This window comes from Curtobacterium sp. 1544, assembly GCF_040544915.1.
In the GTDB taxonomy this organism is placed as follows: Bacteria; Actinomycetota; Actinomycetes; order Actinomycetales; family Microbacteriaceae; genus Curtobacterium; species Curtobacterium pusillum_C.
On record NZ_JBEPKX010000001.1, the window covers coordinates 56088 to 113758 of the forward strand.

Annotated in this window: 54 protein-coding genes (2 of these 54 cut by a window edge); 27 read left to right on the forward strand and 27 right to left on the reverse strand. The window is 70.1% G+C overall.

Features of this window, described 5'->3' with window-relative positions; translation table 11 throughout:
- Positions 1–342 carry the 3' portion of a PDR/VanB family oxidoreductase gene (locus ABIC61_RS00300; protein WP_354028362.1) on the forward strand. It extends 612 nt beyond the left edge of the window, so 342 of the gene's 954 nt are visible here — the last part of the coding sequence; the start codon falls outside the window, past its left edge; the stop codon is at positions 340–342.
- 9 nt (positions 343–351) lie between these two features.
- On the opposite strand, the gene ABIC61_RS00305 is transcribed toward ABIC61_RS00300, so the two are convergent.
- A complete protein-coding gene (locus tag ABIC61_RS00305) occupies positions 352–1749 on the reverse strand; it encodes an amidohydrolase family protein (protein ID WP_354028363.1) in 1398 nt (465 codons plus the stop codon).
- Between the two features lie 155 nt (positions 1750–1904).
- Between ABIC61_RS00305 and ABIC61_RS00310 the strand changes: the two genes are divergently transcribed.
- Positions 1905–3203, forward strand: a complete 1299-nt coding sequence (locus ABIC61_RS00310; RefSeq protein WP_354028364.1) for an amidohydrolase family protein — start codon at positions 1905–1907, stop codon at positions 3201–3203.
- A gap of 18 nt (positions 3204–3221) precedes the next feature.
- Here ABIC61_RS00310 and ABIC61_RS00315 read toward each other — a convergent pair whose 3' ends face one another.
- The 3 genes from ABIC61_RS00315 to ABIC61_RS00325 are packed head-to-tail and all read right to left on the reverse strand — an operon-like array spanning position 3222 to position 7806.
- Entirely contained in the window at positions 3222–4214 is a 993-nt protein-coding gene (locus ABIC61_RS00315) for an XdhC family protein (RefSeq protein WP_354028365.1), read from the reverse strand.
- Positions 4214–6991 carry a molybdopterin-dependent oxidoreductase gene (locus ABIC61_RS00320; protein ID WP_354028366.1) on the reverse strand — a complete coding sequence of 926 codons (2778 nt, stop codon included), beginning with the start codon at positions 6989–6991 and terminating at the stop codon, positions 4214–4216. The genes ABIC61_RS00315 and ABIC61_RS00320 overlap by 1 nt, the downstream gene beginning before the upstream one ends.
- Positions 6988–7806, reverse strand: coding sequence for an FAD binding domain-containing protein (locus ABIC61_RS00325; RefSeq protein WP_354028367.1), 819 nt, complete (start codon positions 7804–7806; stop codon positions 6988–6990). The genes ABIC61_RS00320 and ABIC61_RS00325 overlap by 4 nt, the downstream gene beginning before the upstream one ends.
- A 283-nt stretch (positions 7807–8089) precedes the next feature.
- On the opposite strand from ABIC61_RS00325, the gene pucL reads away from it, so the two are divergent.
- Both pucL and ABIC61_RS00335 read left to right on the forward strand, forming a co-directional pair.
- On the forward strand, positions 8090–9034 hold the full coding sequence (gene pucL / locus ABIC61_RS00330) for a factor-independent urate hydroxylase (protein WP_354028368.1): 945 nt from the start codon (positions 8090–8092) through the stop codon (positions 9032–9034).
- A complete protein-coding gene (locus tag ABIC61_RS00335) occupies positions 9007–9639 on the forward strand; it encodes a nucleotidyltransferase family protein (RefSeq protein ID WP_354028369.1) in 633 nt (210 codons plus the stop codon). Before pucL ends, ABIC61_RS00335 begins: the two co-directional genes overlap by 28 nt.
- 35 nt (positions 9640–9674) lie before the next feature.
- On the opposite strand, the gene ABIC61_RS00340 is transcribed toward ABIC61_RS00335, so the two are convergent.
- The 5 genes from ABIC61_RS00340 to ABIC61_RS00360 all read right to left on the reverse strand — a co-directional run bounded on the left by ABIC61_RS00340 (position 9675) and on the right by ABIC61_RS00360 (position 15086).
- The gene (locus ABIC61_RS00340; RefSeq protein ID WP_354028550.1) at positions 9675–10769 is read right to left on the reverse strand and encodes an alkene reductase; all 1095 of its coding nucleotides are present in this window, start codon (positions 10767–10769) and stop codon (positions 9675–9677) included.
- Between the two features lie 52 nt (positions 10770–10821).
- Positions 10822–11034, reverse strand: a complete 213-nt coding sequence (locus ABIC61_RS00345; RefSeq protein ID WP_186321934.1) for a hypothetical protein — start codon at positions 11032–11034, stop codon at positions 10822–10824.
- 51 nt (positions 11035–11085) lie between these two features.
- Complete coding sequence (locus ABIC61_RS00350; protein WP_144751398.1) at positions 11086–11529, reverse strand: MarR family winged helix-turn-helix transcriptional regulator; 444 nt, start codon at positions 11527–11529, stop codon at positions 11086–11088.
- A gap of 249 nt (positions 11530–11778) precedes the next feature.
- Positions 11779–14373, reverse strand: coding sequence for an MMPL family transporter (locus ABIC61_RS00355; RefSeq protein ID WP_354028370.1), 2595 nt, complete (start codon positions 14371–14373; stop codon positions 11779–11781).
- A gap of 74 nt (positions 14374–14447) precedes the next feature.
- Positions 14448–15086 (reverse strand): TetR/AcrR family transcriptional regulator, encoded by a 639-nt coding sequence (locus ABIC61_RS00360; protein WP_144751403.1) that lies wholly within the window; start codon positions 15084–15086, stop codon positions 14448–14450.
- 157 nt (positions 15087–15243) lie between these two features.
- Between ABIC61_RS00360 and ABIC61_RS00365 the strand changes: the two genes are divergently transcribed.
- From ABIC61_RS00365 to ABIC61_RS00385, 5 genes are all read left to right on the forward strand, one after another.
- Positions 15244–16725 (forward strand): mannitol dehydrogenase family protein, encoded by a 1482-nt coding sequence (locus ABIC61_RS00365; protein ID WP_354028371.1) that lies wholly within the window; start codon positions 15244–15246, stop codon positions 16723–16725.
- Positions 16726–16819: 94 nt separating this feature from the next.
- Positions 16820–17515, forward strand: coding sequence for a helix-turn-helix transcriptional regulator (locus tag ABIC61_RS00370; protein WP_354028372.1), 696 nt, complete (start codon positions 16820–16822; stop codon positions 17513–17515).
- Positions 17516–17609: 94 nt separating this feature from the next.
- Positions 17610–17981 (forward strand): VOC family protein, encoded by a 372-nt coding sequence (locus ABIC61_RS00375; protein ID WP_354028373.1) that lies wholly within the window; start codon positions 17610–17612, stop codon positions 17979–17981.
- 475 nt (positions 17982–18456) lie between these two features.
- The gene (locus ABIC61_RS00380) at positions 18457–18648 is read left to right on the forward strand and encodes a hypothetical protein (RefSeq protein WP_354028374.1); all 192 of its coding nucleotides are present in this window, start codon (positions 18457–18459) and stop codon (positions 18646–18648) included.
- A gap of 139 nt (positions 18649–18787) precedes the next feature.
- The gene (locus ABIC61_RS00385) at positions 18788–19594 is read left to right on the forward strand and encodes an isocitrate lyase/PEP mutase family protein (protein ID WP_354028375.1); all 807 of its coding nucleotides are present in this window, start codon (positions 18788–18790) and stop codon (positions 19592–19594) included.
- Positions 19595–19780: 186 nt separating this feature from the next.
- Here ABIC61_RS00385 and ABIC61_RS00390 read toward each other — a convergent pair whose 3' ends face one another.
- The 5 genes from ABIC61_RS00390 to ABIC61_RS00410 all read right to left on the reverse strand — a co-directional run bounded on the left by ABIC61_RS00390 (position 19781) and on the right by ABIC61_RS00410 (position 23199).
- The gene (locus ABIC61_RS00390) at positions 19781–20428 is read right to left on the reverse strand and encodes an HAD family hydrolase (protein WP_354028376.1); all 648 of its coding nucleotides are present in this window, start codon (positions 20426–20428) and stop codon (positions 19781–19783) included.
- A 71-nt stretch (positions 20429–20499) separates the two neighbouring features.
- Positions 20500–21465 carry a DUF2332 domain-containing protein gene (locus tag ABIC61_RS00395; RefSeq protein WP_092385554.1) on the reverse strand — a complete coding sequence of 322 codons (966 nt, stop codon included), beginning with the start codon at positions 21463–21465 and terminating at the stop codon, positions 20500–20502.
- Between the two features lie 192 nt (positions 21466–21657).
- Complete coding sequence (locus tag ABIC61_RS00400; protein ID WP_354028377.1) at positions 21658–22071, reverse strand: FCD domain-containing protein; 414 nt, start codon at positions 22069–22071, stop codon at positions 21658–21660.
- A gap of 16 nt (positions 22072–22087) precedes the next feature.
- Positions 22088–22429: a hypothetical protein gene (locus tag ABIC61_RS00405; protein WP_354028378.1), complete on the reverse strand. Its 342-nt coding sequence runs from the start codon at positions 22427–22429 to the stop codon at positions 22088–22090.
- Positions 22426–23199, reverse strand: a complete 774-nt coding sequence (locus ABIC61_RS00410; RefSeq protein WP_354028379.1) for a hypothetical protein — start codon at positions 23197–23199, stop codon at positions 22426–22428. Before ABIC61_RS00410 ends, ABIC61_RS00405 begins: the two co-directional genes overlap by 4 nt.
- 449 nt (positions 23200–23648) lie before the next feature.
- Here ABIC61_RS00410 and ABIC61_RS00415 point away from each other — a divergent pair, with 449 nt between their 5' ends.
- The 3 genes from ABIC61_RS00415 (at position 23649) to ABIC61_RS00425 (ending at position 28500) form a co-directional block, all read left to right on the forward strand.
- Positions 23649–24320 (forward strand): hypothetical protein, encoded by a 672-nt coding sequence (locus tag ABIC61_RS00415; protein ID WP_354028380.1) that lies wholly within the window; start codon positions 23649–23651, stop codon positions 24318–24320.
- A 138-nt stretch (positions 24321–24458) separates the two neighbouring features.
- Entirely contained in the window at positions 24459–28073 is a 3615-nt protein-coding gene (locus ABIC61_RS00420) for an amidase domain-containing protein (protein ID WP_354028381.1), read from the forward strand.
- Between the two features lies 1 nt (position 28074).
- Entirely contained in the window at positions 28075–28500 is a 426-nt protein-coding gene (locus ABIC61_RS00425) for a hypothetical protein (protein WP_354028382.1), read from the forward strand.
- Between the two features lie 363 nt (positions 28501–28863).
- Here ABIC61_RS00425 and ABIC61_RS00430 read toward each other — a convergent pair whose 3' ends face one another.
- The gene (locus tag ABIC61_RS00430) at positions 28864–29340 is read right to left on the reverse strand and encodes a GNAT family N-acetyltransferase (protein WP_354028383.1); all 477 of its coding nucleotides are present in this window, start codon (positions 29338–29340) and stop codon (positions 28864–28866) included.
- A gap of 327 nt (positions 29341–29667) precedes the next feature.
- Between ABIC61_RS00430 and ABIC61_RS00435 the strand changes: the two genes are divergently transcribed.
- Positions 29668–30180 (forward strand): hypothetical protein, encoded by a 513-nt coding sequence (locus ABIC61_RS00435; protein WP_354028384.1) that lies wholly within the window; start codon positions 29668–29670, stop codon positions 30178–30180.
- 167 nt (positions 30181–30347) lie between these two features.
- Entirely contained in the window at positions 30348–32117 is a 1770-nt protein-coding gene (locus ABIC61_RS00440; RefSeq protein WP_354028385.1) for a hypothetical protein, read from the forward strand.
- A gap of 88 nt (positions 32118–32205) precedes the next feature.
- On the opposite strand, the gene ABIC61_RS00445 is transcribed toward ABIC61_RS00440, so the two are convergent.
- Genes ABIC61_RS00445 through ABIC61_RS00455 form a run of 3 tightly spaced genes read right to left on the reverse strand, consistent with a single transcriptional unit; the run spans position 32206 to position 34164 of the window.
- A complete protein-coding gene (locus tag ABIC61_RS00445; protein WP_354028386.1) occupies positions 32206–32775 on the reverse strand; it encodes a GNAT family N-acetyltransferase in 570 nt (189 codons plus the stop codon).
- Positions 32772–33146, reverse strand: coding sequence for a VOC family protein (locus ABIC61_RS00450; RefSeq protein WP_079236812.1), 375 nt, complete (start codon positions 33144–33146; stop codon positions 32772–32774). The genes ABIC61_RS00445 and ABIC61_RS00450 overlap by 4 nt, the downstream gene beginning before the upstream one ends.
- Positions 33147–33171: 25 nt before the next feature.
- A complete protein-coding gene (locus ABIC61_RS00455) occupies positions 33172–34164 on the reverse strand; it encodes an alpha/beta fold hydrolase (protein WP_354028387.1) in 993 nt (330 codons plus the stop codon).
- Positions 34165–34298: 134 nt separating this feature from the next.
- On the opposite strand from ABIC61_RS00455, the gene ABIC61_RS00460 reads away from it, so the two are divergent.
- The 7 genes from ABIC61_RS00460 (at position 34299) to ABIC61_RS00490 (ending at position 41607) form a co-directional block, all read left to right on the forward strand.
- A complete protein-coding gene (locus tag ABIC61_RS00460) occupies positions 34299–35210 on the forward strand; it encodes an ABC transporter ATP-binding protein (RefSeq protein WP_144751446.1) in 912 nt (303 codons plus the stop codon).
- On the forward strand, positions 35207–36070 hold the full coding sequence (locus ABIC61_RS00465; protein WP_354028388.1) for an ABC transporter permease subunit: 864 nt from the start codon (positions 35207–35209) through the stop codon (positions 36068–36070). The genes ABIC61_RS00460 and ABIC61_RS00465 overlap by 4 nt, the downstream gene beginning before the upstream one ends.
- On the forward strand, positions 36067–37329 hold the full coding sequence (locus tag ABIC61_RS00470; protein WP_354028389.1) for a sensor histidine kinase: 1263 nt from the start codon (positions 36067–36069) through the stop codon (positions 37327–37329). Before ABIC61_RS00465 ends, ABIC61_RS00470 begins: the two co-directional genes overlap by 4 nt.
- Complete coding sequence (locus tag ABIC61_RS00475) at positions 37326–37982, forward strand: response regulator (protein ID WP_354028390.1); 657 nt, start codon at positions 37326–37328, stop codon at positions 37980–37982. Before ABIC61_RS00470 ends, ABIC61_RS00475 begins: the two co-directional genes overlap by 4 nt.
- 95 nt (positions 37983–38077) lie before the next feature.
- Entirely contained in the window at positions 38078–40129 is a 2052-nt protein-coding gene (locus ABIC61_RS00480; RefSeq protein WP_354028391.1) for a transglycosylase domain-containing protein, read from the forward strand.
- A 51-nt stretch (positions 40130–40180) separates the two neighbouring features.
- The gene (locus ABIC61_RS00485; protein ID WP_354028392.1) at positions 40181–41182 is read left to right on the forward strand and encodes a zinc-binding dehydrogenase; all 1002 of its coding nucleotides are present in this window, start codon (positions 40181–40183) and stop codon (positions 41180–41182) included.
- Positions 41179–41607, forward strand: a complete 429-nt coding sequence (locus ABIC61_RS00490) for a MarR family winged helix-turn-helix transcriptional regulator (protein ID WP_354028393.1) — start codon at positions 41179–41181, stop codon at positions 41605–41607. The genes ABIC61_RS00485 and ABIC61_RS00490 overlap by 4 nt, the downstream gene beginning before the upstream one ends.
- A 142-nt stretch (positions 41608–41749) precedes the next feature.
- Here the strand turns inward: ABIC61_RS00490 and ABIC61_RS00495 are convergent, their stop codons facing one another.
- Genes ABIC61_RS00495 through ABIC61_RS00510 form a run of 4 tightly spaced genes read right to left on the reverse strand, consistent with a single transcriptional unit; the run spans position 41750 to position 45811 of the window.
- Positions 41750–42772, reverse strand: coding sequence for an ABC transporter substrate-binding protein (locus tag ABIC61_RS00495; protein WP_354028394.1), 1023 nt, complete (start codon positions 42770–42772; stop codon positions 41750–41752).
- An 11-nt stretch (positions 42773–42783) separates the two neighbouring features.
- Positions 42784–43650, reverse strand: a complete 867-nt coding sequence (locus tag ABIC61_RS00500) for an ABC transporter ATP-binding protein (RefSeq protein WP_354028395.1) — start codon at positions 43648–43650, stop codon at positions 42784–42786.
- Positions 43647–44735: a FecCD family ABC transporter permease gene (locus ABIC61_RS00505; RefSeq protein ID WP_354028396.1), complete on the reverse strand. Its 1089-nt coding sequence runs from the start codon at positions 44733–44735 to the stop codon at positions 43647–43649. The genes ABIC61_RS00500 and ABIC61_RS00505 overlap by 4 nt, the downstream gene beginning before the upstream one ends.
- Entirely contained in the window at positions 44732–45811 is a 1080-nt protein-coding gene (locus tag ABIC61_RS00510) for a FecCD family ABC transporter permease (protein ID WP_354028397.1), read from the reverse strand. The genes ABIC61_RS00505 and ABIC61_RS00510 overlap by 4 nt, the downstream gene beginning before the upstream one ends.
- A 28-nt stretch (positions 45812–45839) precedes the next feature.
- Between ABIC61_RS00510 and ABIC61_RS00515 the strand changes: the two genes are divergently transcribed.
- Positions 45840–46667, forward strand: a complete 828-nt coding sequence (locus tag ABIC61_RS00515; protein WP_354028398.1) for a siderophore-interacting protein — start codon at positions 45840–45842, stop codon at positions 46665–46667.
- A gap of 313 nt (positions 46668–46980) precedes the next feature.
- On the opposite strand, the gene ABIC61_RS00520 is transcribed toward ABIC61_RS00515, so the two are convergent.
- Genes ABIC61_RS00520 through ABIC61_RS00530 form a run of 3 tightly spaced genes read right to left on the reverse strand, consistent with a single transcriptional unit; the run spans position 46981 to position 50259 of the window.
- The gene (locus ABIC61_RS00520; RefSeq protein WP_083413944.1) at positions 46981–47895 is read right to left on the reverse strand and encodes a carbohydrate ABC transporter permease; all 915 of its coding nucleotides are present in this window, start codon (positions 47893–47895) and stop codon (positions 46981–46983) included.
- Between the two features lies 1 nt (position 47896).
- The gene (locus tag ABIC61_RS00525) at positions 47897–48868 is read right to left on the reverse strand and encodes a carbohydrate ABC transporter permease (RefSeq protein WP_354028399.1); all 972 of its coding nucleotides are present in this window, start codon (positions 48866–48868) and stop codon (positions 47897–47899) included.
- A 23-nt stretch (positions 48869–48891) separates the two neighbouring features.
- Positions 48892–50259, reverse strand: coding sequence for an extracellular solute-binding protein (locus ABIC61_RS00530; protein WP_354028400.1), 1368 nt, complete (start codon positions 50257–50259; stop codon positions 48892–48894).
- 225 nt (positions 50260–50484) lie between these two features.
- On the opposite strand from ABIC61_RS00530, the gene arfA reads away from it, so the two are divergent.
- On the forward strand, positions 50485–51990 hold the full coding sequence (gene arfA, locus ABIC61_RS00535) for an arabinosylfuranosidase ArfA (RefSeq protein WP_354028401.1): 1506 nt from the start codon (positions 50485–50487) through the stop codon (positions 51988–51990).
- Positions 51991–52381: 391 nt separating this feature from the next.
- Here the strand turns inward: arfA and ABIC61_RS00540 are convergent, their stop codons facing one another.
- Together ABIC61_RS00540 and ABIC61_RS00545 are read right to left on the reverse strand one after the other, a co-directional pair.
- Positions 52382–52672, reverse strand: a complete 291-nt coding sequence (locus tag ABIC61_RS00540; RefSeq protein ID WP_144751485.1) for a hypothetical protein — start codon at positions 52670–52672, stop codon at positions 52382–52384.
- A gap of 135 nt (positions 52673–52807) precedes the next feature.
- A complete protein-coding gene (locus ABIC61_RS00545) occupies positions 52808–53806 on the reverse strand; it encodes a LacI family DNA-binding transcriptional regulator (RefSeq protein WP_502908773.1) in 999 nt (332 codons plus the stop codon).
- A 185-nt stretch (positions 53807–53991) separates the two neighbouring features.
- Here ABIC61_RS00545 and ABIC61_RS00550 point away from each other — a divergent pair, with 185 nt between their 5' ends.
- The 4 genes from ABIC61_RS00550 to ABIC61_RS00565 form a co-directional block, all read left to right on the forward strand.
- Positions 53992–54927 (forward strand): carbohydrate ABC transporter permease, encoded by a 936-nt coding sequence (locus ABIC61_RS00550; RefSeq protein WP_354028403.1) that lies wholly within the window; start codon positions 53992–53994, stop codon positions 54925–54927.
- Positions 54924–55910, forward strand: coding sequence for a carbohydrate ABC transporter permease (locus tag ABIC61_RS00555; RefSeq protein ID WP_354028404.1), 987 nt, complete (start codon positions 54924–54926; stop codon positions 55908–55910). The genes ABIC61_RS00550 and ABIC61_RS00555 overlap by 4 nt, the downstream gene beginning before the upstream one ends.
- Positions 55911–56016: 106 nt before the next feature.
- Positions 56017–57351, forward strand: a complete 1335-nt coding sequence (locus tag ABIC61_RS00560; RefSeq protein WP_354028405.1) for an ABC transporter substrate-binding protein — start codon at positions 56017–56019, stop codon at positions 57349–57351.
- A 70-nt stretch (positions 57352–57421) separates the two neighbouring features.
- A protein-coding gene (locus ABIC61_RS00565) for a glycoside hydrolase family 35 protein (RefSeq protein WP_354028406.1) crosses the window boundary here: on the forward strand, positions 57422–57671 show its 5' end (the start). 1580 nt of this gene lie beyond the right edge of the window; 250 of the gene's 1830 nt are visible here — the first part of the coding sequence; the start codon lies at positions 57422–57424; its stop codon lies off the right edge, out of view.

Here is a 57671-nt window from a genome sequence, read left to right on the forward strand (position 1 = left end):
GCGCACTGGCCGGCGGGCAGCGTCCGCGTCGAGCGCTTCGAGCCCGCCGCGGACGTGGACGCCCCCGGCGAGGCGTTCGAGGTCGAGCTCGCGGTCACCGGCGTCACCGTGACGGTCCCCGCCGACCGGACCCTGCTCGAGGTCGCGGAGGACGCCGGTGCCTTCGTGCTCTCGTCCTGTCGGGAAGGCACGTGCGGCACCTGCGAGACCCCCGTGCTCGAGGGTTCGGTCGAGCACCGGGACACCGTGCTCAGCCCGGAGGAGCAGGCCGACGACCGCACCATGATGGTCTGCGTGTCCCGCGCCCGGCGCGGCTGCCCGCGGCTGGTGCTGGAGCTCTGACCGGCGGGACTACGGACGCTCGGTGCCGTCGAGCGCGCCGCCGGTGAGGACGGACAGGCGCTCCAGCCCCGCTTCGGCCACGAGTCGCCGGGCGAGCGGACGTGCCCGTTCGACCGCCTCACGCACGTCCACCCGGGTGACGTCGCCGTCCGCGACGCTCAGCTCGCCGTCCACCCAGACGTCACGGACCTCGCGGCTGCCGGCGACGAAGACCACCGCCTGGTAGGGGTCGTGGACGTTGGCGAGGGTCGGGGAGTCGCCGTCGAGGACGACCAGGTCCGCGCGCTTGCCCGGCTCCAGCGAGCCGATCTCGTCCTCCATGCGCAGGGCTCGGGCGCCGCCGATCGTGCCCATCTCGAAGGCCTCGCGGGCGCTCATCGCGGTGGCCTGCAGGTCCCGCACCCGGGCGAGCAGCGCGGCCGTCTTCATCGCCTGCAGGAAGTCCTGGGAGTCGTTCGACGCCGGACCGTCGACCCCGATGCCCACCGGGACGCCGAGCGCACGGAGTTCCGCGATCGGTGCGATGCCGCTGGCGAGGATCCCGTTCGCGACCGGGTTGTGGGCCACGCCGACGCCGTTGGCCGCGTACCGCTCCCGGTCCTCGCGGTCCACCCAGACGCTGTGTGCTGCGATCACCGGGACCTGGAACATGCCCGTCGCCTCGGCGTGCCCGATGGCCGTCCGTCCGGTGCGCTGTCGGGCCGCGGTGACCTCCTCGCGCACCTCGTGGAAGTGCACGTGCACGCCGTGGCCGCCGGCGACCGCGTAGTCGACGTGCTCCTGCCAGGTGTCGTCCGTGTACCGCCCGATCGACGAGACGCCGACCCGGAACGTGCTGTACCGGCTGGCGGCGGCCGCCTCGCGCAGGGCCTCGAACTCCTCCAGGATCGGCGTCGCGCCGAAGTCGCGGTCGACGTCGCCGGAGCCGAACGACACGACCCCGCGCAGCCCGAGGTCCTCGAGCGCCTGCACCACACCGGGCGTCGCCGGCTCGTCCGGCACCGGGTCGGCGCAGAACATGTCGTTCGCCGTCGTCACCCCGCTCCGGAGCAGCTGGATGCCCTGCAGCACCGTGCCCGCGTAGGCCTTGTCCCGGGTCATCACCGGGTTGACATGCCCGATCAACGCCGTGAGCCACTCCCACAGCGTGTACTGCGAACCGATCCCGGTGATGAGGCCCTCGCTGAAGTGGCCGTGGGTGTTCACGAAACCGGGCGTGACGATGTCGTACGCACCGCCGCGCACCGGTGCGTCCGGGTGGGCGGCGGCGAGGTCGGCGTACGTGCCGACCGCGGCGATCCGGGCACCGTCGAGGAGCACGGCTCCGTCGCGGATCGCGGCGGGCGTGGCGGCGCCGTCGGGTGCTGCGGAGAGCACCCATCCGGCGCGGATCAGGGTCTGCGTCATGGGGTGAACCTACGGTCGGCGTGTTCCCCGGGTGTTTCCGCCCGGTTACCCCGCGGTGCCGGCCGAGGGACCTGGAACGCAGGGACCGAGCAGGTGCGTCGTCCGTGCCCCGCCCCGTCACGGGCCGGAAACAGGGGACTGCTAGAAACACCACCATGCTGACCGTCACCGGTGCCCTCCGCGTCCTCGTCGACCCCCGGACCGAACGGGAGGGCGACGTCGTCGTCGACGACGGCAGCGACCTCGCCACCACCCTCGACGCATCCGGGTGTGTCGTCACCGCCGGTCTCGTCAACGCGCACCACCACCTCCTGCAGACCGCGTTCCGCACCCTGCCCGGGACCCGCGGCGTGCCGATGGCGGACTGGCTCCCCGCGATGGCCGCGGCGTACGCCCGGGTGGGGCACGATCCTGAGCTCTACGCACTGGCGGCGTCCGCCGGAGCCGCGGAGGGCCTCCTGTCCGGCGTCACGACCATCGCCGACCACCACCTGAACTGGCCCGCGGACGCGACCACGGACGACACCGTCGCGCTCGCGGCGGCCACCGTGGGGGCGGTCCGCGGTCTCGGCGGTCGGCTCGTCTTCGTCCGTGGTTCGGCACGGGACGACCCGGACCGCGCCGCGGCGTCTGCGGACGCGATCGCGTCGCGGCTGCTGCACGACGACGCCGTCGGCGGTGTGGACCCGGACGGCAGGCTCCAGGTCGCCGTCGGCCCGGCCGGCGTGCACTCCGACGGTGAGGCGACCTTCCGGGCGCTCGGCGAGGTGGCGGCGCGGCACGGGCTCCGCCGGCGGACCCAGGCCAACGAACAGGTCGACACCGCGATCGCACTCGAGCGCTACGGCCGTCGTCCGCTGGACCTGCTCGAGGAGTGGGGGTGGCTCGCGCCGGACGTCACGATCGCGCACCTCTGCGACGTCACCGGCGACGAGATCGCCCGGCTCGCCGCGGCCGGCGTGACCGCGACGCACGCCCCCGGGTGCGACGTGCCGATGGGGTGGGGGGTCGCGCCCGTCGCCGAGCTCCTCGCGGCAGGGGTGCCGGTCGGTCTCGGTACGAGCGGCGGCGGCAGCAACGACGCCGGACACCTGCTCGCGGACGCCCGGCTCGCGATGCAGGTGTCGGCGCTCGTCGGTCCCCAGCTGCCGGCGCGCCAGGTGCTCGGCGCAGCGACGGAGGGGTCCGCGGCAGGGCTCGGTCGGCCGGAGCTCGGGCACCTCGGAGCCGGGAGCGCGGGGGACCTGTGCGTGTGGGACGTCTCCGGGGTGGCGGACGCCGGCGTCGCCGACCCCGTCGCGGGGCTGCTCTGGGCATCGCCCGGTCGGCGGCCGCGGCACGTCGTGGTGGGCGGGCGCGTGGTGGTGCGGGACGGTGTGCTCGTCGAGGCGGACGAGCACGAGCTCGCGGCACGGCTCGCGGAGCGGCTGGCGCGGACGCCCGCGGTCGCCTGACGCGCGCGCCCGTGCCGCTCAGCCCGCCGCCACCGTGCGGCGGTGGATGGGACCGGATCCGTCGACGAGCGCACCGCCACCCGCACCAGTCCGCACCGCGATCACCTCGGCCATGATCGCCACCGCCACCTCGGCCGGCGTCGACGCACCGATGTCGAGCCCGATCGGGGACCGCAGCCGGTCGGTGTCCGGTGTGCCGAGCGCCCGGAGCTCCTCCGTCCGGCGCGCGTTCGTCGCGCGGGAGCCCATCGCCCCCACGTACCCGGCGCCCCGTCGGAGTGCGGAGTCGATCACGGCGGCGTCGAACCGGTCGTCGTGCGAGAGCACCACGACGGCCGTCGTCGCGTCCACCGGCAGCGCCTCGAGCACGCGTGCCGGCCAGCCCACGATGCGTTCGTCGGCGGCCGGGAACCGCTCGTCGGTCAGGAACACCGGGCGCGGGTCGACGACCGTCACGGCGTAGCCGAGCACCGCGGCCGCGTTCGTCAGGGCCACGGCGAACTCGACGGCGCCCACCACGATGCACCGTGGCCGGACGTCCGCACGCTCCACGAAGACGCGACCGCGGCAGCCGTCGGGGACGTGCACGACCGCGCCGAGCGTCGGGGGGTCGAGCGAGAGGCCGAGTGACGTCGGCATCCCGGACGCCGCGCGCCGGAGCGCGTCCACGACGTCGGCGTCGTCGGGTCGGACGCGACGGACCAGGACCTCGACGCGACCGCCGCAGCGGAGCGCCGGAGCCCAGATCGCGTCGACGTCGTCCGGGTCGTCGTCGAACCCGAAGCGTTCGAGCACCGCCTCGCCGGTCTCGAGGACCTGTTCCGCGGTGTCGAACAGCGCGCCCTCGACGCACCCGCCGGAGATGGTGCCGACGACCTGTCCGCCGGGCAGGACGGCCATCGACGAGCCGACGCCGGTCGGTGCACTGCCCGTCATCGCGACGGCCGTCGCGACGACCACGGGGTCCCCCGCGTCGAGGGCGGCCAGGAGGCGCGGTGCCAGTTCGAACATCACGCACCCCCGGCGTCTGTCGCGTCCTGGAGCATCGCCCAGACCCGGTCGCGCGTCATCGGCAATCGGTGTGGGCGCACGCCGACCGCGTCGCGCACCGCGTTCGCGACGGCTGGCGCGACCGGGTTGTACGGCGCCTCGCTCATCGACTTCGCGCCGAGCGGGCCGAGCGGGTCGTGGGTGTCGGCGAAGCGGACCTCGGTGCGGGGCACGTCGGAGATCTTCGGCACCCGGTACGCCCGGAACGCGTCGGTCGTCACCCGGCCGGTCTCGTCCAGCACGACCTCCTCGTACAGCGCCGAGCCGATCGCCTGCGCGGCGCCACCCTCCACCTGGCCGCGGAGCTGCTCCGGGTTCAGGACGGTGCCGGCGTCCACCGCCTGCACGCTGTGCAGCACGCGGACCTCGCCCGTCGGCCGGTGCACCGCCACCCGGGCTCCGTGCACGGTGAACGCGAGCGACCGTGGCGTGCCGTCGTGGCTGCCGTGCGCGACGAGCGGACCGTCGGCGAGCAACTCGGTGTGCCCGACGAGCTCATCGCCGATCCGGACGCCGGCGGGCTCGACCGAGACCGCCGGCCCGAGCGGCCCCGACGCGGTCCGGGGTGTCCGGGCGGCGACGATCCCGAGGGCGCGCCCGGTCATGTCGTCGCGCAGTGCCTGCGCCGCGGCGTACAGGGCCTTGCCGGCGACCACGACCCCGGCGGACCCGAACGCCCCGGTGTCGTGCCGGGCTGCGTCGGTGTCGGACTGGTGCACGTCGACCCGGTCCGTGGTGGTGCCCAGGGCGGTGGCGACGAGCTGCGTGTGCACCGTCGTGGTCCCGTTGCCGAACTCGGCCGTGCCGACACCGATGCGGTAGCGGCCCTCCGCCGTGGCCTCGACCGACACGTGCGCGTGGTGGCCGCGCGGCGGCATCGTGGCGATCGCCGCGAGGGCGACCCCGGTGCCGTACGCCCAGTCGTCGGAGTCGTCCAACGGCGGACCGTCCATCCGGGGGACCTCTGGCACCGGTGCGCGGAGGGCGTCCTCCACCAGGTCGATGCACTGGTCGAGTCCGTAACTGCCCTCCCAGCGCAGGTCGTCCTGCTCGTCCGGGTCCGTGACCACGAGGGGGTCGCCGGGGACCACGACGTTCCGCCGCCGCAGGTCGAGCGGGTCGATGCCGAGCTCCCGGGCGAGCTCGTCCATGGCGGACTCGATCGCGAACACGACCTGGCCGAGCCCGTACCCGCGGAAGGCCCCGGACGGCAGGTTGTTCGTGTACACCGACTCCGCGTCCACGCGCTTCGAGGGGCACCGGTAGACGGCGACGGACTCGCTGACGGAGTGGAACATGACACCGATCCCGTGGTTGCCGTAGGCGCCGGTGTCCATCGTCTGGTCGACGTGCAGTGCCGTCAGGTGCCCGTCGGCGTCGGCGCCGAGCCGGACCCGCACACGCATCGGGTGCCGGGTCGGGGCGATCGTGAACTCGTCGCGGCGACTGAACTCGTACTGCACCGCGCGACCGGTCCGCAGCACCGCGAGGGTGACCAGGTCCTCGGTCAGCAGCTCCTGCTTGCCACCGAACCCACCGCCGACGCGCTTCGCGACCACACGGACGCGGCTCGGGTCGAGGCCGAACACGTGCGCGATCTCGTCCCGCACCAGGAACGGGACCTGCGTCGCGGTCCGGAGCACGAGCCGTCCGTCCGGGTCGAGGGACCCGCGGGTCGCGTGGGTCTCGAGCGCGGCGTGCGAGACGCGGCCCGTCGTCCAGGTGCCCTCGACGGTGGCCGCGGCCGTCGCCAGGGCCCCGTCGACGTCGCCCGTCTCGCCGTGCAGGGCGGCGACCACGTTGCGGCCCGGCTCGGCGATCCGGTGCTCCTCCGTCGTCTTGTCGCCGTGCAGGAGCGGTGCGCCGGCGGCACGGGCCGCGTCCGGGTCGTGCACGCTCGTCAGCACCTCGTACCGCACCCGCACGAGGGCGCAGGCCTGCTCGGCGATCCGGACACTGTCCGCGACGACGGCGGCGACGCGCTGCCCGCGGAAGCGGAGCACCCGGTCGAGCACCCGCGTGTCGTCCGGGTCGTCCAGGCGCGACTCGTGCCGACCCGTGGAGAACAGCACGCCGGGGTCGTCCCGGTGGGTGAGGACGGCGTGCACACCCGGCAGGGCTTCGGCCTCCGCCGTGTCGATCGACACGATGCGGGCATGCGGGTGCGGGCTGCCGAGGACCGCGAGGTGCAGCAGCCGCTCCGTCCGCCGCACGTCGAGCGTGTACTCCTCGCGCCCGGTCACGATCGCCATCGCCGCAGGAGCGGCGACCGACGTGCCGATCGCCTGACCGGCCGGTGCGCATGACGTGTTCGCGACCCCGTCCAGGGCGTCCTCGATCGCCCGGTACCCGGTGCACCGGCAGAGGTTGCCCTTCAACGCGCGGTGCCGGTCGGCCAGGGCGTCCTCGTCGAGCGTGGACGCCGTGACGACGTAGCCGGCGGTGCAGAAGCCGCACTGGAAGCCCGGGGCCTCGGCGAACGCGCGCTGCACGGGATGCGGGTCCTCCGGCGTGCCGAGCCCCGCCGCCGTGGTGACCGCACGACCCGCCATCCGGTGCGCCGGTGTGATGCAGGAGTGGACCGGCACACCGTCGACGAGCACCGAGCACGCGCCGCAGTCGCCCGCGTCGCAGCCCTTCTTCACCGACGTCACACCGTGCTCGCGGAGCAGGGTGCGGAGGACCTGACCTGGCTGCGGTTCGGCGTCCACCGTCGCGCCGTCGACCTCGAACCTCATGCCGCACCGCCCGTCGTCCCGAGCGCCTCGGCGACGAGCTCCGCCGCGAACCGCCGGGTCACCGCGCGCCGCCAGTCGGGGGAGCCGTGCGGGTCGTCGTACCAGGCGTCGTGGGCCTCCAGCCGTGCGTCGACCTCCGCGGCGGTCGGGACGCCGGGGTGGCGGAGCACGAGCGGACGCGGCGTCGCCCCGGTCACGACGAGGACGAATCCCGACGCCGACCACCGCGCCGTGACGAGCGCGCCGGTCCGGCCGTGCGGGCTGAGGGACACGCGGCGGAACCCGGTGCGTGCCTCGAGAGCCGCTCGTGGCACGTCGAACGCCCGGATGACCTCACCCGGCGCGAGGTCGGTCGTCCGCGGCCCGGTGACCAGTTCCGCCACCGGGACCCGGCGCTCCCCGCCGCCCGGGGCCCAGACCTCTGCGACCGCGTCGAGCGTCACGAGCAGCGCGGTGATCGCCCCCGCCGGCAACGCGACCGCGACGTTGCCGCCGACGGTCGCCTGGTTCCACACCTTGAACGACGCGAGCAGCGCGTTGGCGCACCGGTCGACGAGCGGCCAGGCGGCCCAGTCGTCCCGGGGGACCACACGACGCAACGAGGCGATCGTGCACGTCGCCGCGATCCGGAGTCCGTCCGGGGTCTGCTCGGTGTCGCGCCACCCCAGTGCGGTGAGGTCGACGAGCCCGGTCAGACCGGGCTGCTCCTCCGAGTACAGCCAGGTGCCGCCGGCGAGCGGCCGCTCACCGGGACCGAAGAAGAGGTCGTCGCGGTGCGACGGTGTCCGCACGGTGCGGACGGAGACGAGGTCCATTGCAGGGTCCGATCGGGATGGGGGAACGAGTGTCGATGGCGCCGTCGGACCGTCGTCCGTGCGCGATCATCCCGCGGTTCCACGCCGAGGAATGCCGGGGTGCGGATGTGTGCGCCACGGGCCCTCCTCGATCGGGTGCGTCGTGGCGGCAACGTTATGGAACGGGTGTTTCCGAGTGGTTACGGGCGTTCGACGGGTGCGTCACGACCGGGCCGCGGCCGCTGACGGAGCTCGTGACCTGTTCGACCCACCGCCGAAACACACGGGTGTCATCGTCGCCTCCATGGAGATCACCGACGTGCAGCCAGTCCCCACCACCACGACCGTCCACCTCGGTGCGAACCAGTACGGCAAGGCCGAGGTCCGGCTCGTCCGGGTCACACGCGACACCGACCGGCACGAGATCGAGGACCTGACCGTCACGACCCAGTTGCGCGGTGCGGCGCTCGCCGACTCGTACACCGAGGGCGACAACGCCAAGGTCGTCGCGACGGACACGCAGAAGAACACGGTCTACGCCTTCGCGAAGGAGCACGGGGTGGGGACGCCGGAGGACTTCCTCCTGCGACTCGGCCGGCACTTCAGCACCGCATTCGACTGGTACGACGGTTCGACCCTGTCCGTCGAGCAGCACACGTGGGAGCGGATCGTCGTCGACGGCCGGGAGCACGACCACTCGTTCGTCCGGGCCGGTCGCGGCACACGCACGGCCGTGGTGCAGGTCGACGGCGACGACGTGCACGTGCTCGCCGGGGTCACCGACCTCACGGTCCTGAAGTCGACGGGCAGCGAGTTCCACGGGTTCCCCCGCGACGGCTACACGACGCTCGCGGAGACCGACGACCGGATCCTCGCGACCTCGGTGACGGCACGCTGGCGGTACACGCCCGAGGCCGTGGCCGCTGGCATCGACTACGACGCGCTGTACGCCGGGGTCCTCGACCGGATGCTCGCGACCTTCGCCGACCTGCACTCCCTGGCGCTGCAGCAGACCCTGTTCGCGATGGGCCGCACGGCGATCGAGGCGTTCCCCGAGATCGCCGAGGTCCGGTTCTCGATGCCGAACAAGCACCACTTCCTGGTCGACCTCGCGCCGTTCGGTCTGGACAACCCCGGCGAGGTGTTCCACGCCGCCGACCGCCCCTACGGCTCGATCTCCGGGACCGTCGTGCGGGACGGCGTCGCCGAGGCACCGGCCGCGTGGCAGTCGGTCCCGGCGTTCGTGTGACCGAGGCGGTCGGCGTCCTGCTCGCCGCCGGCGCCGGTACGCGGATGGGCCGGCCGAAGGCGCTCGTCACCGACCCGGACGGCACCCCGTGGCTGCACGTCGGTGTCCACGCCCTCCTCGACGGCGGCTGCGACCGGGTCGTCGTCGTCCTCGGCGCCGCGGCGGAGCGTGCGCGAGCGCTCCTTCCCCGACGGGACGGCGTGACCGTCGTCGTCGCCGAGGACTGGGCCGCGGGCCCGGGTGCGTCCCTCGTCGCCGGGCTCGCCGCGGTCACCGGATCGGCAACGGCCTGTGTCTCCCTCGTCGACCTGCCCGGACTCCCCGCGACCGCCGTCCGGCGGGTCCTCGGCGACGGCGGCCGCCCGAGGACGCTCCGTCGCGCGGTCTTCGGGGACCGACCGGGACACCCCGTGCTCGTCGGATCGGCGCACCGGGCATCGCTCGTCGACGCCGTCGCTGCGGATCCGGGGGACCGTCGCGCGGGTGCGTGGTTGCGGCGGGCGGGCGTGGCGCAGGTCGACTGTACGGACCTCTGGGACGGGACCGACCGCGATCGTCCGACTGCGAGCGGTCTCTCCACAGACGGGAGGCGCGGTGCCAGCTGACACCGCGCCTCCCGTCGATCAGACGGTTGCGTCGACTACGCGACCCGCTCGCGCAGCTCGGCCAGCGTCGGGTAGTCGGTGTAGCCCTCGGCACCCTGGCCGTAGAACAGCTCCGGACGCGGCTCGTTGAGCTCCGTGTCGTGCTCCCAGCGGTGCGCGAGGTCCGGGTTCGCGATCGCGGCGCGGCCGACCCCGACGGCGTCCGCGTGGCCGTCCTCGACGAGGGCGAGTGCCTCGTCGCGGGTGGTCAGCGCGCTGAAGCCGGAGTTGGCGACGAACGGTGCGCCCACCGTGCGCCGGATGTGCTGCACGAGGTCGCCCGTCGGCTCGGCGTGGAGGACGTCGACGAAGGCGAGTCCGAGCGGCGCGAGCCCCTCGGCGATGGCGGTGTAGACGGCACGGACGTCGGCCGGGTCGTCCTCGATGACGCCCTGGATGCCGTGCTCGGGGGACAGTCGGATGCCGGTGCGGTCGGCGCCGATGGCCTCGGCGACGGCGGTGGTGACCTCGATCGCGAAGCGGGCGCGGTTCTCCGGGGAGCCGCCGTACTGGTCGGTGCGGGTGTTCGACGCGGAGGAGGTGAACTCGTGCACGAGGTACCCGTTGGCGCCGTGCACCTGGACGCCGTCGAGCCCCGCGGCGATCGCGTTGCGTGCGGCCTGCACGAAGCCCTGGACGGCCTCCTGGACCTCGTCGGTGGTGAGCGCGTGGGGGACCGGCATGTCGACCTTGGACCCGTCGGCGAGGTGGGTCTGGCCGGGTGCAGCCAGGGCCGAGGGCGCGACGATCCGCGGGGTCTGCGAGATGTCCGTGTGCGAGACGCGGCCGCCGTGCATGAGCTGCATGACGATGGTGCCGCCGGCGGCGTGCACGGCGTCGGCGACGCGGCGCCAGCCGGCGATCTGCTCCTCGGTCTCGATGCCGGGCTGGCCGGGGTACGAGCGGCCCTCCTGCACGGGCCAGGTGCCCTCGGTGACGATCAGGCCGAGTCCGGCGCGCTGCGCGTAGTGCTCGACGAGCAGGTCGTTCGGCACGCCGTGCTCGCCGGCGCGCACGCGGGTGAGCGGGGCCATGACGATGCGGTTCGACAGGGGGAGTGCGCCGAAGTCGGCGGGTTCGAAGAGCTTCACGTCGGGGTGCAACGACGTGTTGTCCACCGCAATTCCGAGACGGCGGGGATCCTCAGCCGCGCGGGCAGACGAGCGTCGAGGAGCGCACCTGTCCCTCGGGGCGGATCACCTGGTGCAGCGAGAGGGGCTGGCCGCAGATCGGGCAGCCGCGGTCGATCGTGCGGTCGTCGACGCCCTCGGGGTGTCCGGCACCGATCTGCGACGGCCCCATCTTCGCGATGAGCGTGCTGTTCCACCGTTCGTACCACTGTCCGAAGCGACCCACGGTCCGTCCTTTCGTTCGTGCACGAACCATTGTGCCACGAACGGCTACGGATCACACCTCGTCGACGACGACGAGCAGTGCCGTCAGTTCGTCCTTCAGTGCTTCCAGGCGTTCGAGTGGCCAGCCGAGTCGGTCAGCCACGGCGAGGGGGACGGCTCGGGCGCGGTCGCGGAGTGCCCGGCCGGCGGTGGTCAGCGAGACCTCGAGCTGCCGTTCGTCGGCGGCACTGCGCGAGCGACGGACGTAGCCGGAGGCCTCGAGCCGCTTGAGCAGCGGGCTCAGCGTGGCGGAGTCGAGTCGCAGTTCCCGAGCGATCTCGCGGACCGAGCGGGGGTCCCGCTCCCACAGCGCGAGCATCACGAGGTACTGCGGGTGGGTGAGGCCCATGGGGTCGAGCAGGTCGCGGTAGAGCCCGATGACGCTCCGGCTGGTCGCCGCCAGCGCGAAGCAGAGCTGCCGGTCGAGGGCGAGCGGGTCCACGTCGGTCTCGGTCATCCGCCCACCATACCGTTCGCCCACGAAGCGTCCGCGGATGGTCGGTTCCTCGCTCGACGAGTGAGCGGAAATCGTCGGGTCCGGCCAGTGGAGGCGACGATTTCTGCTCACTCGATAGCGGGGTTGCGCCGCAACCGACTGGAGGCGGGGGGGGGGGCCCCCGGGGGGGGGCCCCCCCCCCCCCCGGGGGGGGGGGGGGGGCCCCCCGGCGCCCCCCCCCCCCCGCCTCCAGGCTGGGTGCGCTGGTGCCTACGCGCGGTGCGCCGGCGGGTGCCCCGACTCGTGCGCGTGCGCGTCCGGCTCCACGGGCAGCGCGTGCGACCCGGTGTGGGTGCTCTCGTGCCCGGCGACCGGGTGCGACCGCTCGAGCTTCGCGCCCTCCACGTCGACGTCCGGCACGATCCGGTCGAGCCACTTCGGGAACCACCAGGCGCTCTTGCCGAGCAGGTGCATCGCGGCCGGGATGAGCAGCATCCGGACGACGAACGCGTCCACCAGGACACCGAACGCCAGCCCGAACCCGATCGGCTTGATGGTGGAGGAATCCGAGAAGATGAAGCCCGCGAACACCGAGATCATGATGATCGCGGCCGCCGTGACCACGGCGCGACCGGCGTGCAGGCCGCGCTGGACCGCCACCTTGGCCGATGCGCCGTGGGCGTAGGCCTCACGCATGCCGGACACCAGGAACAGCTGGTAGTCCATCGCGAGTCCGAACAGGATGCCGATCTCGATGATGGGCAGGAAGCTCAGGATCGGTGCGGGGTCGTGCACCCCGAACACGCTGCCGAGCCAACCCCACTGGTAGATCGCGGTCAGGCCACCGAACGACGCCATCACCGACAGGATGAAGCCCGCCGTGGCGGTGATCGGCACGAGGAACGACCGGAACACGATGATGAGGATGATCAGCGACAGGCCGACGACCACCACCAGGTAGAGCGGCAGGACGTCCGCGAGCTTCTCGGACACGTCGATGTTCGCCGAGGCGTTGCCGGCGACGCCGAGCGTGGCCTTCCCGCCGTCGACGGTGACGTCCTGCGCACGGAGGTCCTTCACGAGCGTCTCGGTGGAGACGCTGTCCGGGCCACCGGCGGGCTTCACCTGGAACGCGATGATGTCCCGGTCCTTCGACGCACCGATCGGCAGGACGGCCTTGACGTCGTCGTTCTTCGCCAGGGCCTCGCCGATGGTGACCTCGGTCGCGGTGACGTCGTCCTTGCCGATCGCCTTCGGCAGCGTCGCGACGACCAGGAGCGGGCCGTTCTGGCCGGCGCCGAACTCCTCGTCGAGCGCCTTGTACGCCTTGTACTGGCTGGAGTCGACCGACTCGGACGCACCCGTCGGCAGGCCGAGACGCATCTGCGTGGCGGGGAGGGCGATCGTGCCGAGGACCGCGACGCCGGCGACGAGCGTGATGACCGCGCGCCAGGTCGACATGGGCTTGTTCGGCACCCGCGTCGAGTCGGTGTTGCCGATCTTCGCGCGCTCCTTCTTCCGGAGGATCCGCATGCCGATGAGCGACAGCAGCGCCGGGGTGAAGGACGTGGCGATGAGGATCGCGAAGAACACCGCGACCGCGCCGACCGTGCCCATCAGGCCGAGGAACGGGATGCCCGTGATGTTCAGCGCGAGCAGGGCGACGATGACGGTCGCGCCCGCGAAGACCACGGCGTTGCCGGAGGTGCCGTTCGCGAGCCCGATCGACTCGTGCACCTGCATGCCCTGCTTCAGCTGGGTCCGGTGTCGGTTCAGGATGAAGAGCGAGTAGTCGATGCCGACCGCCAGGCCCAGCATCACCCCCAGCACCGGCGTCACCGAGATGAACTCGACGAGGCTCGAGAACGACAGGGCGGCGAGCGAGGCCACCCCGACGCCGAGGACGGCGCTGACGAGCGGCACGGCGGCGCCGATGATCGTGCGGAGCATGAGGAACAGCACGAGCGCGGCGATGATCACGCCGCCGATCTCACCGGGGCCGAGGATCGAGGGGACGCCCTGCGCGATGTCGTTCGAGACGTACACGCTCACGCCGCTGATGTCGGCGTCGTCCGCCTTGTCCGCGATGGCGGTCTTGGTGTCCGCGGGGACCTCGAACGTCGACTTCGTGAACTGCACGGTCCCGATGACGGCGCTGCCGTTCGACGACACGAAGCGGATGTCCTTCGACAGGTCGAGGAGTCGCGCGTTCTCGTCGAGCTCCTGCTTCGCGTCGGCGAGCTTCGACTTGCCGTCGTCGAGCTTCTGCTGCGAGGCGTCGATCGTCTGCTGCTGCGCGTCGATCTGCTGCTGGGCGGCGTCGAGCTGTGCCTGCGCGGCGCTCTGGGCGGCACCGGTGAGGGCGGCAACCTGCTGCTTCTGCGCGTCGAGCTGCTGCTGGGCCGCGGCGATCTGCTGCCTCCCGGAGTCGATCTGGGTCTGGCCGTCGGTGATCTGCGACTCCTGGTCGGCGATCTGCGCCTGACCGTCGGTGATCTTCTGGCGGCCGTCGTCGAGCTGCTTCTGGGTGTCGAAGCCGCTCGTGGCACCCTTGACCCCGTCGAGCTTCTCGATGCCCTGCAGGAAGTCGGCGACGTCGGACTTCTGCGTGTCGGTGAACGCCTTGCCGTTCTTCGTCTCGAAGACGATCGTCCCGTTGCCGCCGTTCGCGGACGGGAACTTGTCGGCCAGCTCGTCCTGCACCTGGCTGGTCTTGGTGTTCGGGATGGTGATCGACGACGAGATCGTCCCGGCGAACAGGGTGTAGGTGACGCCGGCGATGCCCATGATCACCACCCAGGCGATGATCACGAGCCAGTGGCGCCGTGCGGAGAACCGTCCGAGACGGTAGAGGAGACCGGCCATGCGGTTGCCCCGTTCCTTTCGTGTCAGGTGCTGTGGAGGAGGTGGGGTGCGCCGGTGGACCCCTGGAGGTGGAGTCAGTCGGTGGGCATGTAGCCGCTGCGGACGCTGTGCACGAGGCGGGCGAGCAGGGCGTCCCAGGCGTCGAGCGCGTCCTGGTCGAGGCGCGGACCGGTCGTCGTGAGCCAGTGCTCGGCGATGACGACGATCCCGCTCATCAGGGACTCGACGAGCAGGGCGGCGTCGAGGGCGTCGGCGGCCGGGTGGCGCCGGGCGACCTCTTCGCGGAGGCGCTCGGTGACCCGGGCGAACGCGGTCTGGGTGAGGACGGCTGCCTTCGGGTCGTCCTTGCCGGGGTCCCCGAGGATCCGGTACATGCCGGCGATGGCGGGCGCCAGGTCCGCGCCACGGGCCGCCGACTCGAGCTCGTCGAACATCGAGGCCCGGCTGCCGTCGCCGATCGGGGTCTTCGCCATGTCGGCCAGAAAGCGGTCGATGATGACCGAGAGCTCCTGCTCGCACACGGCCAGCAGGACCTCGTCGAGGGACCCGAAGTGGTTGAAGACCGTCCGGCGTGCGATGTCCGCCCGCGATGCCAGGTCGTCGACGCTGAACCCACGGCCGCCGCGCTCCTCGACGAGGTCGCGCGCTGCCTGCAGGATCGCCGCTCGGTGCTTCGCCTTCAGGGCAGCACGGCGGTCGATCGACAGGGTCACGATGAGCACACTAGGTGCATCGATGCACTCGGTGCAACGAGTAGGAGTGCATCCTCAGGTTCGTACCCCGGAGGCAGCCGAGCGGCAGAAACGATGTGCAGCACAACTGTGCGTGGTTGACTGGGCCGAGCACGTCCGCCGTACGAAGGAGTACCCGATGCCCGTCCGCCTGTCCCCGGAGACCCTCGACGAGATCGCCGCGAGCGGTGTCGCCGTCCCGACCTACGACCGCGACGGGATCACCGCCGGCATCGTGCACTTCGGCGTCGGCGGCTTCCACCGAGCCCACCAGGCGATGGTGGTCGACCGGCTCCTGCAGCAGGGCGAGGCCCGCGACTACGGCATCTGCGGCGTCGGCGTGCTCGAGCAGGACCGTCGGATGGCGACCGCGATGGCCGAGCAGGGCGGGCTGTACACGCTCGTCCTCAAGCACCCGGACGGCACCCGGGAGTCCCGCGTCATCGGCAGCATCGTGGACTACCTGCTCGCCGTCGACGATCCCGACGCCGTGGTCGAGAAGATGGCGCACCCGGACACGAAGATCGTCAGCCTGACCATCACCGAGGGCGGCTACAACTTCGACCACGTGACGGGCGAGTTCGTCGCCGACGAGCCCGGCGTCGCGGCCGACCTACGGGGTGACGCGCCGCCGCGCACCGTGTTCGGACTCGTCGTCGAGGCCCTGCGCCGACGCCGTGACCGTGGGCAGGAGCCGTTCACGGTGATGTCGTGCGACAACATCCAGGGCAACGGCCACGTGGCGCGCGACATGTTCACCGCCTACGCCCGCCTGCAGGACCCCGCGTTCGCCGACTGGATGGACGAGCACGTCTCGTTCCCGAACTCGATGGTCGACCGGATCACCCCGGTCACCGCCGACGAGGACCGCGCCTGGGTGCGTGACGAACTCGGCATCGAGGACGCCTGGCCCGTCGTCGCCGAGCCCTTCTTCCAGTGGGTGCTCGAGGACGACCACCCCGCCGGACGTCCGCCCTACGAGCAGGCCGACGTCCAGCTCGTCGACGACGTCGAGCCGTACGAGCTCATGAAGCTCCGGCTGCTCAACGCCTCGCACCAGGGCCTCTGCTACTTCGGGTACCTGTCCGGCTACCGCTACGCGCACGAGGCCACGCAGGACCCGGCGATCGCGACCTTCCTGCGCCGCTACATGGACGAGGAAGGCACGCCGACCCTCACGCCCGTCCCCGGCATCGACCTGGAGGACTACAAGTCCACCCTCATCGAGCGCTTCCAGAACCCCGAGGTCCGCGACACCCTCGCACGCCTCTGTGCTGAGTCGAGCGACCGCATCCCGAAGTGGCTGCTGCCCGTCGTGCGCGAGAACCTCGCGTCCGGAGGACCCGTCACGCTGTCCGCCGGGATCGTGGCGTCCTGGGCGCGGTACGCCGAGGGCACCGACGAGTCCGGCGAACCGATCACCGTCGTCGACCGCCTGGCCGATCAGCTCACGGCGATCGCGCAGACGCAGCGCGATGACCGGCTCGCCTTCATCGCGAACCGGCAGGTCTTCGGGGACCTCGTCGACGACGAGCGCTTCGTCGCGGCGTACCGTGACGCCCTCGACGGGCTCCTCACCGAGGGTGCGCACGCGACGGTGACGCGCCTGTCGCGTTCCTGAGACGCAACCTCTCTACTGACTGGAGGCGCGGTGTCAGCTGGCACCGCGCCTCCAGTCCGTCTGCGGTCCCGTCTCAGGGCGCTAGGGTCGCGTCGTGAACCGGACCGACCGCCTGTACGCGCTCGTCGAGGCGCTGCGTGCCGCCGCGCCTGCGCGCCGGAGCGCACGTCGGCTCGCCGAGGACTTCGGCGTCAGCACGCGCACGGTCGAGCGCGACCTCGTCTCCCTGCAGGAGGCCGGGGTCCCGATCTGGGCCGAACCGGGACGCACGGGCGGCTACACGATCGACGCGCGTGCCACGCTCCCGCCGCTCGGGTTCACGGTCGAGGAGGCGCTCGCCGCGGCGATCGGCCTCGCGACCCTCGGGAACAGCCCGTTCCGCGAAGCCGCCCGGAGCGCTGCCCGGAAGGTCACGGCGGTCCTCACCGAGGACGACGCCCGACGAACGGCACGCCTCGCCGGCCGGGTCCACCTGCTCGAGGCCGGTGACCGGGTGCCCGCACCGACGGCGCTCGCAGCAGCACTCACCCGGGGCCGTGTCGTGCGGATGCGCTACCGCGACCGTGCCGGAGCCGAGTCCGAGCGGACCGTCGAGCCGCTCGGGTACATCGGCAAGGGCGAGGACTGGTACCTCGTCGCCTGGTGCCGGCTGCGCGACGGCGTCCGGGCGTTCCGCGGCGACCGGGTCCTCGCCGTCGAGGAGACCGACGAGGCCGCGCCGCCACGAGTGGTCCGGGTCGAGGAGCTCGACATCCCGCACGGGGTGCTCCGACCCGTCCTCGGCGACTGACCCGACCGATCCGGGAAACACCGACAGGACGGTGTCGCGCCGGGCGAGGATGCTCGACCCGGGCGGTCACCGAGGCCGCACGGGAAGGCACACCATGGAGTTCGCATCGATCCGGATCATCACCGAGGACCTGGACGGGATGGTCGCGTTCTACGAGCGCGTCACCGGGACCGCCGCGCGGCGTCCGGCGCCGGTGTTCGCGGAGATCGTGACCGGTGGAGCCGTCCTGGCGCTCGGGACGCCCGCGACCGTCGGGATGCTCGGGGACGCCGCGCCGACCGCGGCGTCGAACGGGAGCGTCATCGTCGAGTTCCTCGTGGAGGACGTCGACGCTGCGTTCGAACGGCTCCGCGATCGGCTCGACGACGTCGTGCTGCCGCCGAACACGATGCCGTGGGGCAACCGGTCGACGCTGTTCCGGGACCCGGACGGGAACCTGGTGAACCTGTTCAGCCGTGCGGTCTGACCCCGCGTTCCACGAACTGCTCGATCTTGGCGGCGGCCCTGATCGTCGTCGCGCTCGTCGAGACGGTCCGGGGCCGTGACGTGCTCGGACGCTGCGCGTCCGGGTGCCCGCCTCCTGGCTCGTTGGACTTCCGGCCGGCGGGACCGTGACGTCGACGCAGGGGGTCGCGGGCGGAGCAACGGCCAACGAGGAGGGGGCTCGGTCGTGTTCGTATGGCGGGCCGCTATCGCGAAAGACTGCGGACCACCCATGTGAGACTGCGCCAGCGGCCGGCAACATGGGTGGGGTGACCCGGTGAACTGGGGTGCCGGGGTGCGGGGCGATCATCGGGGGACCGGCTTACGGGACGGCAGCTGCCAGCTGATCACCTGGCTCACCGCCGTGCCGTCTCAACAGGCGGCAGCCGCCGTTTGGGGATCGGACTGGTTGACTCAGGGGGCGGAGTTCACCCACCCCAGAGCAAGGATCTGCGCCAGTGCTGAAAGCCAAGAAGCCGAAGACCGCCATCGTCTTCGGGCTGTTCTTCGTCCTGTTCGGAATCGCCGAGATGATCTTCAGCCGCGCGGATGCTGCGGGGCAGATCATCTTCGCGGTAGTCCTGATAGTCCCCGGGTTGCTGTTCATCGCGGCCGGCGCACGGGCATTGACGCGCGGAGATCACTCCTAGCGACTCGGCACGCGGCGCCTCTCCGGAGGTTGAAGACCTGCCGGTCCGCTGAAGTATCGGCTATCGAGACCGTTGTAGCGCTGACCGCGTCGTCCGATATCCGCCAGAAATGGACCCACGGCTCGGATGAACTGAGCAGGTGAATAACAGAACTACGCAGGCCGCCGCCTTCCACACGCTCCACCAGAACCCCGCACACCCGCTCCTTCTCGCCAACGCCTGGGACGTAGCAAGCGCCCGACTTGTCGAGAGCGCGGGTGCGCGAGCCATCGCTACCACCAGCGCAGGTGTCGCGTGGTCGCTCGGTCATGCGGACGGTAACGCTCTCGGGCGCGAGGAGGCCGTCGCAGTTCTCTCTCGGATCGCTGGCGCGGTGACCGTGCCGATTACCGCTGACATCGAGGCCGGCTACGCCGATGACGCAGCCGGCGTGGAGCACACGGTCGACGCAGTTCTCGAGGCCGGCGCGGTCGGCATCAACATCGAGGACGGCGCACTGCCCCCAGCCGAGCTGACAGCTCGTATCGGCGCGGCTCGACGTGCAGCGGATCGTGCCGGGGTGCCGATGTTCATCAACGCGCGGACGGACGTGTACCTCGCCGGCCTGGTCGCGCCGGAGCAGCGCCTCGCTGAGACCCTCCATCGGGCGCACCGGTACCTCGAAGCAGGAGCAGATGGTGTCTTCGTACCTGGAGTTGGCGACGCCGACACGATCAGGGCGCTGGCTGGGGCGATCGACGGCCCGCTGAACGTGATGGTCGGTCCCGGCTCCCCGAACACCGCGCAGCTCTCAGAACTCGGAGTGGCCCGCGTGAGCGTCGGCTCGGGCATGGCACAGGCCGCGTACGAGATTGCTCGATCGGCCGCTACCGAGCTGCTGACTGCTGGCACGTATGGGACCTTGGGGTCGGCCGTCGACTACGGCGAGCTGAACTCGCTGTTCTGACGAGGCCAGCGACTCGCGCCTGGCGGGCATTCGAAGGAAGAGGCCCAGCGTCGACTGACGTTGGTCGTCTTCGCTCGTCGAATGTCTGCCTCGGCCGGTCCGAAGGTGGATGGTGAAGGGCTCGGAGGCCGATCGTCAACCGGACGCAACGGCTCGCCGTGCTGGCAGTCACGGCCGTCTATCCACTTAGCTGATCGAGGGAGGGGGAACCTCTTCGGGTGCTGCTCCGACGCACCTCGCGAGTGCGCCGAGGTTGTCTCCGTGCTGCCAGCGGTGGGCAGCGAGTCCAAGGTGCTTCGCCGCCACGACGTTCGCGTAGGTGTCATCAATGAAGATCACTTCGCTCGGTTCGACCTGTAGGTCAGCGAGCACGTACTTGAAGTACCGCGCGGAGGGCTTTCCCGCTCCTAGGTTGCACGAGTAGTAGCTGCGGTCGAACCGCTCATCGAAGGCGAGTGCGTTGCCCATGAAGCGGGCGCGGCCAGGGTCCTGGTTCGTTGTGAGAGCGACGCGTCGTCCTGTGGAGCGCCAGCTGTCCACGAGTTCGAGCACGTCCTCGTGCAGGTGGATGCTCTCCCACAGCTGCACATAGACCTCTCGGGGATCGGCGTCCGAGCCGACCGCTCGTAGGAAGTCGCCCAGCACGGGGAGCACTTCCTGTCGTCCGGTGATGACCGGACCGTCGCCGCGGAATGTGTCAGCTAGCAAGGCCTCGGCCGTGTCTCCTGCGATTTGCTCAAGCGCGGTAACGAAGGGCTGCTCGGGAGACTGTAGGACGCCGTCGGCGTCGAGCAGGATCCACTTGTATCCCGCACTCCGCGTTGTCGAGTTCATCGGCCGAGGCTATCGACCCCGCGCAGTACCGGCAGGGGATCCATCAGCGGGCACGCCGAGCTGACGTCCTCTCAGGAGGCGGGGAGAGCGTGGAAGAACTGGCCGTGTGGGCCGACGATGGCAACAGGTGTGCCGTTGACCGACAGGACGGTGCCGTTGTCGGCGTCCGCCGGGAGCTGCTTCGCGACTTCGGGAAGTACTGACTTGCCTTCGTTACTGATCCACACAGCACCGCTCGCACGCACCTTGCCGACGAACAAATCGCGTGCGCCCGGACTGAGGTACACGAGCACGGCGCTGTGGAACACGACCAAGGTCGCATCAGCTGGAGCCCGCGCGGCGACCTTCTCGAACTCCTCGTACAGGTCACCCGCGACGAGCAGCGGTTGTTCTGCCGCCACGAGGGATGCGGCGGCGCGGAGGTTCCGGCGGCGCTCGTCATGCTCGGGCCAGACGAGCGTCTCCAGCCATTCCAGTGACGCCGAGTCCGCTACGTCGAGCGGGTTGAGGTCGATGCCGGCACGCCAGACGACATCTGGTAGCTGCGTCGGGGCCGGACGTCCGCGTAGCTCGGTTTCGAGCACGACGGTGCTGCCGCTTGAAGGTGCCAGTTCGTCGACTCCGCTCTCGGTGATGAAGCGGTAGGCGTACTTATCCGGGTAGAGGCATAGCCCCGCGGATGCACCTACTTCGAGCAGGGCGATAGGTCCGCTGATCTTCGCCAGTTCGGGTAGGAGCACGGCACATCGGCGGACCTCGTTCGTCTGCGTCGCATGCGTGAGTACTACCTGGCGGACCGCGTCCCACCTGGCGACGAACTCACTCCTTGCCTCGTGATAGGGCACGAGGGGCACGCCGGCCATCCGAGCAGAGGCGAAAACAAGGTTCGGTTGCCGCTTCGTCGCGGGCAGTTCTTCGATCAGCTGCACGACGTCGTCATCGGCTGCGACACCAGTCGCCCAATCAAAGTACAGATCGGAGACGTCCTGCGCTTCGACCTTCGCCCACGCCTGGTACTTCTCGCCAGTCACACTCACGGTCGCATCCTACGGATGGGCTCGAGCCAAGCTCGGAACCCGACTTACCAAGGGCGTCCGCTAGGCGATCGGCTATCGAAACGGCGCGCATGAGGGCCGGGCCGGGCAGTGCTCAGCGAGGTCCATCGTCTGATTCGCCTCGTCTGGAGGGAGGGGTAGATCGCCGGGTGAGGTGGCAGGGGAGCGCGCTGCTCAGCGATCCGTGTCGAGGTCTAGGGCGGGAGGGACGAGGGGCGCCGTCTTCCCCGCGAGGAGGATCGAGGGGCTGTGCGCGAGTGAGGCTTGCACCCGTTCGTGGTTGAGCCGGCCGGCTTCCGCTGCGTCGCCCACGGCGATGGCCCTGCACGTAGCCGCACGAGACTGCGCCGCGACGGTGAGCCGGTCGGTGCTGAGAGCGGAAAGTCGCCGAAGTCGGAGCAGTGCGGCGCGTGCAGCCACGAGAGGACCGAGCAGGCGGGTGTTCGGGACGGCCCGAGCCAGCGCGTCGTCGAACGTGTCTGCGAGATCGTAGAGCGCATCGACAGACCGGTCGTCACCGTTCGCGGCCGCGAACGCTTCGTACTGCTCGGCGACCGGCGTGAACAGCGCCCGCTTCAAGGCAGTCAAATATGTCTGCCCGTCCTCACGGATCCGCCAGTTCCTGCCGGCGCCGCTGGTACTTCCGCAGTGACCGGCGAGCCGTTCGACGCGCGAAGGCGAGCAGCAGCGCTGCCCAGATGGACAACCCCGCGGCGACCGCCCACAGACACCAGGCGCTGTGCAGCCACCAGTCCATGCCGAGTCCTTGACGACGAAGGGACACGTGCGTCGGCCACGTCCTCCACAAGAAGTAGTCGTAGACGCCGCGGAGCGCGAACAGCACAGCCGGGATGCCCACCGCCAGTGCTCGCATCCGCGCTGCAGGCAGGAAGCTCTCCTCCGTTGGCTCCCCCTGCGGTGCCGTGTTTGGCTCGAAGACGCTCACCGAACGCAGACGGTCTCTGCGGAGAACTCGACCTTGGTGCTGTAGTTGGTCGCCGATGCGACGACCGCACCCCATCTCGTGGTGACCGTCACCCTCGTCGTCGCGTCGATCGCGTTCGTCCGCACCGCCTTGTAGCCGTGCGCCTTTGCTGCAGCCTCGACACTGTCGAGCACGGGCAGTCCGTTCTCCCCACGGTAGTCATGCAGGACGAATTCCCACCAGTACGCGCCATCACCCTGGTTCGAGAGGGTGCAGGACTTCCCCATCCACCCCGTCCACCCATTACCGTCGGCAAGGGGTTTCGCAGCCGGTGGAATCTCGGCGACGTCCCGGTACACCTGCTCGAGCCGGTCCTGGACGTCGGAGCGGTCCTGCATCTCCGACGCTGTCAATGGTTGTTGCAGCGCCTGCCGCCACCGAACCTCAGCCGGAACTGCATGGGTGATGAAGGGCGGCGCGAGGAACAGGACAACCAACCCGGCGGACACCCACGCGAGCGTGATGCCGGCGTACCGCCTCTGGCTCATCCGCCGTTGCATCCGCGTCAGCAAGACCGCGGCTGCCGCGGGCAGCACCCCACCCAGGATCAGGCATGTCCCGAGAAGCCCCAATCCATCGGTCTTGCTCGTCGGCCGCAACGACTGCTGCAGCCCCCAAACGGCGGCGACGACGAGTGCCACGAACCCTGTCACCGGGGCGAGCACAGCAACACCCACGGACAACCGACGCACCCGATCATGGCGGTCGATGGCCTGCGCCTCAGCACTCACCCGTACATCTCCGACACCAAGACCCCTCCTCGACCATCGAGGCGACGCTCGTCATCACGATGGAAGGACCAGTATTCAGCGCCTCCGTCAGGCCAGCGGCGGCGGCCACATCGTGACGCTCCGATTCTCAGCCGATGGTCTGATGACAGGAGGCGCCAATGCGGCATAATACATTGGCGCCTCCCCTTCTCGTGTCTTCACCTCGGCATCGTACGATCGCCGCGGGCGCGCTCGTAGTGGTGTTGCTCGGGGCCCTCGTCGGCAACTCGGTGTGCACAGGCGCCGTGCTGTGAATCGGGTAGCGCGCACTTGCTGCTTCAGCTCGGCAAGAGCAGCGGCATACCCTGATACGGCCGGCGACGAAACAGACATCAGCGCTTCGTCTGCCTGACTTCCCGAAAACAAGACACCCAACAAAGCATTCTCCGGGGCCACCTATGACAGGGTGGATGCGACCCCCCGAGCGCACCATCCCGCTCGTGCTGGGCGACATTCGCCCGGACTACGTGGACCTGATCCGCGAGTTGAAGGGTCAGGTGATCCCGCTCGGCAATGGCCGCGGCTACCTGAACGTGCTCGACCCGGGCGAGGCGCACGAGGCGGCGCAGCTGCTCACGGAGTCCTCTCGCGTCGAGCTCGCGGCCGCGGTCGACGCTGAGGCGGAGCTCGCCGCGATGGAGCAAGCGTCCGCCGGCATCACCGATGAGGCCACGCTGCTCGACATGCAGCTGCAGGCCGCGGACCTGGTGCAGGTCGCGGTGAAGCACCGCACCAAGGGCGAGCGGGCCGAGTCGCTGGCGACCGAGGTCCTCGAGGACGCGCACAACCGCCGTCGCACGATGGTGTCGGCACTGCTGTCGATCGCGCGCGGCCAGGCCCCGACCGACCGTGAGGAGTCGATCATCAACGCGGCACTGAAGTACCTGGATGACCACTTCGACGGGGTGCCCGTGCTGCGGGATCTGCTCGAGGTGATCCAGCGGGCCCCCGACGAGGTGCGGTTGGTCGCCCTGGACCGTGGCGACATGGGCCGGTACCACGAGGTCACCGACCAGCTGGAAGCGTCGCTCCTGGGCCTGGTGCAGGGCGGTGGCCTAGGCGATCTGTTCTCCCTGCGCTGAACCCGCTGTTCCTGGCGCTCAGCAATGCACCACCCACGTGCCTCAGGCTGCGAGATGTGAGTGATCGGCGTCGCCCGTCGAGCCCTGCCCTGTGCGAGCGCTCATGGCTTCATGGACCGCTCATACGCTTTGCTTGGCGTGATCCGTCGTGAGGGACGTGGCGGAGCGAGGGGAATTCTGGTGCGTCTGAGCCGACTATTTACGCCGACTCGTCTTGTAATCGTCGCCGCTACCGTTGTGGCGGCGCTGATGGGGGCTGTTCTTACCGCGCCGGGGGAGCTGGCTGCTGCCGACACGGCTTCGGGAGCTCAGTTCATCGCGTCGACGGGGCGGATCCTGGACACCCGGAACGGCACGGGCGGCTACAAGACCGCCATGCCGGCGAACACGTGGCGAACCGTGCAGGTGACCGGGAAGGCAGGAGTGCCGTCGTCGTCTTCGGTGACTGCTGTGGCGCTGAACCTGACCGAAGCCAGCCCAAGCGGCCTGGGGCAAGTGTCCGTGCGCCCCAACGCCAACACTGCCGCGACCCTTGTCGGCACCTTCGACGGCGGGGACCTGGGAACCACGTCAAACCAAGCGGACGTTGCCGTGAACAGTGACGGCACGATCCAGGTGGAGACCAACGCGTCCACCCAGCTCGTGGCCGACGTCGAGGGGTACTACTCCACTGACTCGTCGGCCGCCGGTGGGTACGTACCGATTGCAGGGAAGCGGTACGCCGGCGATCAAGCCATCGCGGCGAACGGCAACTACACCGTGCAGATCACCGGCCTGAACGGCATACCCTCTAACGCCACTGCCGTGGTTGCGGACTTCGTGGTGAAGAACAAGGGGACGGATCAGGGTTACATCGCGCCCGGCCCCGCGGGGCCAAGTGTCCCGACGACTTCGCTGAGCTACCCGGGTGTGGCGAACGTGGCAACTGCGATCAGCGCGCACGTGCAGTTGAGCGCCGACGGCAAGCTCGAGGTGTGGAACCGAAACGGAACCGCCATCGCAGTCAACATCGACATCGAGGGCTACTTCATCCCAGGATCGTCAACTGCCGGGTCGTTCACCCCGGGCTCCGGGCGCGCCTACGACACCCGGGTGAAGCCGCATGTCTCCGTCCCGACCGGTAAGACGATCACCGTCCCGTTGGGCGGCACCCACGGGGTACCGAGCACCGCGGATGGTTTGTCGTCCGTCGTCGTCGACCTCATCGCCATTCACGGTTCGACCGACACCGCTGGCTTCGCCCGCGCCTGGGCTGACGGGACAGCGGAACCGAACATCTCGGACGTCGAGTACGCCCCGAACTCGATCCGCTCGAACACCAACACTGTCCCGGTCGGGCTGGACGGCGCAATCGAGATCCACAACCTCGGAACAGCTTCCGTCGATTTCGTCGTCGACATCGAGGGCTGGTATGCCGGTGGCGCTTCGACGATGTGCGCGAATGACACCGACTCGATCCTCGGGGAAGCAGCGGACACTACGACGCCGACAGTCGGTGCCTCCGAAGGCGACCCGGTGCTCTCAGCGGTGCTGACCAATTCGCTTGCCGGACGGGTGAACGGCCAAATCTTCGTAGTCGACTCGGCGGGGAAGGCTGTCGACGGCTCGCCCACCGCCACCGAGACAGTCGACAACGGGTCGACCATCACCTTCCACCTGCCTGCCGAATACATCCAGTCCGGAGCGAAGTACACGTGGTGGGTGCACGCGTACCAAGACGACACCTGCGCGGCGCAGGCCACGTCTGCCAAACACACATTCGTTGTCGGCACCCCTTCTTCGACGGCCGCGCCTGCGACGCGGAAAATGACTGTCACCGGTGACGCGCTGACCACGGCAACCGCTCCCGACGGGCAGCAGGACTGTGGGGGAGCACCGTGCAACCTCACTACCGGCGCTATCGCGCTGGGTATGGACGGACAGAACGCCGACCACATCACCGCCCTGCATGCCGACCTTGGTGCACTTCCGACGGGTGCAACGATCACGTCGGCGTCGTTAAACCTCACTTCGAATGGATGCTTCGGCAACGCCTGCTCAAGCGGAACGCTCTCCGTCGCGCAAGCGACGCAGAATGTTGGAGCGGCGACCACCGGACTCGACATCGCTGCAACCCCGGCCGACAGCCCGTTGACGTTTCCTGAGTCGGCCTCGACCACGAGCTACGACATCACCACCATCGTGAACGATTGGTATGACAGCAATGGTGCCGGCAACTTCGGTGCTGTGCTCTCGGAGTCGAACACCGCAAGCGGAGCGACCGGTGAGAACTACTACGGGCCTGCATCGGCAATGTCGCCGGCATCAATCTCCATCACGTACGTGCCTGCTTCCGTTCCCGGACCGACGCGTGCGCTGACGGTGACAAGCGGTGACGGGGGAGTGATTGCAGCATGGGCTCCTCCGACCAGCGCCGGCTGGTATGACACCACCGGCGCGACCGACGGCGTCAGCTCGTACACGGCCTCCGTCCTAAACTCCGCCGGGACACTTGTTTCCAAGAAAGCCGTGTTGAAGCCTCGTGCCGTGTTCACCGGTCTGACCAACGGGAATGCCTACACAGTCAGTGTGGTCGCCAACAACCCCTTCGGTTCTGGGCAACCGACGATCTCCAGCAGTGCCACGCCAGTCGCCGTCACCAACGGGCCCTCTGTGTACGCCACCGCTGTCCAGAACCTCGTGGACGCCGAGAGCAAACTCGCCTCGGGGAGTGAGACAAGCACGTCCGATGCGCTCAGCGGCGCTTCGGCAGCGGCTGTGGTGAACCCGGCGCTCGGCGTGCTCAGCACCGGATACCTCGACCAGTACGACACCGAGTCGGCGAATGATCAGCAGGACACGAACGACGTCACCAAACTCACCGATCTGCTCGCGGTCCCCACTAATACCGGGGTGACACTGTTCGCAACCGCCACACAGACGTACACGACCGTGGACACGAGCAGCGGCTCAGCGGAAAACGTGGACGGGCAATCGGACGACGACGGCGCCTACCTCTTCACGCTGGACGGCACGAACCCCACCCTGCGCGGGTACGCCGACCAGGACGCCCTTGTGCAGCCGGTGACAACGAGCTCAGACGACAGCGCCGAAGACGCAGCCGGGTGGGCAGCCAGTGGGGATCCGGATCTCAGCTCCGTGTCGACGACCGACTATCAGGGGCCAACGGGCGGCAGCATTGTTGCTGGCGTTGCCAGAACCCGCACCATGATGACTGCTGCACGCGGCGCGACCGGACCGACGGTGGACGTCGCCGGCGTCGCTGCATGGGCGTTGAAGTACTCGAAGGAGGATCAGTCCACCAACTGGTTCAGCCCCGACTGCACCAACTTTGTGTCTCGAGCACTGCACTGGGGCGGGTTTGCCAACATGGTAAACAACGAGATGACCCAGCACATCTCCCACGACTCCAACCGGTGGTTCATCGACCGAGCGTTCGGTCGGAATGCGTTCTACTCGATGTCCTGGGGCCACCAGCCGGAGAACTACAACTTCCAGCTCAGCCACGGGGCAGTGAGCGTCGGTAGGAGCAGCGTGAAGCCGGGATACATAGCATACGTAGCTTTCAAGGGGGGCGGGAAGAGCGGAATCGACCACGCCGCGATCGTGACGAAGGTCACAGCAGGCAACATCTACGTGTCGCAGCACTCGAAGAACAAGACCAACGAGCCGGTTTATGGCAGAGGCCAGACGTGGGCAGGACTGGACCCGCACATGAGCGGCCCTTACTGGGTGAACCCCTATGGGATCTGATATGGAAGCATCGATCAGGTTGGTCCGAGCGTTGTCTCTTGCCGGGATCGCGATGTTCTCGCTCTCGGCGCTCGTCGGGTGTGCAGCATCTCACTCGCCGTCAGATGCGGGCGGGGAGCCGTCCGAGTCGTCTCAGGTTCACGCACGCGACGCGGTCATCGACGGACTGAAGAGTGCTGATGAGAGCCAGTTCGCCACCGCTGTGAGCAAAGCAAACCGACCTGAAGCGAATGTCGCATGGTCAAACTGCAAGTCGGTCATTGGGAAGCCAGCGAAGGTCACCTACGACGATGGGGTCGATCCGAGCATCATCGGCGTGATCCTGCACCCGCACGACCGCAGCCTCAAGCGATGCTGGGTGACACTCAGCTGGGCGAAGGGCCAGGGCTGGAGCGTCACGGCAGAGCTCACGCGCAAGGACGGATAGCCAAGCCGGCACCGCTGAGGTTTCGCGCGAGGTTGGCAGTGTTGTGGGCCGCGAGCGCGTGCTGCGCTCTTCCGTCCGGGCCGGACCACAGCGTGGAGGCCCCGGCGACGATGAGCTGACGGATGTCGTCACTATCGATGTAGGCAGCTCGCTCCTGAGCACCGGCGAGAGCCCGAGCGCAGGTCGTATTACCGACTGCCGGGCCACCTGAGAGGAGTAGTGGTCGCATCGTTGCGTCCCTTCGGCAGTAGATCAATTCAGACTACGACGCGTTCAGGTGCGCGATCGGCTATCGAGTCGCATCGGGAGCGACCTGATCGATCGACGCGGGAGGGCCGCCACTCGCGGCCCTCCCGCCTCCTGTCAGAGCGCTCGGGCGTAGTCGACGGTCGGGTACGGGATGAAGCCGAGGGATTCGTAGAGCGCTCGTGCCGGGGCGTGGAACTCGTCGCCGCCCGTTCCGATGTGCACCACGGCGACCCCAAGCTCTCCGAGCCTCGTCAATGCCGCGGAGCAGAGCGCTCGGGCGACTCCTCGCCGTCGAGCGTCAGGGCGGACGGCAACCATTTCCAGTCGTCCGGAGGCCGCACCCGTGGTGTTCCAGCCGACGTAGCCGAGCAGTTTGCCGTGTTCTTCCGCCAGTGTGATGAAGCGGCCCTCATCGGGAGCGAGCAGGGAGGGAACTTCGTGGCGGTAGTCGTCCTCCCAGTGCCCATGGTCGTGCGCGGTGACCTCCGCCCGTAGTTGCACGAGGGAGCCGGCGAGGAGAGGTCGGAAAGTCTCGATCGTGAGAGCGGTGAGCGCGGGCAGGTCGAGCGGCGTGCAGTCGCGGATGTGCATGGTTGTGCTTCTTTCGTGAGCAGTCTGAAGGCTCCACGCCCAGGGTTGGGGTGGAGGAGAGCGACGGCCAGAGCCGTCCCTTCAGTTGCGCGTGCGCCAGCTCGCGAAGCAGTCCATGTGACCACGGTAACCAGGGGGTGTCAGCCGGGGAAGAGGTGCGTCCTCCCGCGCACCGGTCACCCATCGGCTAACGAACGCCGGAGCGTGGGGCTTTCCCGAGAGTGAGCCCTTCCGAAGCTCGACAGGGTGCAATCACCCATAGCCGTGCGAGCACGACCCCGCGATGACGGGGTGGCCGCGACGCTGTCCTGCGGGCATGATCAACAGGTGCTGAACACTCGCCGCCGACTGACCGTCGCAGTTGTGATCATCGGCTCGGCGCTCCTCCTCGCCGGATGCACCAGTCACGGCACCGGGAACGGCCTCCCCAAGGACTACGGGCAGGACTGGCTCAGCCAGATGTCATCGCAGCTCGGTGGCGATCACGGCGGCGGTGGCGGGCAGCTGCTCGTCGACGACGAGAACACGAAGCAGGCCCGCGCAGAGATCACATTGGAGACCGAGCTCGCCGGCCCGTACGACGTCCTCGCCGTGTGCCGATCCACGGAGACGGTGCACCTCGCGATCCACGACATCACGACGAACCACGACAAGTACGGCTACTCGTACGACAACGACGCGCTCATCGGCGACGCGAGCATCCACTGCGGAGCGACGACCCGCATCCCCATCGACGTGCCGAAGGGCCGCGACGGCATCACGCTCGAGGCGACCACCACCGACACCTCCGAGCGAGCACTGTTCGACGCGTTCATCGTCACGCGTGGATCCGATCGGTGACGCTGACTCCGTAGCCGTGCGGCGGGAGGCTCCCGTCCGCACCACTGCGCACACCCTCCGTCGCATCCCAACCGAACCACCTGCGTCCGGCGCAACGAGGACGCTCGGGAGTAGCGTCTGCGGCGCCGCCTACCCGAGGCGCGCATGGGGACGGAACGGACCACGCAATGCAGCGCATCGCCCGCTCAGCAGCACTCGGTGCTGCCGTGCTTCTCACCGCTGCGCTCGTCGGCACGATCGGTGCCGGACCGGCCGAAGCAGCCACGCCGACCGGAGGGGTGCTGCAGATCCTCTCCCCGCACTACTCGGACCGCGGAACGCCGCAGTTCGCTGACGGGGCGAACGTGCAGCGGTACCTCTCGGACACCACCCGCGGCATCGACGCCCGGATGACTGTCTCGAGCACCAGTAGCGCGTCGTTCATCCTGACCCCACCGGACGACAAGCCGTTGACCACCGGGGTGTACCGCCTCGTCGGGCAGCAGCCGTACGGTGCGAAAGTGCCCACGTTGGCCATCAACGGGGAGTACATGTACGGCGAGTTCGACATCGTCGACATCGCGTCCGACCCGACGAACGGCACGATCACCCGCTTCGACGGCGTCGTGCCCGGCGTCGGTGAGTTCCGGTTCGGGGAGGACACCGCCGGATCCGTGGTCTTCGGTGCTCGGAACGTCGTCTTCGCGAAGACGTTCATCGGACTGCCGAAGACGGTGCAGGTCGAGACGGTGCACAACACCGGTACCGCGGCTGTCACGCTCGGCACGCCTGCGGTCGTCGGGGTGAACGCATCGTCGTTCTCCGTCAGCGGCAGCACCTGCAAGACCGCCCTCGCTGCCGGCGCCACCTGCTCGTTCACAATCGGGTTCGCGCCGAAGACTCCCGGTCCTGCCACTGCTGCGGTGAGCATGAAGGTCGGAGCAACGACTCGTAGCGGGCCGCTCACCGGGTCCGCGTTCCTCGGAACGACCGGGATCACCTCATCCGGCAAGGGCATCGTCGACCAGGGCAAGACGACCAAGGTCACCGCGGCGAACACGGCCATGACCGTGGTCTCCGGCGTCTCCGGGTGGACGTTCAACGCGGACCGTCTCGACGGTTCCGGCAGCGCCCTCAACATCCGGCTCACGAGTCCGAACAGCCGGCCCCTTCCGGTCGGAACGACGAAGACCACTGTCAGCGGTGACTACAGCCTCGTCGACACGGTGAACTCGAGCAGTTGCGACTCGAACGGCACCGTCACCGTGAAGCAGTTCATCAACGACCCGGTGACCGGGCTGCCAGACACCGTGGACATGTCGTTCACCCAGTACTGCGACAACGGTGAGAAGTACCCGCAGACCGGCACCCTCCAGTGGCAGGCCCGCGCAGACGTCACGGCACCGGCAGCACCGACCTCGGTCGCGGTCTCAGCGACGTCGCCGCGGAAGGTCACGTGGAAGGCGTCGGCGTCGAAGGACGCGAAGTCCGTCGTCGCCCGGCTCGTGCAGGGCTCCGGCGCGAACGCGACACCGCAGAGTGGCACCCCGCTGACCGTCACCGGGACCTCAGCGGCGGTGCCGTCAGTTCCCACGGGGCAGCAGTACACGGTGGCGTTGTTCGCCGTCGACGCGACCGGCAACGTCAGCAAGGCCGCCGTCGTCCGGTTCGGTACTGCTCCGGTGACGGTGATGACGCCCGGCCGGCCGACCATCACCAGCACGACCAACGGCACCGGGTCCGCGACAGTGGCGTTCACCGCACCGGCCAGTGACGGCGGACTGCCGATCACCAGCTACGTGCTGTCCACCACGTACGGCTCGTACACGGTGAGCGGAACGTCGAGCCCGCTCACCCTCACCGGCCTGCCCTCTGGGAACAACATGGTGCGGGTCACCGCCGTCAACGCCGCCGGGAACGGCGCCGCCTCGTACGCAGTACCCATCAGCCTGAAGTGACGCTCTCACGGGTCGGGTGCCTCGGGCGGTTCGCGCCTGTCGACGTTCGTCGCGTGACGGAGACGACCCGCGCCTCCAGGCCGGTGCCTCAGCGACCCCGCTCGCTGCTCGCGGTGACGTCGTCGTCCCACGGGACGGGCGTCACCGCGCCCGATTCCCAGTCGCGCCGGAGCATCCCGTACGCGACCGACGCGACGGGACGGGCGCCCTCGACCGGCCACGCTTCGCGGTAGTGCGCTTCCTTCACCCAGCCCGCACGGACGAAGACACGGCGCATCGCGACGTTGTCCTCCCGGGTCTGTCCCTCGAAGCGTGTGACGTCGCCCATCGCGCGGAACACGTGGTCGGTGGTCGCCCGGAGCGCCGGCACGCCGAGGCCGTGTCCGCGGAACCGGCCGGCGATGCGCAGGTCGAAGAGTGGAACCGGATCGGCGAGGTCCTCGAGCCGGACGACGCCGATGCGTCCGTGGTCCTCGTGCTGCAGCCAGTACGTGTCGTGCTCGTCGTCGCGGTAGGCGCCGGCGTCGATCGCGGCCTCGGCGTCCGCACGGGCGATCGTGCGCCGGACGTGGAACGGGAACTCCTCACCGGTCAGGAACGCGACGAGGTCCGCACGGTCAGCACCGGTCGGGTCGAGCTGGATCAGGGTGACCGTCACAGGTACGGCCTCGTGAGCAGCTCGATGTAGTGGCCCGACGGGTCGAGGAGGTAGACGCCACGGCCGTCGTGCTCGGTGTTCGTCTCGCCCGGGCGCTGGCGCTGCGGGTCGGCCCAGTGCTCGCGGCCCTCGGCGGTGATCCGGGCGTAGGCGCGGTCGAAGTGCTCGTCGTCGAGCAGGAACGCGTAGTGCTGCGGCGGGAAGTCGATCGGGGGAGCGGCGAACTGCAGGAGCACGCCGTCGGGGAGCTGCAGGTTGGTGAACGGGCCCCAGGACGGAGCCTCGGCGGCCTCGAGGAGGTCGACGAAGAACGCCGCGGACACCGCGGGCTCCTTCGCCGCGATGATCGTGTGGTTGAACGATGCGGTCATGGCGCTCAGGGTAACGGCCGACGGGTCAGCGCGGCAGTGACCTGGCCCACCGGTCGATCGACTCGTAGGCGTGCTCGCGGACGTCGGGGGTCGACAGCACGACGTCGTGCACTGCGCCGTGCAGCCGCCGGACCGTGACCTCGCTGCCGAGGGACAGGGCACGGTGCGCGACGACGTCGACGTTGAGGGCGACGTCGGCCCGGGCCATCCCGTCGTCCCACCGGGGCTGCAGCATGCTCTTGTCGCTGAGCATCACGAGCACCGGGACCTCGAGCTCGAGGCCGGCCTCGACGGTGGCCTGGCCGTCGAACACCGCGGCGAGCCAGCCCGGGTGCAGCGGGAAGCCCCGGTCGGGCCGCCACTGCTGGTCGTAGGTCCACGAGCCCTCGCCCGAAGCGGAAACCGTCCGGGTGTAGAAGCCCGGGTCCACGGCGGGGAGCGGGGCGAGCGGGTTCCGCCGCGCTCCGAGCTTGATCACCGGTGCCACGAGTGCCCGGCCGACCGCGCTCGCTTGGAACTCGAGCCACGGGCTGTTCAGGATGAGACCGTCGACCCGCTCCGGGTGCCGTGCAGCCCACAGGGACAGGGTGAGCCCGCCGGTCGAGTGCCCCATCGGCACCAGCCGCCGACGGGAGTCGCCGTGGTGCTCGGCGGCGATCGCGTCGAGGGCGGCGGCGATGTCCTGGTCGTACGTGGCGAGGTCGTCGACGTTCCCCGGCGTCTGGTGCGGCCGGAGACTGCGTCCGTACTTACGGAGGTCGAGGGCGTGGAACCGTGCTCCGAGCCGTTCGACGCGATCGGCGAGCTCGACCTGGAAGAAGTAGTCCGACCAGCCGTGCACGTACAGGACGTCGACACCGTGCAGCGGGCCGTGCGCGTGCAGCAGGAGGTCGGCGGGGGACCGGCGACGGCGGACCAGGGTCGCGACGACCGGGCCCTCGGAGTCCTCGCCCAGCGGGAGTTCGAGGCGTTCGAACGGCGCTCCGAGGACGTCCTCGTGCCACCCGGAGTCCGCCATCCGTCGAGCGTATCCGCGCAGCCTCCGGGCCGTGCCGCGCCCCGGCCAGGTGGTACCGGGGTACCACGTGCGGCGCCCGAAGATCGGCGCTGGCGGCGATGTGGGCGAGGGGTGCGGATTCGTAGCGTTGCCGCATGATCGAGATCCAGAACCTGACGAAGCGCTACGGCGAGAAGACCGCCGTCGACGACGTGTCGTTCACCGTCCGGCCCGGTGTCGTCACCGGGTTCCTCGGGCCGAACGGCGCCGGGAAGTCCACCACGATGCGCGCGGTGATGGGCCTGGACAGCCCGACGTCCGGCAGTGCTGTGGTCGACGGACACCCGTACCGCGAGCTCCGCGACCCGCTGCGCCGCGTGGGTGCCCTGCTCGAGGCGAAGGCCGTGCACAAGGGCCGCAGCGCGTACGACCACCTGCTCGCCCTCGCCGTCACCCACCGCATCCCGAAGTCGCGGGTGGAGGAGGTCATCGGGATGACCGGGCTGGAGAACGTCGCGAAGAAGCGCGTCGGCGGGTTCTCGCTCGGCATGGGGCAGCGCCTCGGCATCGCGGCGGCACTGCTCGGCGACCCGCAGACCCTGATCCTCGACGAACCGGTCAACGGCCTCGACCCCGAGGGCGTCGTGTGGGTGCGACAGCTCGCCCGGAGCCTGGCGGCCGAGGGGCGCGCCGTGTTCATCTCCAGTCACCTCATGAGCGAGATGGCGCTGACGGCGGACCGCATCGTCGTGATGGGTCGCGGGCGGGTGCTGGCCGACACGGACCTCGCCGACCTCGTGGCCTCGTCCACCGAGCGGTCGGTGTCCGTGCGCACGCCCGAACCGGATCGGCTCATGACGGCCATCGCCGGCCCGGACGTCGCGATCGCGTACGAGGACGGCGGCGGCCTGCGCGTCCGCGGCCTCGGCGCCGAGCAGATCGGCGAGGCCGCTGCGGCGTCCGGCATCGTCCTGCACCAGCTCGCCTCGACCGCGGCGAGTCTCGAACAGGCCTACCTCGAGCTGACGCACGACGAGGTCGAGTACCGATCGGAGGTCGCCCGATGAGCGCCACCATGACGGCCGAACGGCCGCGCACCACCGCCCGTCAGGACGACGTCCGCCTTCGGTTCTCCGGGGTCCTGCACTCCGAGTGGGTCAAGCTGCGGTCGCTCCGCTCGACCATCTGGAGCTTCCTCGTCCTGATCCTCCTGCCGATCGGCATCGGGGCCTTGCTGGCCTCGTTGGCGAACACCGACGGGAAGACGCTCACCGGCGACGCCGCACGCAACGCGCTCGTGCAGTACAGCACGAGCGGCGCGACGATCTCCGTCCTCGTCGTCGCGGTGATCGGCGCCCTCGTCGTCACCGGCGAGTACGGCACCGGCATGATCCGGTCGACGTTCGCCGCCGTGCCCCGGCGGTGGGAGGCGCTCGCCGCGAAGGGCGTCGTCCTGGCCGCGAGCGTCTTCGTCGCCAGTGCGATCAGCGTGTGGGCCACCGCGTTCATCACGATGCCGATCGCCAACGCCAACGGCGTCGAAGCGTCCCTCGACGGCAGCGTCGCGATGCCGCTGCTCGGGGCGTCCGTGTACCTGACGCTCATCGGCCTGCTCGCCTTCGCCGTCGGCATCATCCTGCGGTCCACCGCGGGGGCGATCGCCAGTGTGCTCGGCCTCATGCTCGTCGCCCCGGTGATCGTGCAGCTCATCCAGGGCTTCACGAACGCGAAGTGGCTCGGCACGGTGAACAACGTGCTCCCGCAGAACGCCGGACAGCCGCTGATGCAGTTCGGCACCGAGGACACGTCCGGCTGGCACGACGGCGTCCTAGCCTTGGGCGGGTGGAGTGGATTCGCGGTGCTGGCGGCGTGGGTGGCCGTCGCGACGATGACGGCCCTCGTCCTGGCCCAGAAGCGAGACGCGTGACGCCAGCGAGAACGTTCCCCGACGCCCTCGACGACGCCGGGGACGTCACGCTGCCCGTCCCGCCCGGCCCGATCCGACGCCTGTGGGCCGGGCACCCGCGCGTCGCGGACGCCCTCCTCATCCTGTTCTGGGGTGGTCCCGAGTTCGCGTTCGCGATCGGCGGGGTGTGGCGCGCGGACGAGTCCCTCGCGAACACCGTCATCGTCCTGGTCCTCGTGGGCATCGCGGTGTCGGGCATCCCGTTCCGCCGGACCCGGCCGCAGATCACCGTGGTGGCCGGCCTCGTGTCGGTCGTCGCGATGGCGTGGACCGAGGCCGGGTACTCGCCGATGCTCTTCGCCGCCTTCGCCGCGTGCGTCTGGTGGTCCCGGGCGGCCGGCTGGTGGAGCATCGCCGTCGCGTCGGTGCTCGGAGCCGCCGCGACCGCCGTGCGGGTGTGGGTCGTCGCGCCGGGATCGGGCGGCCTCGGCGAGGTCTTCGCACCGGCACTGCCCGCCTTCCTCGTGATCGCGGTCCTGATCGGCACGACGACCGGGGACCGGCGCCGCTACACCGAGGCGTTGATCGAACGCGCACGCCAGCTCGCTCGGGAACGGGACCAGCAGGCCCGGCTCGCCGCCGCGGCGGAACGCGCGAGGATCGCCCGCGAGATGCACGACATCGTGTCGCACTCGGTGACGGTGATGGTCCGACTGGCCGAGGGGGCCGCCGCCGGGCTCCCGTCCACGGAGCCGTCCGCGGCCGCCATGCACGGCGTCGCCGAGGTGGGACGCAGCGCGATGACCGACATGCGGCGGATGCTCGGCGTGCTGAACGAAGGCGACGCCGGGGCCGAGCCGGACACGCCGGCTCCCCATGCACCCCAGCCCGCGATCCGCGACCTCCCGCAGCTCGTCGACGGCTTCCGGACGCTCGGCACCCCCGTCACGCTCGAGCTCGTCGGTGCCCCGCCGGACGACGACGCCCTGCAACTCGCCGTGTACCGGATCGTGCAGGAGTCGCTGACCAACGCCGTCCGGTACGCCCCGGACGCCCGCGCGGTCTCGGCGGTCGTGACGTCGACCGCCGACGCTGTCGTCGTCCTGGTCGCCGACGACGGGCGCCGGTCCGCGCCCGCCGCGCCCATCGGCGCCGGTCGAGGGCTCATCGGCATCCGTGAACGGGTGCACGCGCTCGGCGGCAGCGTCGACGCCGGTCCCCGCCCCGACGGCGGCTGGGAGGTCCGGGCCTCGATCCCGATCAGGAAGGTGACCGCATGATCCGCGTCGCGATCGTCGACGACCAGCAGCTCATCCGGACCGGGTTCCGGCTGCTGCTCGAAGCACAGCCCGACATCGAGGTCGTGGGGGAGGCCGAGGACGGTGCCGCCGGGGTCCAGCTCGCCCGCGCCCACCACCCGGACGTCGTGCTCATGGACGTCCGGATGCCGCGGGTCGACGGCGTCACGGCGACGGCGGCGATCGTGGAGCAGGTGCCGAACACCCGGGTGCTCGTCCTCACGACGTTCGACCTCGACGAGTACGCGTTCGGCGGGCTCCGCGCCGGGGCCAGCGGCTTCCTGCTCAAGGACATCAGCTCCGCGCAGTTGCTCGACGCGGTCCGGGCGGTGGCGTCGGGCGAGGCGGTCGTGTCGCCGCGGGTCACGCAGCGGATGCTCGAGCTGTTCGGCACCCGGCTGCCGGACCCGGACGACGGCGGCGGAGACGCGGCGTCGGTGCTGACGCCCCGGGAGCGGGACGTGCTGCTCGCGATCGTGGGCGGTCTGTCGAACCAGGAGATCGCGGCGGCGCTTCACACCAGCGAGTCGACGGTGAAGACGCACGTCGGTCGGGTCCTCGCGAAGCTCGGCCTGCGTGACCGGGTGCACGCGGTGATCTTCGCCTACGAGCACGGCCTGGCTCGTCCTTCGTAACGATCCGTACCGCCTCGGGGCATTCCCAGCCGACATGTCGGACTTCTCCGGAGAAGTCCCGGCTGTCGTCCGAGGACGGCTGGGACGCTCCGGCCATGACGTTCAGACGTGCAGGGGGAGCCGTGTTCGGCTTCGTGGGTGGCAGTGTGCTCGCCGGGTTGCTGGTCGGGGTCGGCGTGACGCCGGTGCTGGCGGTCGCGGGCGTGGGGACGAGCTCGGCGATCGGAGTGTTCGACTCGATGCCGGAGTACATCGAGATCGGTGACCTCCCGCAGCGGAACGAGATCTGGGCGTACCGCGGCGGGCAGCCCGTGCACCTGGCGAACGTGTGGGCGCAGAACCGGCAGGAACTCACCCTCGACCAGATCAGCGACACCCTCGAGCACGCGGCCGTCGACGGCGAGGACAAGCGCTTCTACGAGACCGGCGGGGTGGACGCGACGAGCATGGTCCGGTCGCTCGTGAGCGTCATCGCCGCCGGCGGCAAGGGTGGTTCGGGCGGCTCGACGCTGACGATGCAGCTCGTGCGGAACATCAAGATCCAGCAGGCGAGCGAGCTCCCCACCGAGGCGGAACGCGACGCCGCCTACAAGGAGGCGACCAAGCGGACGGCGGACCGGAAGCTCGCCGAGATGAAGCTCGCCATCGGGCTCGCGAAGGAGTACTCGAAGCAGGAGATCCTGACGGCGTACCTCAACATCGCCTACTTCGGCGACCAGACGTACGGCGTGCAGTCGGCAGCGCAGCACTACTACGGCAAGGACGCCACCGACCTCAGCCCGGCCGAGGCGGCATCCCTGATCGCGATCGTCCAGTGGCCCGAACGCCGCGACCTCTCGACGCCGGCGCACTACGACGACAACGTCGCCCGTCGCGACGTCATCCTCCGCTCGATGCACGACCAGGGGCACCTGACCCGGGCCGAGCTGACCGAGGCGCTCGCGTCGAAGCCGGCCGAGTACGTCCGCATCACCGCGCCGCAGCAGGGCTGCGAGGCGGTCGTCCGCGGCGCGGAGTTCTTCTGTGACTACGCGGTGCGCGTGGCGCAGGAGCTGCCGCAGCTCGGTCCGACCGAGGACCGCCGCCAGGACGCCTGGCGGAAGGGCGGCTACCGGATCCAGACGACGCTCGACCTCGACCTGAACGGGCAGCAGAAGGACCTGCTCGACCGGTACGACCCGGCGTCCGAGTCCCGGTTCGCCCTCGGCGCGACCCTCGACACGATGGAGGCCGGCACCGGACGCGTCCTGACGATGGCCCAGAACACGGACTACGACCGCTCCGACCGGGCTCCCGCGACCGCGACGTCGCTCAACTACGCGACCGACCACGCGTACGGCGGATCCGGCGGCTTCCAGGTCGGGTCGACGTACAAGATGTTCACGCTCCTGGCGTGGCTCGCCGCCGGGAAGAGCCCGGACGCAGTCGTGAACGGCACCAGGCACGCGCAGAGCACGTGGACGCAGTGCGGGCAGACGATCTCCGCGTTCTGGGACCCGAAGAACGACTCACCGGGCCAGACCGGCCCGTACACGGTCCGTGCTGCCACGGCGCAGTCGGTGAACGCGGCGTACGCGTCCATGGCCGCCCAGCTCGACCTGTGCGACATCCGCGACGTGGCCGCGAGCCTCGGAGTCCATCCGGCTCGCGGGGGCGACCTGCCGGCGAACCCGGCGGCCGTGCTCGGCACGACGAGCATCGCCCCGCTCACGATGGCAGCCGCGTACGCCGGCATCGCGAACGGCGGGGTGTACTGCGCGCCGGTGATCGTGGACCAGGTGACGGACCGGAGCGGCAAGCAGCTCGGCGGGCAGCCGAAGGCCTGCAAGCAGGCCGTCTCCGCCACGGTGGCCTCGACCGCGTTCGAGGTGATGCAGGGCGCCTTCCGTGGCGGCACCGCGAGCGGTGGGCAGACCCCGGACGGCGCGACCCTGTTCGGCAAGACCGGAACCACCGACGCCGCCGATCAGATCTGGCTCGTCGGCGGGACGAAGCGTGCGGTGACGGCCTACTGGCAGGGCAACACCGACGGCGGCAAGACGAACCTGCGGCACTACTCGAGCGGCGAGGGCACCTACGCCGGCACGCGTGCCGCGGTCTGGCGGCAGGCGCAGACGGGGGTGAACGCGGCGCTGCCGGTCGGCTGACCGAGGTTACCGTCACTGGAAGTATCTTCCATGGAATGCTAATCTCGTCGCATGGCTGATGTGATGCGCGCGATCGTCCTCGACGGACCGGGGGCGCCGGATGCCCTCCGGATGCGGACCGTCCCCGTTCCCGAACCGGCGGTGGGGTGGGTCCTCGTCCGGGTGGAGTCGTTCGGTCTGAACCGCTCCGAGCAGCACTTCCGGCAAGGGCTCGGGTCCTTCGGGTCGTTCCCGCGCATCCCGGGCATCGAGGCGACGGGCCGTGTCGTCCGCGCGCCTGGCGGGGAGTTCGCGCCCGGACAACAGGTCGTCGCGCTGATGGGCGGGATGGGGCGGACCATCGACGGCGGGTACGCCGAGTACACCTGCGTCCCGGCGGCGAGTGTCGTCCCGATCAGGAGCACGCTCGACCCGGCGGTGCTCGGTGCCCTGCCGGAGATGGTGCAGACGGCGTACGGCTCGCTCACCACCGGGATCGACCTGCGCGACGGCGGGTCGGTCCTCGTCCGTGGCGGGACCTCGTCGGTCGGGTTGGCGATCGCGGTGCTCGCGAAGGAGCGCGGGGCCACGGTGTTCTCGACCACGCGATCGGCCGCGCACGCCGACGTGCTCCGTGCGGCAGGTGTCGACCACGTGCTCGTCGACGACGGAGCGGTCGCCGCGCAGGTCCGCGCGATCCGGCCTGGCGGGGTGGACGGTGCGGTCGAGCTCGTCGGTGCCGGGGTCCTCCGCGACACCCTCCGTGCGGTCGCCGTGCACGGGACCGTGTGCTTCACCGGGATGCTCTCGGACGAGTGGATCGTGCCGGACTTCTACCCGAACGACGTCATCCCGAACGGCGTCCGGCTCACGGCGTACTCCGGTGCCGCGGCGGACCTGCCGGCCGAGGTCCTCCAGCGTGTGGTCGACGCCGTCGCGGACAGCACGATGACGTTCCCGATCGGCCGGGTCTACGACTTCACGGAGCAGGACGTCGTGCGGGCGCACGGTGACATGGAATCGGGAGCCGTGCGCGGCAAGCTCGTCGTTCGAGTCGAGGGTGGTCGGTCGTGAGTGCTCAGGACCGTCTCGAGTTCTTCGATGCGCTCGTCCGGACGCAGATCGCGGTGTGGAACGCCGCCGACACCGCGGTCACCGCGGCGAGTGGGCTGTCCCTCGGGAGCGTCACCGCGCTCCGGGTGATCGACGAACGAGGGGGCACGGCACGGGTGCAGGACGTCGCGGAGACCGTCGTCATCACGGTGGGTGCGGCGAGCAAGGTCGTCGACCGTCTCGAGCGCGAGGGGTGCGTCCGCCGTGTCCCGCACCCGGAGGACCGCCGGTCCTCGCGGCTCGAGGTGACGCCTGACGGCGCCCGCACCTTGGCCGTGGCGCGCGCGGCGCTCGACGGCGCGCTCGAGGCGGCGACAGCGGGGGTCCCCGCCACGCACCTGGAGCAGGCGCGAGCGGTGCTCGCCCGGATCCGGCGAGGCGACTGACGCTCTGCAGGTGACCAGTGGAACGGACTGGCGCGCCCCGCTCAGCGGCGACGCGAAGCGTTGCGCGGGGCGCGCCGACCGAGCCTGCGAGGGAGGGCGGTGCCAGCTGGCACCGCGCCTCCAGTCCGTCGGTCGGTCGCGTCTACGACAGCTTCTTGCTGTCCTCGAGCCAGCCCGCCATCTTCTGCATGTAGTCGGCCTGCGACGCGTAGTCGAGCGCCGGGAAGGTCCAGCTGTGGACCTGACCCGCCTGCAGGGCGGCGTTGTCCGCGAAGGTCGGCTGCTTCTCGAGGTCCGGGACCTGGTAGCCCTGCTGCGACAGCAGGATCACGTCGCCGGTGATCTGGCCGGCGTTCTCCCACGAGTAGATGCCCCAGTAGAAGCCCTTCGGCTTCGGGTTCACGAAGTCGACCCCGAACGAGGAGTACATCTCCAGCGACGGCTCGTCGGTGGGCCGGGTGACGTACGCGCCGTCGCCGTCGGCGTACATCGAGACCACCGAGAGGTCCTTGTCCTTGGCGACCTTCTCGAGTTCGTCGGCCGCGGTGTCGAAGCGCTTCTCGGCCTTGTCGACCGTGGACTCCTTCGCGCCGAGGGACTCCGCCAGGTCGGCGATCTTCTCGATGACGTCCTCGCCCTTGCCGCCCCACTTCACCTGCACGACGGGCGCGATCGCCTGGATCTGCTTCTCCTGCTCCATGTCCTTGAAGCCGTAGCCGGGCTGTGTCTCGTCGAGCGTGCCCTTCTCGTCGGTCGGGTAGACCGAGGTCACGACGAGGTCGGGCTTGAGCGCTGCGAGCTGTTCGAGGTCGATGTCGCCGTAGGCCTCGCCGAGCTGCGTGACGCCGTCGGTGTCGAGGCCCTTGAAACGGGCGTCCTTCGCCATCGTGAGCTGGCCGAAGGTGCCGACCGGCTTCAGGCCGTACTCGATGAACGAGAGCGCGATGTCGTTGAGCACCACGACGCGCTTCGGGGTGTGGTCGACCTTGACGGTCGCGCCGGTGGCGTCCTTGTACGACCACGCGCCGTCGGACGCAGCGGTGCTGCCGCTGCCGGCGGAGTCGTTCGAGCTGCTGGTGCTGGAGCAGCCGGCGAGGAGGAGGGCCGAGACGGCCACGGAGGTCACGAGGGCGGCACGGAGGGAGCCGCGGCGGGGGATCTTCACGTTAGGAGAGGCTAACCTAAGTTGCCTGCGCCCGCCAGTTCGACATCGTGGATGACCTCGTGCTCGTCGGCCTCCGGCACGATCATCGGTGCGCCGGTCACCGGGTCCGCGACGACCCGGGCGTGCAGTCCGAACGCGCGCTCCAGGAGCTCCGGGGTCAGGACGTCCGACGGGGTTCCGTCCGCGGCGACCCCGCCGTCGTGCAGGACGACGAGCCGGTCCGAGTAGCGCGCGGCGAGGGACAGGTCGTGCAGGACCATCACGACCGTCGAGCCCTGTTCGCGGTTGAGGCGGCGGACGAGCCGGAGCACCTCGAGCTGGTGCGCGAGGTCGAGGTACGTCGTCGGTTCGTCGAGCAGCAGTGTCTCCGCCTGCTGTGCGACGACCAGGGCGATCCAGGCGCGCTGCCGCTGACCGCCGGACAGGCTCGCGACGTCACGGTGTGCGACCTCGGTGAGCCCGGTCGCGGCGATGGCCTGCTCGGCGACGCCGGCGTCGTCCGCCGTCCACGGCTTCGCCCAGGACTGGTGCGGGTTCCGGCCGCGCATCACCAGGTCGAGCACGCTCGTGCCCGCCGGGGCGACGGGCGACTGCGGCAGGATCGCGAGCTTGCGGGCGACCGCGCGGTTCGGCTCGCTGCGGATCGGGACGCCGTCGAGGTGGACCTCGCCAGCCTGCGGCTTGAGCACCCGGCCGAACGCCTTGAGCAGGGTGGACTTGCCGCAGCCGTTCGCGCCGAGGAACGTCGTCACGGTGCCGCGTTCGATCCGGAGGTCCAGGTCGGCGAGCACCGGGTGGCGGTCGTAGCCGACGGACAGGCCGCGGGCCTCGAGGACGGGGACGTCGTCCGCCGGGACGGTGTGGACGGTGCGGTTCATCGGGACATCTCCTTGCGGTGACGGACGAGCAGCCAGATCAGGTACGGGGCGCCGACGACGGTCGTGACGATGCCGACGGGCACCTGCCACGGGAACGCCGAACGGGCCAGCAGGTCCGCGGCGAGGACGAGCACGGCGCCGAGCGCTCCCGCGAGCAGGAGCGGTGGGCGGTTCGTCCCGGCGAGCCGGAGCCCGATCTGCGGCACCACGAACGCCACGAACCCGACCGGGCCGGCGGCGGCGACGGCAGCGGCGGTGAGGACGACCGCCAACGCGATCACGACGAGCCGGTGGCGCTGGACGGCCAGGCCCACGCCCGTCGCGACCTCGTCACCGAGCTGCCCGATGCCGAGCGCCGCGCTGGTCGCCAGGGCGAGGGGGACCGCGATCGCGGCGACGACGAGCAACGGCCACACGGTCGTCCACGACGTGCTGCTGAGGCTGCCGACGAGCCACTGCGACGCGGCCGCTGCTGCGGTGATCTTCGCGCGGACGAGCAGGTAGCTGGTGACGGCGTCGAGCGTCGCGCTCACGCCGATGCCGACGAGGACGAGTCGGTAGCTCTGCACGCCGCCGCGCCAGCCGAGGCCGTACACGGCGACTGCGGCGATCAGCGCACCGATGGTCGCAGCGATCGGGATCCCGCCGCCGAGGACGATGGCCGACACCGAGTAGGTGCCGCCGCCGAGGACGATCGCGGCCACGGCGCCGACGCTCGCGCCGGAGGTCACGCCGATGATGTCCGGGGTGCCGAGCGGGTTGCGCGTGAAGGTCTGCGTCAGCGCTCCGGCCACCCCGAGGGTCAGGCCGACGAGGGCGCCGGTGAGCACGCGCGGCAGGCGGAGGTTCTCGACGATGAAGGCGTCGGGGCCGGTCTCGAGCCCGAGCAGGGACCGCACGACCGTCACGGGGGTGATCCACGTCGAGCCGATCGCGACGCCGAGGACGACGAGCAGCAGGGCGGTGGCGAGTGCGGCGACCGTGTACCAGAAGACGCGGGGACGCCAGGCGAGGCCGACGGGGCCGACGACGACGCCGCGGCGGCCGGGGGCGGCGTGGACCGTCTCGGTCGGGGCCGCGCTCACAGCGACACCAACGATCGGCGGCGGGCGACCGCGACGAACACCGGACCGCCGATGACGGCCAGGACGATGCCGACCTCGACCTCGGCGAACCCGCCGACGAGCCGGCCCACCACGTCGGCGAGCAGCACGAGCGACGCCCCCACGAGTGCGGACACGGGCAGCGTCCAGCGGTGCCCCGTGCCGACGAGGGCGCGGGCGACGTGCGGGACGGTCAGCCCGACGAAGCCGATCGGCCCCGCGGCCGCGGTCGCCCCGGCGGCGAGGAGCGTGATCCCGCCGAGGCCGACGAGCCGCGCGACGACGATGTTCTCGCCGAGGCCCTTCGCGAGCTCGGTGCCGAGGCCGAGCGCGTCGAGCGCCCGAACGTTCAGCACGGCGAGCACGAGCCCGGCGACGAGGAACGGCCACACGGCCCCCAACACGTCGAGCTGCCGGGCCGCGAGCGACCCGACGACCCAGAGTCGGTAGGCGTCGAGCGAGTCCTGGTCGGTGAGCACGATGAAGGACGTCAGTGCGCCGAGGAGTGCCGACACCGCGGCTCCGGCGAGGGCCAGCGGGACGGGGCTCGCCGTCCCGCTGCCGGCGATCGTCACGGAGAACACGACGACGCTCGCGACGACGGCCCCGGCGAGGGCGAACCAGACGGTCGCACCGGTGCTCGTCACGCCGAAGACGTACACGCCGATGACGACCGCGAGCCCCGCACCCGACGAGACACCGAACAGACCGGGGTCGGCGAGCGGGTTCCGGGTGTGGCCCTGCATGAGGAGCCCGGCGATGCCGAGGGCTGCACCGACGGCGGCGCCGATGAACGTGCGGGGGATCCGTGAGCCCCAGACGATCGCCTCGTCGGTGCTGCTGCCGCTTCGGGTGAGGCCGTCGAGGACCCGGTCGACACCGATCCGGTTGCTGCCGAGCAACATGCTCGCGACCGCCACCGCGGCGAGCACGACGAGCAGGCCGACGACCACGAGAACACGACGACGGACAGCGGCTCGGTGGACGCCGAGGGCATCCGTCAGGTCGACGGCGCGGGCATCCGGAGCGGAAGCCAGGGCAGGGGTGGGGGCTGGCACGGAGATCATCTTAGGTTAGCCTTGCCTCATGGCGAAGACCCCGCGGCTCCTGCCCGAGAACCCCCGGCTCTTCCGTGCTCGTGTCCTCCGGAGCGAGCGCACGACGCCGTCGATGCAGCGCGTCACGGTGACCGGGGACGACCTGGCCGAGTTCGGCTACCTCGGCTTCGACCACTGGTTCCGGCTGTTCGTCCAGCGCCCCGACCAGGACGCCTTCCGGATGCCGGACCTCGACGGCAAGAAGTGGTGGCCGACGTTCCTCGCGATCCCCGAGGACGTCCGTCCGCACTGCGCGAACTACACCGTCGCCGAGTTCCGCGCCGAGTCGCGCGAGATGGACATCGACTTCGTCGTGCACACCGGAGCCGACGGCGAACCCGAGGGCCGCGCAGCGATCTGGGCCTGCGCCGCCCGTCCTGGCGACGAGCTGGCGATGCTCGACCAGGGCTGCATCTTCGACGTCCCCGAGGGCACGAGCGAGGTCGTCATCGCGGCCGAGGAGACGGGCCTGCCCGGCGTCGTCGGCATCGCGGCATCGCTGCCCCGTGACACCGTCGGCCGCATCATCCAGGAGGTCCCCACCGCCGGGGACGTCCGTGAACTCGATGCCCCGGCCGGGGTCGCCGTGACGTGGATCGTCCGCGCGGAGACCGCGCACACCGTGCCCGGTCGGGCGGCGCTCGCCGAGCTGCAGCGGCACGTGCCGGCCGACGACCACGGCTACGCGTTCGTCGTGGGGGAGTCGACGCTCGCGACCGAGGGGCGCCGGCACCTGCACCGTGCCGGCCTGCCGAAGTCCCGCATCACGTTCTCCGGGTTCTGGAAGCACGAGGCGCGCGAGTCCGTCTCCGCCTGACCGCCCGTTCTTTCCCCTACGGCGCGCGATGCCTGGTGGAATCGGGCGTACCGCCACGAAACTTCGCGCCAGGTACGCCCGATTCCGCCAGATACGCACGCGGGTGCGTCCGGCAGGCGGGTGCGGACCCGACCACGGACGGACTGGAGGCGGGGGGGGCCCCGGGGCCCCCCCCCCCCCCCCCCCCCGGGGGGCGGGTCCCTTGGCCGGGGGCCGGCCCCCCCCCCCTGGGGGGGGGGGCGCCCCCCCCCCGGGGGGGTGGGGGGGGGGGGCCCCCCCGCCCCCCCCGCCTCCAGTCCGACGTGGGGTCGCGTCAGCCCTTCAGACCGGACCCGGTCACACCCTCGACGATCTGCCGCTGGAAGATCAGGTAGAGGATGATCAGCGGCAACGCCGCCAGGATCGCCCCGGCCTGGATGTCCGCGTAGCGCTGACCGAAGCTGCCCTGGACCGTGGCGAGCCCGACCGGGATCGTCATGAGGTCCGGGTTGGACAGCACGAACAACGGCAGCAGCAGGTTGTTCCACACCCCGACGAAGGTCAGGATGGCCACCGCTGCGATGACCGGACGCGACAGCGGCAGGATCACCGACCAGTAGATCTTCCACATGCCGGCACCGTCGATGCGGGCGGCCTCCTCGAGCTCCCGAGGAATCCCGTCGAAGAACTGCTTGAAGATGAACACCGCGATGACGGCAGGGACCTGCGGGAAGATGACCGACCAGTAGGTGTTGAGCAGCCCGACCGAGTTGAGCTCCTGGAAGATCGGGATGATCAGGACCTGTGTCGGGATCATGATGCCCAGGATGATGAGCAGGAACGCGACGTTCCGCCCTCGGAAGGCGAGCCGGGACAGCGCGAACGCCGCCATCGACGCGAACAGCACCGTCAGGGCGGTCGTCACGAGGCTCGTGATGCCGCTCGCCAGGTACCAGTTCCAGATGTCGCCGGCCTGGAACAGCGCCGCGTAGGAGTGCAGCGTCGGGTTCCAGTTCGACAGGATCGAGTTGGCGCCGAGGGCCGCGACGCCGTTGTCGGACAGGGACGTCTTCAGCGCGAACAGGCTCGGGATGAGCCAGATGACCGCGAAGACGCCGAGGATGATGCCGGCGACGAGGTTGAAGCCCTTGCCGGAGACGCCGATCTTCGCGGCGTTCGCCGGTGCCGCTGCGGAGACCCCGGTCCGGAGCTTCGGGCGGTCGGTCGTGATGCTCTCGGTCGTGGTCACGTCAGGCACCCATCTCTCGCTTGGCGGCAGCGCGCTCGACGATCTGCCGGATGATCGCGATCGCGACGATCACGATGAACAGGAGCACCGATGCGGCCGATGCTGCGCCGAGTCGGTTGTCGGTGAAGCCGACGCCGGTGATGAGCTGCAGCGAGACCTGGGTCGAGATGCCCGGCCCGCCGTTCGTCATCAGGTACACCTGGTCGAAGATCTTCAGGCTCGCGATGATCTGCAGCAGGATGACGAGCGTCGTGGTGCGGCCGAGGAGCGGCAGCGTGATCGACTTGATCTGCTGCCAGTTCGAGGCGCCGTCGACGGCCGCGGCTTCGTACAGTTCGCGCGGGATCTCCTGGAGGCCGGCGAGGTAGAGCACGAAGTTGAACCCGAGCGTCCACCACACCGTGGCGATCGCGACACCGATCATCGCGGTGTTCGGGCTCGCCAGGACGCCGGCGCCGGGGGTCAGGCCGATCGCCGACTGGATCGACGCGAACAGACCGGTCGCGGGCGTGAAGATGAACACCCAGATCAGCGAGATCGTCGCCGACGGCAGGATGAACGGCAGGAAGAACGCCAGGCGGAAGAACCACTGGCCGCGGTTCATCCGGTTCGTCAGCACGGCGAAGAGGAACGCCAGGATGACGAGCGGCGGCGTCGTGTACAGCGTGAACTGCAGGGTGTGCCAGAGCGACGACCAGAAGTCGTCACGGCCGAGCATCTCCGCGTAGTTCGCGAACCCGGCGAAGCTGCCGAGCCCGGTGCGGACCGTCGAGGTGTTGAAGAAGCTCGACACGATCATCCACACCGTGGGGCCGAGCAGGAAGGCCAGGTAGAACAGGCCGAAGGGGGCGAGGAACAGCCACCCCGTACGGCCCTGGCCGCGCGTGAGGCTGGTTCGGAAGGAGCCGGCCCGGCGAGCACGCGGCGCCGTGGCGGCGTCGGTGGGCCGGTCGAGGACAGGTGCTGTGGTCACGTCGTCGTGCCTTTCGCGCGGGCTTACAGCGGGCTCGGGGTGTTGAGGTAGGTGGACAGCTGCGACTTGATCGCGGACATGGCCTGCGCCGGGGAGCTGCTGCCCTGCTGGACGAGGGCGAGCTGCGCGCCGACCGTGTTCTCGAAGGTCGACCCCGACCCGCCGTACCAGGCCGGGTCGTCGAACACGGCGCTCTCGGCGGCCGAGGCGTAGTTCGACTGCGGCGTGAGCTTCTTGTACGCGGTGCTGTCGTAGGTCGGCATGTAGGCCGGGACGTGTCCGCCCTGCGCCCACGTGAGGCTCTGCTCGAGCATCTGCTTGATGAAGAGCATGTGTGCCTTGCGCTGCTCGGGCGTGCGGTCCTTCCTCGGGAGGATGAACGTGTGCGAGTCGGCCTGCGTCGCCGGCTTGTCGAAGAGCTGCGGGATCGGCGCCATGCCGAACTTCAGGCCCTTGATCGACTGCGCCGTGCTGATCTCCCACTCGCCCTGCATGAAGAAGCCCGCCTTGCCGGTGAACATCAGCGTCTGCGCGGTGGCGTAGTCGAGACCCTTGTTGAGCCAGCCGTTCTTGACCCACTTCTGGGTCATGTCGGTGACCTTCGTGTACGCGTCCTCGTTCACCGTGAGCTTCGAGCCGCCGTCGCTGATGAACGGCGTCGCACCGTTGATCTGGTTGTACATCGTCCAGAAGAACCGCCACGGGGTCGCGATCTCGCTGACGTTCGCGACGTTGAGGGCCGTGCCGCCGGTGACCTTCGCGACCGCGGCGAGGGCGCTCTCGAAGGCGTCGATCCCGGTCAGGTCCTTGAGCTTGCCGTCGCTGTCGATGAGGCCGGCCTTCTGGCAGACATCAACGTTGTAGAAGAGCACGAACGGGTGGGTGTCGAGCGGGACGCAGATGTTCTTGCCGTCGGTCTTCTGCGCCGTCCAGGCCTTCTGGTTGAAGTCGCTCGCGCTCAGGCCCACGCTCGCCAGGTCGTCGCTCGTGATCGGGTCGAGCAGGTCGCCGTCCCAGAGCGGCTTCGCGCGGGTGAGGTGTGCGATCGCGACGTCCGGCGGCTTGTTCCCGACGGTGGCCAGTGTGACCTTGGAGTAGTACGGGTTGCCCCACGCGAACGTGGTCGCCTGCAGCGAGGAGGAGCCGCCGTGCTGTTTGGCGTAGCCGGCCTCCATCTCCTGCATGCGGAGCCCGTCACCGCCGCCGAACAGGTTCCAGAAGACGAGGGTCTCGGGGTTGAGCGGCGCCCCGGCGATGCCGGCGGCGAGGGGGCTGGAGCAGGCGGCGAGCGGCAGGACCGTCGCGGCGGCTGCGCCCGCGGCGAGGAGACTCCGCCGTGTGAAGGCGCCGCCTCGTGGGTGCGGGGTGGGTACGGGGATTCGGTTCGGCATGGCATCACTCCATCGGGACGGGCCGAGTCGGAGCAGGGTCGGTGCTCCGTGAGCGCTCACATTAGCGCGCGCCTCGGAGCACCGCCACCCTTTCTGCGAGGGTGACGACCGATCCGTGATGTTCGTGACCGCCCCTTTCGTGTCGCGCGGAAAGCCGCTAGCGTTTCGGGAACGTGAGCGCTCACTTTCGTCGAGCGCAGGCAGCCCCACGATCGAAGGAGATCCATGCCCCGCACACACCTCGTCCTCGACGCCGCGTTCACCGTGGGGCCGGTGCGACGTCGCCTGTTCGGCGGGTTCGTCGAACACCTCGGACGCCACGTCTACGACGGCATCCACGAGCCCGCCCACGAGACCGCCGACGAGCACGGCTTCCGTCGTGACGTGGTCGACCTGGTCAAGGAACTGGGCGTGTCCGCGATCCGCTACCCCGGCGGCAACTTCGTCTCCGGGTACAAGTGGGAGGACGGGGTCGGACCCGTCGAGCAGCGCCCGCGCCGGCTCGACCTCGCCTGGCACTCGACCGAGACGAACGAGGTCGGCCTGCACGAGTTCCAGCACTGGCTCGACCAAGTCGGCTCCGAGCTCATGCTCGCGGTGAACCTCGGTACCCGCGGCACCGCCGAGGCCATCGAGCTCCTCGAGTACGCGAACATCGACGCCGGCACGGCGCTGTCCGAGTACCGCCGGTCGAACGGCCGCCAGGAGCCGTTCGCGATCAAGATGTGGTGTCTCGGCAACGAGATGGACGGCCCGTGGCAGCTCGGCCACAAGAACGCCGAGGACTACGGCAAGCTCGCCGCGATGACCGCCAAGGCCATGCGGCAGATCCAGCCCGACCTCGAGCTCGTCGCCTGCGGTTCGTCCGGTGCCTCGATGCCGACGTTCGGCGAGTGGGAGCGCACCGTCCTCGAGCACACCTACGACGACGTCGACTACATCTCCGCGCACGCCTACTACGAGGAGGACGGCGACCTCGCCTCGTTCCTCGCCTCCGGCGTCAACATGGACCACTTCATCAAGACGGTCACGACCGCCGCCGACCACGTGCAGGCGCAGAAGAAGTCCGACAAGCGGATCGACATCTCGTTCGACGAGTGGAACGTCTGGTCGCTCACGAAGTGGCACGAGCAGGCGAAGGAGTTCACGCTCGAGGAGTGGCCGGTCGCCCCGCGCCTCCTCGAGGACGTCTACACCGTCGCCGACGCCGTGGTCGTCGGTGGGCTGCTCATCTCGCTGCTCCGCCACGCGGACCGCGTCGCCTCGGCCTCGCTCGCCCAGCTCGTCAACGTGATCGGCCCGATCATGACCGAGCCCGGCGGACCCGCCTGGCGCCAGACGACGTTCTTCCCGTTCTCGCTGACGTCGAAGCTCGCCAACGGCACGTCGCTGCAGGTCAAGGCCTCCGGCGACACGGTCGACGGCGGCAAGCACGGCGAGGTCCCGGTCGTCGACTCGGCGGCCACCGTCGACGCGGACGGCACGGCGGCGGTCTTCCTCGTGAACCGCCACCCGTCGGAGTCCACGACCGTCACGATCGACCTCGCCGGCCTGACGGTCGACGGCGACGTCCGTGCCGAGGGCATCTGGGACGACGACGTGCACGCGGTGAACGACCTGGCGAACACCACCCGCGTCGGGCTCCGCACCAACGAGTCCGTCCGCCGCGAGGGCGACACCATCACGATCGAGCTCCCGCCGGTCTCCTGGACCGCCGTGTCGATCGGCTGAGACGCCTCGGCGTGCGCTCCGGCGGGCGTCGAGTGAGCACAGAGGGCGTCGGGCCGCTTCGCGGTGCCGGCGCCCTCTGCGTGCGCGGCGGTGGCCTGCGGCCCGAGACTCGGGCCGCGGGCCCCGAGACTCGCCCTGTGCGACAGTTCTCGCGCTCGCGACCGCGAGAACTGTCGCTGGCCCCGAGTCTCGCCCCACCGGGGTGCGCCCATGCCGCGTACGGGCCTGGAGGCGCGTGGCGGGTCCGCGCCGTGCCTCCCGTCCGCCTTTTGGTCAGGTGCTAGGGCCGAGTCTCGGCCTGGGCGACAGATCGCGGGCTCGCGACCGCGAAAAGTGTCGCTCAGCGGGAAAGTGTCGCTTTCGCAGACCGCGGCCGCGGCCGCGGCGTGGCTCAGCCGCCCGGCGGCGTGCAGCGCACGGCGCGCGCCCGCCACGAGATCTCCTCGACGAACGCGGCGGTGTCGGGGCCGAGCGGGTCGTCCGCCGCGTCCTCGATCAGCAGGCCGAGCGCGGGGGCGAGCAGGAACGAGGTGGTCGTGGTGCTCCCGAAGGCATCGACGGTCGGGACGGCGACGGTGTCCGCGAGCCCCGCGTGCGCCAGGGCGGCGGCGTAGTCCAGCACCGCATCGGCTGCCTCGTCCGAGGTGAGGACAGCGGTCAGTCCGTAGACGATGTTCTTCATGATCCGAACGCCGAGGTGGGGAGATGAGGACCGCAGCCGACGGCTCGTCCTCCGGACACACGGAAGTGGCGCACACCCGGGGCCGGGACAGCGATCCGGCTCCGGGTGCACGGTACGCCCCGGAGGCTGATCGCGTCAGCGCACCGTCCGGGGTGGTGGGGCGGCGGTGCTGGACCGCTCGACGAGCCGGACGGGGACCAGGTCGGCCTCGGCCCGGACCTGCTGCCCGTCGATCTGGGCGAGGAGGTTCGTGACCGCTCGGCGGCCGACCTCGTCGAAGGACTGGTGCACGGTGGTGAGCGGCGGCCAGAACGAGTCGGACTCGGGGGAGTCGTCGAACCCCACCACGCTGAGGGTCTCCGGCACGGCGCGACCGAGCTCGTGGGCGGCGCGGAGCACACCGAGGGCGGTCTGGTCGTTGGCGGCGAAGACGGCGGTGATCTCCGGCCGACCGGCGATCACCAGTCCGGCGCGGTACCCGGAGTCGGCGCTCCAGCCGCCGTGGAAGACCGGCGGGACCGTTCGCCCCGCGGCCTCGAGCGTGGCCTGCCAGGCGGCGAGGCGGCGTGCGGCGGAGTACGACGACTCCGGCCCGGCGACGTGCCAGACGGTCTCGTGCCCGAGGTCGAGCAGGTGCTGCGTGGCCTGCCGTGCCCCGTCGGCCTGGTCGGTGTCGATCGCGGGGTGCTGCGTCGTGCCGGTGGAGTCGACCACGACCATCGGGACGCCGTCCGGCAGCACGACCTCGGCGGTGTCGATGATGTGCGACTCGATGATGATGACGACGCCGTCGACGGCCTGCTCGTGCAGTCGGGAGAACGCCGAGCGGACGCCTTCCTCGGTTCGGGACGCCATCGGCAGCAGGGTGATCGTGAAGTCGGCGGCACCCGCGGCGTCGGCGATCGCCTCGAGTGTGCGCATGTTCCCGTACGACGCGAGGGTGAACATGATCACGCCGATGGTGCGGAACCGCCCGGAGCGCAGGGCTCGGGCGGCACGGTTCGGGCGGTACCCGAGGTCGTCCATGGCGCGCTGGACGCGGTCGCGGGTGTCCGGCGACACGTTGTCGAAGCCGCGGGCGACGCGGGACACGGTCTGCATCGAGACCCCGGCGGCCTCGGCGACGGCGGCCATCGAGGGGGAGCGGCGAGCGGCGGCCGCGGCCGCGAGTTCGGTCGTCACGATGCCCTCCGGTTCCGGGCGATGTGCCCTGCAGTTCCCGAACGCTAGCGCATGTTGACGTTGCCATGCTATCGTCGCGCCGTTCGATGTTGACGTCAACATCGGCGGACCCGAACGCAGCACGACAAGGGAGTCACATGAGCACGCTCGAAGCGCGCGCAGCCGGAGCCACCGCTCCGACCGTGCCACCGCGCCGCCGCGCCAAGCCGCGCGGCAGGTACACGGGATGGCTCTTCGTCGGCCCGTTCGTCGTCGTCCTGATCGCGATGCTCATCGTGCCGATCGGGTACGCGCTCTGGCTGAGCCTGTTCCGCGACCAGCTCATCGGCGGCAACCAGTTCGTCTGGTTCGCCAACTACGTGCAGCTCTTCCAGGACGCCAAGTTCTGGTCCGGTCTCGGTCGGGTGGCCCTGTTCCTGCTCGTGCAGGTCCCGATCATGCTCGGCCTCGCGCTCGTCGCCGCACTGGCCCTCGACAGCGCCCGGCTCTGGGGCACGTCGTTCTTCCGCATCGCGGTGTTCCTGCCGTACGCGGTCCCCGGTGTCGTCGCGGCGCTCATCTGGGGCTTCATCTACGGCAACCAGTTCGGCCTGACCGGCGCCGCGAACCACGCGCTCGGCATCGACCTGCTGCAGCCGTTCAGCCCCGACTGGGTCCTGACGTCGATCGGCAACGTGGTCACGTGGGAGTTCCTCGGCTACAACATGCTGATCTTCTACGCCGCCCTCCGGGTCGTCCCCGGTGACCTGTACGAAGCGGCCGAGCTCGACGGCGCCGGCCCCCTGCGCACGGTGTTCTCCATCAAGCTCCCCGCTCTGCGCGGTCCGATGGTGATCGCCACGATCTTCTCGATCATCGGCAGCTTCCAGCTCTTCAACGAGCCGAACCTGCTCAAGACCCTCGCCCCGAACGTCATCGGCAGCGCCTTCACCCCGAACATGTACGCCTACTCGCTGTCGTTCAGCGGCCAGCAGTTCAACTACTCCGCGACCGTCGCGATCGTCATGGGCGTGATCACCGCCGTGATCGCCTACGTCGTCCAGGTCCGCGGAACCCGCCAGGAGAACCGATGAGCACCCTGCAGCAACCCGCCGCGACCGGACCGGCCACGGTCACCGAGGCGACCACGACGCAGCGCGACCCACGTGAGAAGGCGAGCCGCGCCTCCAGGCCGACCCGGACCCGCCGCATGCGGAACGCAGAAGGCGGACGCAAGCAGAAGCGTTCCGGTCTCCTCACCGCGGTGATGGTCGTCTTCGTCGTCTACTCCTTCGCGCCGCTGTTCTACCTGCTCGTGAACAGCACGAAGACGCAGTCCTCGCTGCTGTCGACCTTCGGCCTGTGGTTCGGCGGGAAGTTCAACCTCTGGCAGAACATCGTCGACACGCTGACCTACAACGACGGCATCTTCGTCCAGTGGCTCGGCAACACGCTGCTCTACGTCGTCGTCGGCGCCGGCGGGGCCACGATGCTCGCCACGATCGCCGGCTACGGCATGGCGAAGTTCCAGTTCCCGGGTCGTCGCGCCGTGTTCGCCGTCGTCCTCGGCGCGATCGCCGTCCCCGGCACCGCCCTCGCCGTCCCGACGTTCCTGCTGTTCTCGCAGTTCGGCCTGACGAACACCCCGTGGGCGATCATCCTGCCGTCGCTCATCAGCCCGTTCGGCATGTACCTGATCTGGACCTACGCGGTCGACGCGATCCCCGCCGAACTCCTCGAGGCCGCCCGCATGGACGGCGCCGGCGAGTTCCGGATCTTCTTCACGATCGCGCTGCGCCTGCTCGCGCCCGGTGTCGTCACGGTCCTGCTGTTCGCGGTCGTCGCCACCTGGAACAACTACTTCCTGCCGCTCATCATGCTGAGCGACCCGAAGTGGTACCCGCTGACGGTCGGCCTGAACCAGTGGAACGCCCAGGCCACCGGCTCCGGGGCGCAGCCGATCTACAACCTCGTCGTCACGGGATCGCTCCTCACGATCATCCCGATCGTGGTCGCGTTCCTCTTCCTCCAGCGCTTCTGGCAGTCCGGCCTCGCGGCCGGGTCCGTCAAGGCCTGACCCACCGGACTGGAGGCGCGGGGCGACCCCGCCACGCGCCTCCCGTCCCGGCACACAGCAGCACCACTGCACCACCTCCCAACACGAAGAAGTGAAAGGCACCCGAATGCACAAGCGCATCCGGCGCGGGCTCAGCGCCCTCGCCATCGGCGTCACCGCCGCCATCGCCCTGGCGGCCTGCGCCTCCGGCGGTTCGTCGTCCGGCGGATCGTCCGACGACATCGACAAGGCCCTCGAGAAGGGCGGCACGCTCACCTACTGGTCGTGGACCCCGTCCGCGAAGGCCCAGGTCGCCGCCTTCGAGAAGGCCTACCCCAAGGTGAAGGTCAATCTCGTCAACGCCGGCACCGGTGCCGACCAGTACACGAAGCTGCAGAACACCGTGAAGGCCGGCTCGGGTGCCCCCGACGTCGCCCAGGTCGAGTACTACGCGCTTCCGCAGTTCGCCCTGTCCGACTCGCTGCTCGACCTGTCCTCGTACGGGTTCGGCGACCTGAAGGACAAGTTCGCTTCGAGCACGTGGAGCTCGGTGGACATGGACGGGAAGATCTACGGTCTGCCCCAGGACTCCGGCCCCATGGCGCTGTTCTACAACAAGACGGTGTTCGACAAGTACGGCATCGCCATCCCGAAGACCTGGGACGAGTACGTCGCCGCCGCCAAGAAGCTGCACGCCGCCGACCCGGACGCGTACATCACCGCGGACTCCGGCGACGCCGGGTTCACCACGAGCATGATCGCCCAGGCCGGTGGCACCCCGTTCACCACCAAGGGTGACAAGGTCACGATCAACCTCGAGGACGCCGGCACGAAGAAGTGGACGAGCACCTGGAACGAGCTCGTCGAGCAGGGCCTGCTCTCGAAGACGGTCGGCTGGACCGACGACTGGTACAAGCAGCTCGGCAACGGCCAGATCGCCACGCTCATCACGGGTGCCTGGATGCCCGGCAACCTCGAGGCGAGCGTCGCCGACGCCAGCGGTGACTGGCGCGTCGCCCCGATGCCGACCTACGACGGCACCACCGCCCAGACCGCGAACAACGGCGGCAGCGCCGAGGTCGTCATGAAGCAGTCGAAGGACCCGGCCCTCGCGGCGGGCTTCCTGAAGTGGCTGAACTCGTCGAAGGAGTCGACGAAGGTGTTCATGGAGTCCGGCGGGTTCCCGTCGACCACGGCTGACCTCGACTCGTCCGCGTTCCTCGACGAGAAGCCGGAGTACTTCGGCGGCCAGCAGATCAACAAGGTGCTCGTCGACGCGTCGAAGTCGTCCGACAACGACTTCACATACCTGCCCTACCAGGTGTACGCGAACAGCGTCTACGCGGACACCGTCGGTCAGTCGTACGAGAACGGCACCTCGCTCGAGAGCGGTCTCGCCGCCTGGCAGAAGGCCCTCGCGAAGTACGGCAAGGACCAGGGCTTCACGGTCTCGACCAAGTAGTACCGGCACCACCACCCCGGGGTCGTGCGGACACCGTCCGCACGACCCCGCTGTCTGAAAGAGTCTTCTCATGCGCTTCGCCATCGGCGACACCGACTTCCTGCTCGACGGCGAGCCGCACCGGATCCTGTCCGGCGCGATCCACTACTTCCGCGTGCACCCCGACCTGTGGGCCGACCGGATCCGCAAGGCGAAGCTGATGGGGCTCAACACCATCGAGACGTACGTCGCCTGGAACGCACACGCGCCGTCGCCCGACGTCTTCGACCTGACCGGTGGGCTCGACCTGGGGCGCTTTCTCGACCTCGTCGCCGAGGAGG

Bases quoted from the DNA above. Each gene is read 5' to 3' on its own strand.
- ABIC61_RS00455 (WP_354028387.1), bottom strand. From the start codon at position 34,164: ATGGCGGACTCCGGGTGGCACGAGGACGTCCTCGGAGCGCCGTTCGAA.
- ABIC61_RS00350 (WP_144751398.1), bottom strand. From the start codon at position 11,529: ATGACCGAGACCGACGTGGACCCGCTCGCCCTCGACCGGCAGCTCTGC.
- ABIC61_RS00500 (WP_354028395.1), bottom strand. From the start codon at position 43,650: ATGAACCGCACCGTCCACACCGTCCCGGCGGACGACGTCCCCGTCCTC.
- ABIC61_RS00560 (WP_354028405.1), top strand. From the start codon at position 56,017: ATGCACAAGCGCATCCGGCGCGGGCTCAGCGCCCTCGCCATCGGCGTC.
- ABIC61_RS00540 (WP_144751485.1), bottom strand. From the start codon at position 52,672: ATGAAGAACATCGTCTACGGACTGACCGCTGTCCTCACCTCGGACGAG.
- ABIC61_RS00355 (WP_354028370.1), bottom strand. From the start codon at position 14,373: ATGGCCGGTCTCCTCTACCGTCTCGGACGGTTCTCCGCACGGCGCCAC.
- ABIC61_RS00485 (WP_354028392.1), top strand. From the start codon at position 40,181: ATGGCTGATGTGATGCGCGCGATCGTCCTCGACGGACCGGGGGCGCCG.
- ABIC61_RS00320 (WP_354028366.1), bottom strand. From the start codon at position 6,991: ATGAGGTTCGAGGTCGACGGCGCGACGGTGGACGCCGAACCGCAGCCA.
- ABIC61_RS00460 (WP_144751446.1), top strand. From the start codon at position 34,299: ATGATCGAGATCCAGAACCTGACGAAGCGCTACGGCGAGAAGACCGCC.
- ABIC61_RS00430 (WP_354028383.1), bottom strand. From the start codon at position 29,340: ATGCACATCCGCGACTGCACGCCGCTCGACCTGCCCGCGCTCACCGCT.
- ABIC61_RS00375 (WP_354028373.1), top strand. From the start codon at position 17,610: ATGGAGTTCGCATCGATCCGGATCATCACCGAGGACCTGGACGGGATG.
- ABIC61_RS00450 (WP_079236812.1), bottom strand. From the start codon at position 33,146: ATGACCGCATCGTTCAACCACACGATCATCGCGGCGAAGGAGCCCGCG.
- ABIC61_RS00365 (WP_354028371.1), top strand. From the start codon at position 15,244: ATGCCCGTCCGCCTGTCCCCGGAGACCCTCGACGAGATCGCCGCGAGC.
- ABIC61_RS00475 (WP_354028390.1), top strand. From the start codon at position 37,326: ATGATCCGCGTCGCGATCGTCGACGACCAGCAGCTCATCCGGACCGGG.
- arfA (WP_354028401.1), top strand. From the start codon at position 50,485: ATGCCCCGCACACACCTCGTCCTCGACGCCGCGTTCACCGTGGGGCCG.
- pucL (WP_354028368.1), top strand. From the start codon at position 8,090: ATGGAGATCACCGACGTGCAGCCAGTCCCCACCACCACGACCGTCCAC.
- ABIC61_RS00305 (WP_354028363.1), bottom strand. From the start codon at position 1,749: ATGACGCAGACCCTGATCCGCGCCGGATGGGTGCTCTCCGCAGCACCC.
- ABIC61_RS00415 (WP_354028380.1), top strand. From the start codon at position 23,649: ATGCGACCCCCCGAGCGCACCATCCCGCTCGTGCTGGGCGACATTCGC.
- ABIC61_RS00325 (WP_354028367.1), bottom strand. From the start codon at position 7,806: ATGGACCTCGTCTCCGTCCGCACCGTGCGGACACCGTCGCACCGCGAC.
- ABIC61_RS00550 (WP_354028403.1), top strand. From the start codon at position 53,992: ATGAGCACGCTCGAAGCGCGCGCAGCCGGAGCCACCGCTCCGACCGTG.
- ABIC61_RS00465 (WP_354028388.1), top strand. From the start codon at position 35,207: ATGAGCGCCACCATGACGGCCGAACGGCCGCGCACCACCGCCCGTCAG.
- ABIC61_RS00315 (WP_354028365.1), bottom strand. From the start codon at position 4,214: ATGTTCGAACTGGCACCGCGCCTCCTGGCCGCCCTCGACGCGGGGGAC.
- ABIC61_RS00555 (WP_354028404.1), top strand. From the start codon at position 54,924: ATGAGCACCCTGCAGCAACCCGCCGCGACCGGACCGGCCACGGTCACC.
- ABIC61_RS00390 (WP_354028376.1), bottom strand. From the start codon at position 20,428: ATGAACTCGACAACGCGGAGTGCGGGATACAAGTGGATCCTGCTCGAC.
- ABIC61_RS00530 (WP_354028400.1), bottom strand. From the start codon at position 50,259: ATGCCGAACCGAATCCCCGTACCCACCCCGCACCCACGAGGCGGCGCC.
- ABIC61_RS00425 (WP_354028382.1), top strand. From the start codon at position 28,075: ATGGAAGCATCGATCAGGTTGGTCCGAGCGTTGTCTCTTGCCGGGATC.
- ABIC61_RS00480 (WP_354028391.1), top strand. From the start codon at position 38,078: ATGACGTTCAGACGTGCAGGGGGAGCCGTGTTCGGCTTCGTGGGTGGC.
- ABIC61_RS00515 (WP_354028398.1), top strand. From the start codon at position 45,840: ATGGCGAAGACCCCGCGGCTCCTGCCCGAGAACCCCCGGCTCTTCCGT.
- ABIC61_RS00440 (WP_354028385.1), top strand. From the start codon at position 30,348: ATGCAGCGCATCGCCCGCTCAGCAGCACTCGGTGCTGCCGTGCTTCTC.
- ABIC61_RS00310 (WP_354028364.1), top strand. From the start codon at position 1,905: ATGCTGACCGTCACCGGTGCCCTCCGCGTCCTCGTCGACCCCCGGACC.
- ABIC61_RS00545 (WP_502908773.1), bottom strand. From the start codon at position 53,806: ATGGCCGCCGTCGCCGAGGCCGCCGGGGTCTCGATGCAGACCGTGTCC.